The organism is Amycolatopsis sp. NPDC058278, from assembly GCF_042881395.1.
Taxonomy (GTDB): domain Bacteria; phylum Actinomycetota; class Actinomycetes; order Mycobacteriales; family Pseudonocardiaceae; genus Amycolatopsis.
This window is the reverse complement of sequence record NZ_JBHVXZ010000062.1, coordinates 1-57,194: the sequence shown is the minus strand read 5'-3', so window position 1 is coordinate 57,194 and position 57,194 is coordinate 1. Positions and strand designations below refer to the sequence as shown.

General features: G+C 72.3%; 52 protein-coding genes (1 of these 52 running past the window's edge). 19 read left to right on the top strand and 33 right to left on the bottom strand.

Annotation, left to right across the window (positions count from 1 at the left end; translation table 11 throughout):
• Together ACFVYA_RS28900 and ACFVYA_RS28895 are read left to right on the top strand one after the other, a co-directional pair.
• The coding region annotated (locus tag ACFVYA_RS28900; protein ID WP_387049407.1) for an OB-fold nucleic acid binding domain-containing protein crosses the window boundary (this coding region is incomplete at its 5' end): on the top strand, positions 1-21 show 21 of its 233 nt. The annotated region extends 212 nt beyond the left edge of the window.
• 9 nt (positions 22-30) lie between these two features.
• Positions 31-750: a DUF3159 domain-containing protein gene (locus tag ACFVYA_RS28895; RefSeq protein ID WP_285989883.1), complete on the top strand. Its 720-nt coding sequence runs from the start codon at positions 31-33 to the stop codon at positions 748-750.
• A gap of 204 nt (positions 751-954) precedes the next feature.
• Here ACFVYA_RS28895 and ACFVYA_RS28890 read toward each other — a convergent pair whose 3' ends face one another.
• A complete protein-coding gene (locus tag ACFVYA_RS28890) occupies positions 955-1,611 on the bottom strand; it encodes a TrkA family potassium uptake protein (protein ID WP_285989884.1) in 657 nt (218 codons plus the stop codon).
• Positions 1,608-2,273, bottom strand: coding sequence for a potassium channel family protein (locus ACFVYA_RS28885; RefSeq protein WP_387049405.1), 666 nt, complete (start codon positions 2,271-2,273; stop codon positions 1,608-1,610). Before ACFVYA_RS28885 ends, ACFVYA_RS28890 begins: the two co-directional genes overlap by 4 nt.
• A 92-nt stretch (positions 2,274-2,365) precedes the next feature.
• On the opposite strand from ACFVYA_RS28885, the gene ACFVYA_RS28880 reads away from it, so the two are divergent.
• Genes ACFVYA_RS28880 through ACFVYA_RS28870 form a run of 3 tightly spaced genes read left to right on the top strand, consistent with a single transcriptional unit; the run spans position 2,366 to position 6,197 of the window.
• Complete coding sequence (locus ACFVYA_RS28880; protein WP_285989885.1) at positions 2,366-4,399, top strand: APC family permease; 2,034 nt, start codon at positions 2,366-2,368, stop codon at positions 4,397-4,399.
• Positions 4,396-5,583 carry a class I SAM-dependent RNA methyltransferase gene (locus ACFVYA_RS28875; protein ID WP_387049403.1) on the top strand — a complete coding sequence of 396 codons (1,188 nt, stop codon included), beginning with the start codon at positions 4,396-4,398 and terminating at the stop codon, positions 5,581-5,583. The genes ACFVYA_RS28880 and ACFVYA_RS28875 overlap by 4 nt, the downstream gene beginning before the upstream one ends.
• 50 nt (positions 5,584-5,633) lie before the next feature.
• On the top strand, positions 5,634-6,197 hold the full coding sequence (locus ACFVYA_RS28870; RefSeq protein ID WP_387049401.1) for a TIGR03086 family metal-binding protein: 564 nt from the start codon (positions 5,634-5,636) through the stop codon (positions 6,195-6,197).
• A 184-nt stretch (positions 6,198-6,381) separates the two neighbouring features.
• Here ACFVYA_RS28870 and ACFVYA_RS28865 read toward each other — a convergent pair whose 3' ends face one another.
• Complete coding sequence (locus ACFVYA_RS28865) at positions 6,382-6,819, bottom strand: hypothetical protein (RefSeq protein WP_387049399.1); 438 nt, start codon at positions 6,817-6,819, stop codon at positions 6,382-6,384.
• A gap of 49 nt (positions 6,820-6,868) precedes the next feature.
• A complete protein-coding gene (locus ACFVYA_RS28860; protein WP_387049397.1) occupies positions 6,869-8,338 on the bottom strand; it encodes an aldehyde dehydrogenase family protein in 1,470 nt (489 codons plus the stop codon).
• Between the two features lie 175 nt (positions 8,339-8,513).
• On the opposite strand from ACFVYA_RS28860, the gene dxs reads away from it, so the two are divergent.
• Positions 8,514-10,424 (top strand): 1-deoxy-D-xylulose-5-phosphate synthase, encoded by a 1,911-nt coding sequence (gene dxs / locus ACFVYA_RS28855; protein ID WP_387049395.1) that lies wholly within the window; start codon positions 8,514-8,516, stop codon positions 10,422-10,424.
• Between the two features lie 105 nt (positions 10,425-10,529).
• On the top strand, positions 10,530-11,468 hold the full coding sequence (locus ACFVYA_RS28850; protein ID WP_387049393.1) for a hypothetical protein: 939 nt from the start codon (positions 10,530-10,532) through the stop codon (positions 11,466-11,468).
• Between the two features lie 37 nt (positions 11,469-11,505).
• Here the strand turns inward: ACFVYA_RS28850 and ACFVYA_RS28845 are convergent, their stop codons facing one another.
• From ACFVYA_RS28845 to ACFVYA_RS28830, 4 genes are read right to left on the bottom strand one after another with little or no spacing between them, the layout of a single operon-like run.
• Positions 11,506-11,967: an aldehyde dehydrogenase family protein gene (locus ACFVYA_RS28845; RefSeq protein ID WP_387049392.1), complete on the bottom strand. Its 462-nt coding sequence runs from the start codon at positions 11,965-11,967 to the stop codon at positions 11,506-11,508.
• Positions 11,964-13,607, bottom strand: a complete 1,644-nt coding sequence (locus tag ACFVYA_RS28840) for a thiamine pyrophosphate-binding protein (RefSeq protein ID WP_387049390.1) — start codon at positions 13,605-13,607, stop codon at positions 11,964-11,966. Before ACFVYA_RS28840 ends, ACFVYA_RS28845 begins: the two co-directional genes overlap by 4 nt.
• Positions 13,604-14,548 (bottom strand): agmatinase, encoded by a 945-nt coding sequence (gene speB / locus ACFVYA_RS28835; protein ID WP_387049388.1) that lies wholly within the window; start codon positions 14,546-14,548, stop codon positions 13,604-13,606. The genes ACFVYA_RS28840 and speB overlap by 4 nt, the downstream gene beginning before the upstream one ends.
• Complete coding sequence (locus ACFVYA_RS28830) at positions 14,541-15,986, bottom strand: sodium:solute symporter (protein WP_387049387.1); 1,446 nt, start codon at positions 15,984-15,986, stop codon at positions 14,541-14,543. Before ACFVYA_RS28830 ends, speB begins: the two co-directional genes overlap by 8 nt.
• Positions 15,987-16,137: 151 nt before the next feature.
• Here ACFVYA_RS28830 and ACFVYA_RS28825 point away from each other — a divergent pair, with 151 nt between their 5' ends.
• From ACFVYA_RS28825 to ACFVYA_RS28815, 3 genes are read left to right on the top strand one after another with little or no spacing between them, the layout of a single operon-like run.
• Positions 16,138-17,589, top strand: coding sequence for a PucR family transcriptional regulator (locus tag ACFVYA_RS28825; RefSeq protein WP_387049386.1), 1,452 nt, complete (start codon positions 16,138-16,140; stop codon positions 17,587-17,589).
• A gap of 35 nt (positions 17,590-17,624) precedes the next feature.
• Positions 17,625-18,302, top strand: a complete 678-nt coding sequence (locus ACFVYA_RS28820) for a response regulator transcription factor (RefSeq protein ID WP_285989894.1) — start codon at positions 17,625-17,627, stop codon at positions 18,300-18,302.
• On the top strand, positions 18,299-19,423 hold the full coding sequence (locus ACFVYA_RS28815; RefSeq protein WP_387049384.1) for a sensor histidine kinase: 1,125 nt from the start codon (positions 18,299-18,301) through the stop codon (positions 19,421-19,423). The genes ACFVYA_RS28820 and ACFVYA_RS28815 overlap by 4 nt, the downstream gene beginning before the upstream one ends.
• 143 nt (positions 19,424-19,566) lie before the next feature.
• Here the strand turns inward: ACFVYA_RS28815 and ACFVYA_RS28810 are convergent, their stop codons facing one another.
• Positions 19,567-21,099: a twin-arginine translocation signal domain-containing protein gene (locus ACFVYA_RS28810; protein WP_387049382.1), complete on the bottom strand. Its 1,533-nt coding sequence runs from the start codon at positions 21,097-21,099 to the stop codon at positions 19,567-19,569.
• Positions 21,100-21,167: 68 nt separating this feature from the next.
• Here ACFVYA_RS28810 and ACFVYA_RS28805 point away from each other — a divergent pair, with 68 nt between their 5' ends.
• The gene (locus tag ACFVYA_RS28805) at positions 21,168-21,596 is read left to right on the top strand and encodes a hypothetical protein (RefSeq protein WP_387049380.1); all 429 of its coding nucleotides are present in this window, start codon (positions 21,168-21,170) and stop codon (positions 21,594-21,596) included.
• On the opposite strand, the gene ACFVYA_RS28800 is transcribed toward ACFVYA_RS28805, so the two are convergent.
• The 9 genes from ACFVYA_RS28800 to ACFVYA_RS28760 form a co-directional block, all read right to left on the bottom strand.
• The gene (locus ACFVYA_RS28800; protein ID WP_387049378.1) at positions 21,593-23,704 is read right to left on the bottom strand and encodes a 3-hydroxyacyl-CoA dehydrogenase NAD-binding domain-containing protein; all 2,112 of its coding nucleotides are present in this window, start codon (positions 23,702-23,704) and stop codon (positions 21,593-21,595) included. The genes ACFVYA_RS28805 and ACFVYA_RS28800 overlap by 4 nt on opposite strands.
• Positions 23,705-24,895, bottom strand: coding sequence for a thiolase family protein (locus tag ACFVYA_RS28795; RefSeq protein WP_285993745.1), 1,191 nt, complete (start codon positions 24,893-24,895; stop codon positions 23,705-23,707). It abuts the gene before it with no gap.
• Positions 24,896-25,081: 186 nt separating this feature from the next.
• The gene (locus ACFVYA_RS28790) at positions 25,082-25,711 is read right to left on the bottom strand and encodes a DUF998 domain-containing protein (RefSeq protein WP_387049376.1); all 630 of its coding nucleotides are present in this window, start codon (positions 25,709-25,711) and stop codon (positions 25,082-25,084) included.
• Positions 25,712-25,770: 59 nt separating this feature from the next.
• Positions 25,771-27,021, bottom strand: a complete 1,251-nt coding sequence (locus tag ACFVYA_RS28785; protein ID WP_387049374.1) for a hypothetical protein — start codon at positions 27,019-27,021, stop codon at positions 25,771-25,773.
• 31 nt (positions 27,022-27,052) lie between these two features.
• Positions 27,053-28,657: an allophanate hydrolase gene (locus ACFVYA_RS28780; RefSeq protein ID WP_387049372.1), complete on the bottom strand. Its 1,605-nt coding sequence runs from the start codon at positions 28,655-28,657 to the stop codon at positions 27,053-27,055.
• Positions 28,654-32,187, bottom strand: a complete 3,534-nt coding sequence (uca, locus tag ACFVYA_RS28775) for an urea carboxylase (protein ID WP_387049371.1) — start codon at positions 32,185-32,187, stop codon at positions 28,654-28,656. The genes ACFVYA_RS28780 and uca overlap by 4 nt, the downstream gene beginning before the upstream one ends.
• Positions 32,184-32,819 carry an urea amidolyase associated protein UAAP2 gene (locus ACFVYA_RS28770; protein ID WP_387049369.1) on the bottom strand — a complete coding sequence of 212 codons (636 nt, stop codon included), beginning with the start codon at positions 32,817-32,819 and terminating at the stop codon, positions 32,184-32,186. Before ACFVYA_RS28770 ends, uca begins: the two co-directional genes overlap by 4 nt.
• Complete coding sequence (locus ACFVYA_RS28765) at positions 32,816-33,649, bottom strand: urea amidolyase associated protein UAAP1 (protein WP_387049367.1); 834 nt, start codon at positions 33,647-33,649, stop codon at positions 32,816-32,818. The genes ACFVYA_RS28770 and ACFVYA_RS28765 overlap by 4 nt, the downstream gene beginning before the upstream one ends.
• Before the next feature lie 12 nt (positions 33,650-33,661).
• Complete coding sequence (locus ACFVYA_RS28760; RefSeq protein WP_387049365.1) at positions 33,662-35,131, bottom strand: amino acid permease; 1,470 nt, start codon at positions 35,129-35,131, stop codon at positions 33,662-33,664.
• A gap of 176 nt (positions 35,132-35,307) precedes the next feature.
• Between ACFVYA_RS28760 and ACFVYA_RS28755 the strand changes: the two genes are divergently transcribed.
• The gene (locus ACFVYA_RS28755; RefSeq protein WP_387049363.1) at positions 35,308-35,970 is read left to right on the top strand and encodes a TetR/AcrR family transcriptional regulator; all 663 of its coding nucleotides are present in this window, start codon (positions 35,308-35,310) and stop codon (positions 35,968-35,970) included.
• Here ACFVYA_RS28755 and ACFVYA_RS28750 read toward each other — a convergent pair.
• The 4 genes from ACFVYA_RS28750 to ACFVYA_RS28735 form a co-directional block, all read right to left on the bottom strand.
• Positions 35,967-37,118, bottom strand: coding sequence for a toll/interleukin-1 receptor domain-containing protein (locus ACFVYA_RS28750; protein WP_387049362.1), 1,152 nt, complete (start codon positions 37,116-37,118; stop codon positions 35,967-35,969). The genes ACFVYA_RS28755 and ACFVYA_RS28750 overlap by 4 nt on opposite strands.
• A gap of 96 nt (positions 37,119-37,214) precedes the next feature.
• A complete protein-coding gene (locus ACFVYA_RS28745) occupies positions 37,215-38,438 on the bottom strand; it encodes an HRDC domain-containing protein (RefSeq protein ID WP_387049409.1) in 1,224 nt (407 codons plus the stop codon).
• A gap of 98 nt (positions 38,439-38,536) precedes the next feature.
• Positions 38,537-39,253: a response regulator transcription factor gene (locus ACFVYA_RS28740; RefSeq protein WP_033291604.1), complete on the bottom strand. Its 717-nt coding sequence runs from the start codon at positions 39,251-39,253 to the stop codon at positions 38,537-38,539.
• 722 nt (positions 39,254-39,975) lie between these two features.
• On the bottom strand, positions 39,976-40,539 hold the full coding sequence (locus ACFVYA_RS28735) for a DUF3000 domain-containing protein (RefSeq protein ID WP_285989908.1): 564 nt from the start codon (positions 40,537-40,539) through the stop codon (positions 39,976-39,978).
• 88 nt (positions 40,540-40,627) lie between these two features.
• Between ACFVYA_RS28735 and hemE the strand changes: the two genes are divergently transcribed.
• Genes hemE through ACFVYA_RS28715 form a run of 4 tightly spaced genes read left to right on the top strand, consistent with a single transcriptional unit; the run spans position 40,628 to position 45,182 of the window.
• Positions 40,628-41,698, top strand: coding sequence for a uroporphyrinogen decarboxylase (gene hemE / locus ACFVYA_RS28730; protein ID WP_387049361.1), 1,071 nt, complete (start codon positions 40,628-40,630; stop codon positions 41,696-41,698).
• Complete coding sequence (gene hemG / locus ACFVYA_RS28725) at positions 41,695-43,095, top strand: protoporphyrinogen oxidase (protein ID WP_387049359.1); 1,401 nt, start codon at positions 41,695-41,697, stop codon at positions 43,093-43,095. The genes hemE and hemG overlap by 4 nt, the downstream gene beginning before the upstream one ends.
• Positions 43,096-43,152: 57 nt before the next feature.
• Complete coding sequence (gene hemQ, locus ACFVYA_RS28720; protein ID WP_013224514.1) at positions 43,153-43,845, top strand: hydrogen peroxide-dependent heme synthase; 693 nt, start codon at positions 43,153-43,155, stop codon at positions 43,843-43,845.
• Positions 43,845-45,182, top strand: coding sequence for a CoA transferase (locus ACFVYA_RS28715; protein WP_387049357.1), 1,338 nt, complete (start codon positions 43,845-43,847; stop codon positions 45,180-45,182). Before hemQ ends, ACFVYA_RS28715 begins: the two co-directional genes overlap by 1 nt.
• Before the next feature lie 344 nt (positions 45,183-45,526).
• Here ACFVYA_RS28715 and ACFVYA_RS28710 read toward each other — a convergent pair whose 3' ends face one another.
• The 8 genes from ACFVYA_RS28710 to ACFVYA_RS28675 form a co-directional block, all read right to left on the bottom strand.
• Complete coding sequence (locus tag ACFVYA_RS28710; RefSeq protein WP_387049355.1) at positions 45,527-45,865, bottom strand: hypothetical protein; 339 nt, start codon at positions 45,863-45,865, stop codon at positions 45,527-45,529.
• Positions 45,862-46,662 (bottom strand): DUF692 domain-containing protein, encoded by an 801-nt coding sequence (locus ACFVYA_RS28705; protein ID WP_387049353.1) that lies wholly within the window; start codon positions 46,660-46,662, stop codon positions 45,862-45,864. Before ACFVYA_RS28705 ends, ACFVYA_RS28710 begins: the two co-directional genes overlap by 4 nt.
• Positions 46,655-47,539: a TIGR04222 domain-containing membrane protein gene (locus ACFVYA_RS28700; protein ID WP_387049351.1), complete on the bottom strand. Its 885-nt coding sequence runs from the start codon at positions 47,537-47,539 to the stop codon at positions 46,655-46,657. Before ACFVYA_RS28700 ends, ACFVYA_RS28705 begins: the two co-directional genes overlap by 8 nt.
• A 66-nt stretch (positions 47,540-47,605) precedes the next feature.
• Positions 47,606-48,514: a TIGR04222 domain-containing membrane protein gene (locus ACFVYA_RS28695; protein ID WP_387049349.1), complete on the bottom strand. Its 909-nt coding sequence runs from the start codon at positions 48,512-48,514 to the stop codon at positions 47,606-47,608.
• An 89-nt stretch (positions 48,515-48,603) separates the two neighbouring features.
• Positions 48,604-49,026, bottom strand: coding sequence for a peptide-methionine (R)-S-oxide reductase MsrB (gene msrB / locus ACFVYA_RS28690; RefSeq protein WP_285989916.1), 423 nt, complete (start codon positions 49,024-49,026; stop codon positions 48,604-48,606).
• A 19-nt stretch (positions 49,027-49,045) separates the two neighbouring features.
• Positions 49,046-49,351 (bottom strand): hypothetical protein, encoded by a 306-nt coding sequence (locus ACFVYA_RS28685; protein WP_199191365.1) that lies wholly within the window; start codon positions 49,349-49,351, stop codon positions 49,046-49,048.
• Positions 49,352-49,404: 53 nt separating this feature from the next.
• A complete protein-coding gene (locus ACFVYA_RS28680) occupies positions 49,405-51,018 on the bottom strand; it encodes a protein kinase (protein WP_387049347.1) in 1,614 nt (537 codons plus the stop codon).
• A gap of 166 nt (positions 51,019-51,184) precedes the next feature.
• A complete protein-coding gene (locus ACFVYA_RS28675) occupies positions 51,185-51,847 on the bottom strand; it encodes a TVP38/TMEM64 family protein (protein WP_387049345.1) in 663 nt (220 codons plus the stop codon).
• A 44-nt stretch (positions 51,848-51,891) separates the two neighbouring features.
• Between ACFVYA_RS28675 and ACFVYA_RS28670 the strand changes: the two genes are divergently transcribed.
• From ACFVYA_RS28670 to ACFVYA_RS28660, 3 genes are all read left to right on the top strand, one after another.
• Positions 51,892-52,908, top strand: a complete 1,017-nt coding sequence (locus ACFVYA_RS28670; protein ID WP_387049344.1) for a DNA polymerase domain-containing protein — start codon at positions 51,892-51,894, stop codon at positions 52,906-52,908.
• 281 nt (positions 52,909-53,189) lie between these two features.
• Entirely contained in the window at positions 53,190-53,582 is a 393-nt protein-coding gene (locus ACFVYA_RS28665) for a DUF6221 family protein (RefSeq protein ID WP_013224525.1), read from the top strand.
• Positions 53,583-53,618: 36 nt separating this feature from the next.
• The gene (locus ACFVYA_RS28660; RefSeq protein WP_387049342.1) at positions 53,619-54,617 is read left to right on the top strand and encodes an LLM class flavin-dependent oxidoreductase; all 999 of its coding nucleotides are present in this window, start codon (positions 53,619-53,621) and stop codon (positions 54,615-54,617) included.
• An 86-nt stretch (positions 54,618-54,703) separates the two neighbouring features.
• On the opposite strand, the gene ACFVYA_RS28655 is transcribed toward ACFVYA_RS28660, so the two are convergent.
• From ACFVYA_RS28655 to ACFVYA_RS28645, 3 genes are all read right to left on the bottom strand, one after another.
• Entirely contained in the window at positions 54,704-55,213 is a 510-nt protein-coding gene (locus tag ACFVYA_RS28655; RefSeq protein ID WP_387049341.1) for an AAA family ATPase, read from the bottom strand.
• Positions 55,210-55,866 (bottom strand): maleylpyruvate isomerase N-terminal domain-containing protein, encoded by a 657-nt coding sequence (locus ACFVYA_RS28650; protein ID WP_387049340.1) that lies wholly within the window; start codon positions 55,864-55,866, stop codon positions 55,210-55,212. Before ACFVYA_RS28650 ends, ACFVYA_RS28655 begins: the two co-directional genes overlap by 4 nt.
• 10 nt (positions 55,867-55,876) lie before the next feature.
• Positions 55,877-57,194 (bottom strand): PucR family transcriptional regulator (locus ACFVYA_RS28645; RefSeq protein ID WP_387049338.1); only part of this gene is annotated, 1,318 nt, incomplete at its 5' end.

Genomic DNA, 57,194 nt, shown 5'->3' with positions numbered 1-57,194 from the left:
CTCCAGAGCCCAGTGAGTTGATCACCCATCGTGACTGAACCCGCCCCGAGCGAGAAGAAGACCGACGGCGACGAGCCGCAGCCGACCCTGCTCGAGCAGATGGGCGGCGTGTCCGGCCTGATCTACTCGTCGGTGCCGGTGATCGTCTTCGTGCTGGCGAACTCGTTCTTCGGCCTGACCGCGGCCATCTGGACCTCGATCGGCAGTGCCGTGGCCATCACGGTGCTGCGGCTGGTCCGCAAGGAGCCCCTGCAGCCGGCGATCTCGGGCTTCTTCGGCGTCGCGATCGCGGCGTTCATCGCCTACCGCACGGGGTCGGCGAAGGGTTTCTTCCTGTTCGGCATCTACGCGAGCCTGGTCTACTGCGGCATCTTCGTGCTGTCGGTGGTGGTGCGCTGGCCGATCGCGGGCGTGGTCTGGAACATGCTCAACGGCACCGGCCAGGCGTGGCGCAAGGACAAGCCGTCCCGCTACGGCTACGACGTCGCGACCCTGGCGATGGCGGCGATCTTCGCGGCCCGCTTCGTGGTGCAGCGGTGGCTCTACCAGGAGGACTACACCGGCTGGCTGGCCTTCGCGAAGATCGCGATGGGCTACCCGCTGTACGCGCTGGGCCTGCTGGTGGTCGTCTGGGCGGTCCGCCGGTCGGACAAGCGCCTGAAGGCCATGGCCGAGGAGGAGCCCGCACCGGAGACGGACGCGGAGGTCGAAGCCCGGCTGCGCGAGAAGTACGCAACTCCGGAAGCCTGACCCGCGGGGGCGCCCCCCGTTTTCGACGCTACCGGCGGGCACCGACAGTTTCGCCGTGTCGTCCCCCCGATCACGCGAGTCGACCCTTCAATCACGCGCGTCGGCCCTCCGATCACGCGTCCGGAGTTGTCCCGGTCGCCCACCGCCGAGCCAGGTCGCGAAAAGGCCCCCGGCGAAACCCGCCGAGGGCCTTTCCCGTCGCTCTCAGTACCCGAGGGCCGTCCGGATCTCCGGCTCCACGTCCGCGGTCGCCACGAACAGCAGCTCGTCGCCCGGCTCCAGTGGGTCCTCCGGCTGGGGCACGATCACCCGGTCGCCGCGCAGGATCGTCACCAGAGCCGCGTCCCGGGGCAGCGTCAGGTCGCTCACCGGCTTCCCGGCCAGCGGGGTCTCCGCCGGGAGCGTCAGCTCGACCAGGTTCGCGTTGCTCTGGCGGAACGTCATGAGCCGCACCAGGTCGCCGACGCTGACCGCCTCCTCGACCATCGCCGCCAGCATCCGGGGGGTCGAGACCGCCACGTCGACGCCCCAGGCGTCGGTGAACAGCCACTCGTTGGCCGGGTTGTTCACCCGGGCCACCACGCGCCGCACCGCGAACTCCGTCTTGGCCAGCAGCGACACCACCAGGTTCGCCTTGTCGTCGCCGGTCGCGGCGATGACGACGTCGCACTGCTCGATCCCGGACTCCTCCAGGGTCGACACCTCGCAGGCGTCGCCGAGCACCCAGTCGGCCTGCTCGACCGCGTGCGGCTCGAACTGGTCGGCCTCGCGCTCGATCAGCATCACCTGGTGCCTGCCGTCGATCAGCTCGGCGGCGATGGAGCGGCCGACCGCCCCGGCGCCGGCAATCGCGACCCTCATGCCTCGTCCTCCGGTTCGCGGTGGGCCACACTGGTCACGTCGGTGACGGTGCCGGATCGCGCGGCCACCCACACGACGTCGTCGGCCTGCAGCACGGTCTTGGTGTCGGGCAGCACCGCGGTGCCGAAGCGCATGATGAACGCCACCCGCGCGCCGGTCGCCTCCTGCAGGGACCGCACCGAGTGCCCGACCCAGCCCTCGTGCAGCGGCAGCTGCAGCAGCGCGACGTTGCCCGACGGGTCGCGCCACTCCGACGCCACGCCGTCCGGCAGCAGGCTGCGCAGGAACCGGTCGGTGGTCCACGGCACGGTCGCCACCGTCGGGATGCCCAGCCGCTCGTACACGGCCGCGCGCTTGTGGTCGTAGATCCGCGCAACGACGTGCTCGATGCCGAAGTTCTCGCGCGCAACCCTGGCCGAGATGATGTTGGAGTTGTCCCCGCTGGACACCGCCGCGAACGCGCCGGCCCGCTCGATGCCGGCCTCGATCAGCACCCGGCGGTCGAAGCCGACGCCGACGACCTGCTGGCCGTGGAAGTCGCTGCCGAGCCGGCGGAACGCCTGCTGGTTCTTGTCGATGACGGCCACCTCGTGGCCGAGCCGCTCCAGCGCAGCGGCCAGGGACGCGCCGACCCGGCCGCATCCCATGATCACCACGTGCACGCCCTGCCTCCTCCTCGGCGGTTACCCGTCCGTTGCCACCCCTACCTACCAGCGCCGAACCTACCGTGCCCCCCGCCCGTTACGCTTCCGTGGTGTCGAAGTTCCCGACCGTGCTGAAACGCCTGGTCCTCGGACGTCCGTTCCGCAGTGACCGGCTGGCTCACACGCTCCTGCCCAAGCGCATCGCGCTGCCGATCTTCGCGTCGGACGCGCTCTCGAGCGTCGCCTACGCCCCGGAAGAGATCTTCCTGACGCTGAGCGTCGCCGGGCTGTCCGCGTACGCGCTGGCGCCGTGGATCGGCATCATGGTCGCCCTGGTCATGCTGGTGGTCGTCGCCTCCTACCGGCAGAACGTGCACGCCTACCCGAGCGGCGGCGGCGACTACGAGGTCGCCAACACGAACCTGGGCGGCCGGTTCGGCCTGACGGTGGCCAGCGCCCTGCTGGTCGACTACGTGCTGACGGTCGCGGTGTCCACTTCGTCCGGTGTGGCCAACATCGGCTCGGCCGTCCCGTGGGTCGCCCAGCACAAGGTGCTCGCGTCGATCGTCATCGTCGTGGTGCTGACGTCGCTGAACCTGCGCGGCATCCGCGAGTCGGGGAAGGCCTTCGCAATCCCGACATACGGGTTCATCATCGGCATCATGGTCATGGTCGTGTGGGGCCTGGTGCAGGCGGCCACCGGCACCGAGGTGAAGGCGGAGAGCGCCGGGTTCACCCTGACCGCCGAAGGCACTTTCGCGGGTGTCGGGTACGCGTTCCTGGTGCTGCGGGCGTTCTCCTCCGGCGCGGCGGCGCTGACCGGGGTGGAGGCGATCAGCAACGGCGTCCCGGCGTTCCAGAAGCCGAAGTCGAAGAACGCGGCCACCACGCTGCTGATGATGGGCGTGCTCGCGGTCACCATGCTGGTCGGCATCATCACGCTGGCCACGATCACCGACGTCAAGTTCGCCGAGGACCCGGCGCGGCAGCTCGAGGGCGCCCCCGCCGGCTACGAGCAGAAGACGATCGTGGCGCAGATCGCGCACGCGGTGTTCGCCGACTTCCCGCCGGCGTTCTACTACATCTCCTTCTCCACCGGCATCATCCTGCTGCTGGCCGCGAACACCGCGTTCAACGGTTTCCCGGTGCTGGGCTCGATCCTGGCGCAGGACCGGTACCTGCCGCGGCAGCTGCACACGCGCGGCGACCGGCTGGCGTTCTCCAACGGGATCCTGTTCCTCTCGGCCTTCGCGCTGGTGCTGATCATCGCGTTCGACGCCGAGGTGACCCGGCTCATCCAGCTCTACATCGTGGGTGTGTTCGTGTCTTTCACGGTGAGCCAGGCGGGCATGATCCGGCACTGGAACCGGTTGCTGGCCAGGGAAACCGACCCGGGCGCGCGGCGCCGGATGCGGCGCTCGCAGACGGTCAACGCCATCGGCCTGACGATGACCGCGACGGTCCTGGTGATCGTGCTCATCACCAAGTTCCTGCTCGGCGCGTGGATCGCGATCGCCGCGATGGTGGCCATCTACGTGCTGATGACGGCGATCCGGCGGCACTACGACCGCGTCGCCGACGAGCTGAAGGACCTCGGCGACACCCCGACCGTGCTGCCCTCGCGCAACCACGCGATCGTGCTGGTGTCCAAGCTGCACCGGCCGACGCTGCGCGCGCTGGCCTACGCCAAGGCGATGCGCCCGGACGTGCTCGAGGCCGTGACGGTCAATGTGGACGATGCGGACACCCGCCGGTTGACGGCCGAGTGGGACGCGCACAACTTCAAGGTGCCGCTCAAGGTCGTCGAATCGCCCTACCGCGAGATCACGAAGCCCGTTCTCGACTACGTGAAGCGCGTGCGCGGGGACAACCCGCGCAACGTGGTCACCGTGTTCATCCCGGAGTACGTGGTCGGGCACTGGTGGGAACAGGTGCTGCACAACCAGAGCGCGCTGCGGCTCAAGGGCCGCCTGCTGTTCCAGTCCGGCGTGATCGTGGCGAGCGTGCCGTGGCAGCTGGAGTCCTCGGCCAAGGCGGCCGCGCGCGTCCGCAACGAGCGGCCGGCGGCCGGCGACGTCCGCCGCGGCTTCTCGCCCAACGGCAAACCCATCGCCACCCCGAAGCCCAAGGAGCCCGCCGAATGACCAGCTGGCTGGGCCGGGTTCTCGAGGTCGAGGTCGGCGCGGTGGCGCACGGCGGCCACTGCGTGGCGCGCGCCGACGGCCGTGTGGTGTTCGTCCGGCACGCGCTGCCGGGCGAACAGGTCCGCGTCGAGGTCACCGAGGACAACGGCGGCTCGTTCTGCCGCGGGGACGCCGTCGAGGTGCTCAGCCCGTCCCCGCACCGGGTCACGCCGCCGTGCCCGCTGGCCGTGCCGGGCGGCTGCGGCGGCTGCGACTGGCAGCACGCCGACCCCGGTTACCAGCGGTCGCTGAAGGCGGCGGTGGTGGCGGAACAGCTGCAGCGGCTGGCGGGCATCGAACGCGAGGTCGTCGTCGAGGCGCTCGACGGCGGCCCCCTGGACTGGCGCAGCCGCGTCCGGCTGGTCGCCGGGCACGACGGGCGCGCGGGGCTGCGCGCCCACCACAGCCACCGGGTCGTGGCCCTGGACGACTGCCCGATCGCCGTCCCGGGCGAGCTCGACGACGTCCTGGCGCGGCGCTGGCGGCCGGGCAGCGAGCTGGAGGTCACCCAGGACGGTGACGGCGGGCTGCACGTCCGCGAGCTGTCGACGGTGCGCGGGAAGGTCCGGGCCCGGCAGCTGAGCGGCGGGGTCGCGGTCCAGCACGCGGCGGGCCGCGACTGGCGCCTGGACGCGCACGGGTTCTGGCAGGTTCACCCGGCGGCGGCGTCGACGCTGGCCGCGGTCGTGGCGGAGTGGGCGGAGGCGCCGGCGGGCGGCTCGGCCTGGGACCTCTACGCCGGGGTCGGGCTGTTCGCGTCGGTGCTGGCGGCCCAGGTCGGGACGGCGGGCCGGGTGCTGGCGGTCGAGTCCGGCCGGCGCGCGGTCGCCGACGGCGAGCGCAACCTCGCGGACCTGCCCCAGGTTTCGTGGCAGGCCGGGCGCGTCGAGCACGTGCTGGCGTCGGCGCCCAAGCCGGTCGACGTCGTGGTGCTGGACCCGCCGCGCAAGGGGGCGGGCAAGGCGGTCGTGGAGACCATCGTGGCGGGTGCCCCGGACCGGATCGTGTACGTGGCCTGCGACCCGGCGGCGCTGGCGCGCGATGTGGCGACCTTCGCGGCCCACGGCTATTCGCTGACGGACCTGCGGGCCTTCGACGCGTTCCCGATGACCCACCACGTGGAGTGCGTGGCGCTGCTGTCCTGACGCGCTCTGCCCTTTCAAAACTGTCGGTGGTGGTCGGCACACTGTGTGCCATGACCGCTCTCGACGACTTCGACCTCGCAGCTTCGACGGTGACCCGCCTGGTCACCGCGGTCCGCGCCGACCAGTGGGCGCTCCCGACGGCGTGCGCGGACTGGGACGTGCGCGCGGTGGTGAACCACCTGGCGCACGGCAACGCGAAGGTGGCCTTCTGGGCGGGCACGGGCCCACCGGCCCCGGACGGCGACTACCTGGGTGCCGCGCCGGTCGAGGCGTTCGCCGCGTCGGTCTCGGCGGCCCGTGCGGTGCTGGCCGCGCCGGGGCTGTTTTCGCGGCAGGTGACGACGCCGCTCGGTGAAGTACCCGGGGTGTTCCTGGTGCACATGAGGGTGAACGAGTACCTCGCCCACGGCTGGGACGTCGCGGACGCGACGGGGCAGCCGACGGACCTGGCGCCCGAGCTGGCGGCCCGGGCCCTGGAGCAGTGGCGATCCCGGTTCGGTGCAACGCCGCGGCAGCCGGGCGGCCCGTTCGGACCGGAGATCCCACCGCCCCCGCACCCGACGGCGGCCGACGAGCTGGCGGCGTTCCTGGGCCGGAAGGCGGTGAACGGCTAGGAGGTGGCGATATCGGGGAGGACCGGCTTCGGCAGGCTCGGCGGTCCGCGGTCAGGCGTGCTCGGGTGCGGGCCCGCGGCAGCTCGGCGGAACGGGTGAGTTCGGCGGTCGCCGGGCGGGCCGCGACCGCCGCATGCAGGCCGCCCGCCCGGACGAGCGACCCGCCGTGAGCGCTGCGGCGACCTCAGCCTGCCCGGCGCACCGCAAAGGCCGCCGCGAGACCGGTCGCCGTCATCGCCACGCCTGAAACCAGCAGCACCCACGCCCCGGCCCCCGGGACCACCCGGGCGGCCGGCTGGAGGCGCGTCACTCCCGGCAGCGTCACCACCAGGTGCCGCAGGATCACCCCCGTCACCACCAGCCCCGGCAGGCACGCCATCGCCAGCGGCTCGTCCTGGTGGCGGGCGAACGTGAGGTACGCCAGCGTCACCGCGATCAGCACCGCCGCCGCGCACACCAGGCGCAGGCTCAGGTCCAGCTCCGGGTCGGGCGTTCCGGGCGGCAGCACCCCCGGGTAGTCGGCCGTCCGCAGCGTCAGCCCGGCGAGCACGCCCAGCGCCGCCACCCCCACCACGACGGCCCGCGGGCCCCGGAGCCGCTTCCACGGTCGCCTCTGGTCCACTCCGGCCTCCCTGCCTCGCGGTGGAGGCAGCATAAGGCGCGGGCCGGGTTCAGCCCGAGAACCAGCGCTGTGGTGCCGGCCGGAGGTTCTGGTAGATGTGCTTGACCTCGGTGTACTCGGCCAGTCCCGTCGGGCCCAGCTCGCGGCCGAAGCCGGACTGCTTGTAGCCGCCCCACTCGGCCTGGGGCAGGTACGGGTGGAAGTCGTTGATCCACACCGTCCCGTGGCGCAGCCGCCCCGCCACCCGCTGCGCCCGCGAAGCGTCGTTCGTGAACACCGCGCCGGCCAGGCCGTAGTGGGTGTCGTTGGCGATGCGGACCGCGTCGTCCTCGTCGGTGAACGTCTCGACCGTCAGCACCGGGCCGAACGACTCGTCGACCACCGCCGACGAACCCTGTTTCACCTGGTCGAGGATGGTCGGGAGGTAGTAGAAGCCGTCGGCCAGTGCCGGGTCGTCCGGACGGCGGCCGCCCGTGCGCAGCACCGCGCCGTCGGCCAGTGCGGCCGCCACGTACGCCTCGACCTTCGCCCGGTGCGCCGCCGAGATCAGGGGGCCGGTTTCCGCCTGCGCGTCGAACGGGCCGCCCAGGCGGATCCGCTCGGCCCGGCGCACCAGCTCGTCGACGAACTCCTCGTGCCACTCACGCTGCACGATCAGCCGCGCGCCCGCCGAGCACACCTGGCCGGAGTGCAGGAACACCGCCGTCAGCGCGTAGTCGACCGCGGTCTCGAAGTCGGCGTCGGCGAACACCACGTTCGGGTTCTTCCCGCCCAGCTCGAGCGCCACCTTCTTGATGGTGCCGGCGGCCGCAGCGGCGATCACCTTGCCGGTCGCCAGGCCGCCGGTGAACGACACGAGGTCGACGTCCGGGTGCGAAGCCAGCGGCGCGCCGGCCTCGGCGCCCGCGCCGAGCACCAGGTTCCCCACGCCCGGGGGCAGGCCGGCCTCGGTGAGCAGCTTCAGGAACAGGATCGCGGTGTGCGGGGTCAGCTCGCTCGGCTTGAGCACGAACGTGTTGCCCGCGGCCAGCGCCGGCGCGATCTTCCACACGGTCTGCAGCAGCGGGTAGTTCCACGGCGTGATCAGCCCGCAGACGCCGACCGGTTCGTGCACGATCCGGCTGATCGCGTCCGGGCTGCCGGTGTCGACGACGCGCCCGGCGTCCTGCGCGGCGAGCTTGCCGAAGTAGCGCAGGCAGGCGGCGATGTCGGCCATGTCGTAGCGGCTCTCGACCAGGCGCTTGCCGGTGTCGAGCGACTCGGCGCGGGCGAACGCCTCCGCGTCGCGGTCCAGCAGGTCCGCCGCCCGCAGCAGCAGGTCCCCGCGCAGGTGGGCGGGTGTGCCGGGCCACCGGCCGGTGTCGAAGGCCCGGCGGGCCGCCGCGATCGCCGCGTCGGTGTCCTTGGCGGTGCCCTCGGCGACCGTCGCGACCAGGGACCCGTCGGCCGGGCAGCGGATCTCCCGCCGGCCGCCGTCCACCGCGTCCACCCATTCGCCGCCGATGAAGAAATCCGCCATGCGGTCCATTCTCGTGGCCACGCCGCGTGACCGCCACAGCGACGCGGGGAGACGAGGTTCACCCCGGGTGCTGACCGGCGGTCGCGCTCCGGTTGTGACGCCCGACGCGGCCTGCGGCCCCGCTCTGGCGGGTCTCCGTAGACTGGCCGGAACCGAGCGAGTGAGGTGGAGACGAGTGACGATGCTGGAGTCCCTGAGCGGGCCGGCGGACCTGAAGCGCATGAGTGTCGAGGACCTCGGCGAACTGGCCGCCGAGATCCGGGACTTCCTCGTCGACAAGGTGCGCCGGGCGGGTGGCCACCTGGGGCCGAATCTCGGCGTCGTCGAGCTGACCCTGGCGCTGCACCGCGTGTTCGACTCGCCGCGCGACGCGATCGTGTGGGACGTCGGTCACCAGGCATACGTGCACAAGCTCGTCACCGGCCGCGCCGCCGGGTTCGACCTGCTGCGCCAGACCGGCGGGGTCACCGGTTACCCGTCGCGCACGGAGAGTGAGCACGACTGGGTGGAGAGCAGCCACGCCTCGTCCGGTCTGTCCTATGTGGACGGGCTGGCGAAGGCGTTCGAGCTGGCCGGTGGCGGCCGGCACGCGATCGCCGTCGTCGGCGACGGCGCGCTCACCGGCGGCATGTGCTGGGAGGCGCTCAACAACATCGCCGCGCACAAGGACCGCCCGGTCGTCATCGTGATCAACGACAACGGCCGGTCGTACTCGCCGACCATCGGCGGCCTCGCCGACCACCTCGCGGCGCTGCGCCTGCAGCCCGGCTACGAGCGGCTCCTCGACGGCGGCCGCGAGATCCTCAAGCACACCCCGGTCGTCGGCAGGCCGATCTACGCCGCGCTGCACGCCGCGAAGGCCGGCCTGAAGGACGCGCTGAGCCCGCAGGCGATGTTCTCCGACCTGGGCCTGAAGTACCTCGGCCCGGTCGACGGCCACGACCAGGTGGCGCTGGAGAAGGCCATGCAGAGCGCCAAGGCGTTCGGCGGCGCGGTGATCGTGCACGTGGTGACCGAAAAGGGGCACGGCTACGCGCCGGCGGTCAACAACGAGCACGACCAGATGCACCAGACCGACCCGATCGACCCGGAGACCGGCCTGCCGCCGGTGAAGGGCCCGAGCTGGACCGGCGTGTTCGGCGACGAGCTGGCGAAGATCGGCGCCGACCGCGAAGACGTCGTCGCGATCACCGCGGCGATGCTGCGTTCGACGGGGCTGGACAAGTTCGCCGAGGCGTTCCCGGACCGCTGGTACGACGTCGGCATCGCCGAGCAGCACGCGGTCACCTCCGCCGCGGGGCTCGCGATGGGCGGGCTGCACCCGGTGGTGGCGATCTACTCGACGTTCCTGAACCGGGCGTTCGACCAGGTGCTGATGGACGTGGCGCTGCACCGCCTGCCGGTGACGCTGGTGCTCGACCGGGCCGGGATCACCGGGCCGGACGGGCCGAGCCACCACGGCATGTGGGACCTCTCGCTGCTCGGCATGGTCCCGGGCATGCGGGTGGCGGCCCCGCGCGACCCGGCGACGCTGCGCGAGGAACTGCGCGAGGCGGTCGCGGTGGCCGACGGGCCGACGGCGCTGCGGTTCTCCAAGGGCAAGGTCGGCACGGACGTGACGGCGGTGGAGCGGATCGGCACGGTCGACGTGCTGCGCCGCCCGGCCGAGGGCGCGGACGTGCTCCTGGTGACGGTCGGCGCGTTCGCGACGCTCGGGCTGGCGGCCGCGGCCCGGCTGGCCGACCAGGGCATCGGCGTGACGGTGGTGGACCCGCGCTGGGTGCTGCCGGTGCCGGCGGAGCTGGTCGCGCTGGCCGCGCAGCACAAGCTGGTGGTGACGGTGGAGGACAGCGGCCGCCACGGCGGCTTCGGCTCGGCGTTGGCGGCGATGTTCCGGGATGCCGAGTGCGATGTGCCGCTGCGGGATTTGGCGGTGCCTCAGTCGTTCCACGACCACGGGAGCCGGGATGAGGTCCTGGGGCGGATCGGGTTGACGGCGCAGGATGTGGCTCGCCGGGTGACGGAGTGGGCCTCCCGGTTGAGTTCGACCGCCGAGCAGTCCGAGAAGAGCGCCGACCGCAGCTGAGCGGAGTGCCGCCGTGTCGACCCGCACGGCGGCTTTGCTTCGTGCCGACCGTGCGGAGTGATTCCAGACTGCCTGTAAATGGCCGTTCGCGTTACCCTTGCCAGCATGTCCGGCTCCGGTGACGACCTGACTAATTCGTACGATGAACGCTGGGTGCAAGTCCTTGAAAAGACCCCTCTTCGAGGGCGCCTGTGGTGGTGGATCGTCGGCCTCGAGCTCTCGTCGCTGAGCAAATTCCGCAGACGGCGAGGCGTGATGCGGAGCGAAGACAGCCATCCCGAGTTGGCGTGCTTGAAGCTGGTCGGGCACCCTCCGGACATGGTGGCTGCAGCACAGAGGCGTGCGTTCCGTGCGGATATTGCCGAAATGGGCCCTTTGTTTGCGCTGCTTGGCGTGGGTCTCCTGGTATACCTGATCGCTGTTCCTCTGTCGTTGCTGGGAGATGTCGGACTTGCGCTCAGTGCTTTCCTGGCGCTGCTTTATACGAGTGGGGTCATCAGCCTCGGTATGTGGGGTGTGGGGTACTCCAGTGAGGCTGAGTACAGGCTCTTCAGTTTGATTGTCGGTGCTGTCGACGAGCTGGACACCTTGCGAAGGTTAAAAGTCGTCCAGTTTACGCCCTCCGACAGTGGTAGGCAGAAAATAGTCAAAATACGCAGAAACCGGCGAAAATCTCTGCGAAGGGAAGCCAGGGAGGCGGTGCTCCTGGCTGCCAGCCTGACGGGAACACGCACGTCTGACAAAGACTACTTCGAGTGTGCGCGGTTAGGATTATGGCTGCGGCACGCATCCGAGAATATCGACAAAATCGAAGCGCTTGGCGGTGCACTATATGCGTGTGGTTGCGCCCTCGATCATCTGATGCGTGAGAAGTCATGGGAGGTCGCTGAACTGCCGCCGGCACCAGGTGACGCGGCCGACCTCTCGACGAGTTGGATCGGCAAGGTCGCGCAGTACGTGGGAGCTCGCATTCAGCTTGGCTCGGTCACGGCGCTGATCGGGCTCACGGCTGCAATCTTCGGGCTCGTCGCCAAAATCTTTTAGCTTTACCGCGTCGGAACCCAGGCTCACCACATCTCGCTCAGCTGAACCTGTCGTGCGGCATCTCGCTGGCAGCGGCCCGTGGGTGTCGACCCACACGCAGCCGAGGTCCGGTTCGGCCGACAACCGGGCGGCGATCGCCAGGCCCCACGTCCAAATCGACGACGCCAGCCCGTGCCGCGGTGCCTTCCAGCTGCCGGGCGGCCCCGGCGAAGAACCGCAGGGCGCTCACGCACTCCGGGATCTCCTCGTCGAGCACCATGGACCGGATCTTGCCGGTCTCGCGCACCTCGAGGTCGGCGAACTCCGCCGCGCGCGCCTCGAGGGTGTCGGCGATCTTCAGCAGCGCCAGCTGCCTATGCGCCGGCGTGCTGCGTCGCCAGATCGCAAACGCTTGCGCGGCCGATTCGAGAGCCGCGTCCACCTCGGGTTGCGAGGCGATGGGGCTGGTGCCGAACACTTCGCCGGTGGCCGGGTCGGTCAGGTCGAGCGTGCGGGTCATGCCTTCTCCAGGTGGGTCGGCGCGAACAGCTTCAGCAAGGCGGGGAGGACGACGACGGACGGCCCGGGCGCGCGCAGCGCGTCGGCCAGGTCCGCGCCCACCGTGTCCGAAGACGACAGCCGAGCGGGAACGCCGAAGGAGGAGGCCAAAGCGACGAAGTCGGGCCGGGTCAGCTCCGTGGCCGTGGTGTGGCCGAAGGCGCCGGTGAGGTACTCGCGCAGGACGCCGTAGCCGCCGTCGTCGATGATCAGCCACGTGACGTCGAGGCCGTGCTGCACCGCGGTGGCCAGCTCGGCGACGCCGTACATCGCGCCGCCGTCACCCGACACGGCGAGCGTGGGACCACCCGCGATGGCGCCGCCGAGCGCGCCCGGCAGTCCGTAACCCAGCCCGCCCGCGCCCTGCGCGGTGTGGATCGGCGCGCCATCGGGGTTCCACGCCGACCACGCCCAGTACGCGGCGATCGTCATGTCCCAGAACGTCTGCGTGCCCTCGGGCAGCGCCGCGCGGATGTCGTCGATCAGCTTCCGCTCGGTGGCCAGGTCCTGACTGTCCAACCGGGACTCCACGGCGGACACCAGCGAAGAAACCGCCTTCTCGGCCCGGCCGTCGGACGCCCGCATCGGCACCCACTCCAGCAGCGCCTGCAGCGTGAGCCGCACGTCGGCGTGGATGCCGAGGCCGGGGTAGTTGGACTCCAGCTTGCCGAGGTCGGCTTCGACCTGGATCAGGCGGCCGCGCGGGGCGAACTCGCGGTAGTTGCTGGACAGCTCGCCGAGGCCGGAGCCGAGCACGAGCAGGACGTCGGCGTCCGCGAGGAACTCCGTGGTGTGCCAGTCCTCCAGCCACGACCGCCCGGACAGCTCGTGGTCCCAGCCGAAGACGCCCTTGCCGCCGAAGGTGGAGATCACCGGCGCGCGCAACGCCTCGGCGAGCGCCGTCAGCTCGGCGTGCGCGCCGGACCGCAAGGCCCCGCCGCCCGCCAGGATCACCGGATTCGACGCGGCGGCCAGCAGATCGGCGGCCGCGGTGACCAACTCGGGCAGCGGTTCCAGGGGCGGGGGAGTGGCCGACACCGACGTGATCGGCGGGACCCCCGCCGGGCCGAGCAGCACGTCCTGGGGGATCTCGACCCACACCGGGCCGTAGGGCGCGGTCGCGGCCGACGTCCAGGCCTCTCGCAGTGCCGTCGGGATCTGGCTCGCGTGCCGCACGACGTGCACCGACTTCACGACGTCGCGGAAGCTCGCCTGCTGGTCGGGCAGTTCGTGCAGGTAGCCGTGGCGTCCGCCGCCCAGCCCGGCGACCGGGACCTGGCTGGAGATACCGAGCACCGGCACCGAAGCCGCGCGGGACTCCTGCAGCGAAGCCAGCGTCAGCAGCGCGCCCGGGCCGGTCGAGACCACCAGCGGCGTCACCGGCACCGGGCCGTCCGGATCCGCCGCCAGCCGCGCGCGGGCGTGCCCGTCGGCGGCGAAGGCGAGGTTGTTCTCGACGCGCCCGCTGATCACGCGCAGGTCGCCGGCCCGCCGCAGCGCGTCGAACAGGCCCAGCGCGTGCTGGCCCGGCAGGCCGAACACGGTGTCGGCACCCAGCGCCCGCAGGGTTTCGACGACGACGTCACCGCCGATGCGGGTCATTCGCCCTTCCCCAAGGTCAGCAGGCTCACCAGGTCGTAGGCCACGTGGGAGGCCGCGATGGCGGTGATCTCGGCGTGGTCGTAGGCCGGGGCCAGCTCGACGACGTCCGCGCCGACCAGGTTGAGGTCACGCAGCCCGCGCAGGATCTCCAGGAGCTCCCGGCTGGTCAGCCCGCCCGCCTCGGGCGTGCCGGTGCCGGGCGCGTGGGCCGGGTCGAGCACGTCGATGTCCACGGAGACGTACAGCGGGCGGTCGCCGATGCGCTGCCGCAGCGCGTCGACCGTCTCGGCGACCCCGCGGCGCATGACGTCGCCGGAAGTGACGATGCCGAAGCCGAGCCGCCGGTCCTCTTCGAGGTCGCGCTTGCCGTACAGCGGCCCGCGCGTGCCGACGTGCGACAGCGCGCTCGTGTCGAGGATCCCTTCCTCCGACGCCCGCCGGAACGGTGTGCCGTGGGTGTAGGGCTCGCCGAAGTAGGTGTCCCAGGTGTCCAGGTGCGCGTCGAAGTGCAGCAGGGCAACGGGTCCGTGCTTCTTGGCCACGGCCCGCAGCAGCGGCAGCGCGATGGTGTGGTCGCCGCCGACGGTCACCAGCCGCGTCCCGTCCGCCTGCAGCGCTTCGGCTTCCTGCTGCAGCGTCTCGATCGCTTCGCCGATGTTGAACGGGTTGACGGCGATGTCGCCCGCGTCCACGACCTGGCGTTCGGCGAACGGCGAGACGTCCAGCTCCGGGTGGTACGGCCGCAGCAGCCGGCTCGCCTCGCGGACGGCGGCCGGGCCGAACCGCGCGCCGGGCCGGTAGGACACCCCGGAGTCGAAGGGCACCCCGACGACGGCGACGTCGGCGCGCTCGACCTGGTCGATCCGCGGCAGCCGCGCGAAGGTCGCGAAGCCGGCGAACCGGGGGATGCGCGACGAGTCGAGGGGTCCGGTGTTAGGCACTGGTGGGCTCCTGTTCCCGAATCGAGGGGTGTGTGTCTTCGCCGCTGAGGCGGTGGGTCCAGACGGAGAGGATCGCGGCGTCCGTGCGGGGCGTCGCGAGGCTGACGGCCAGGTACACCACCAGGCTCACGCCGAGGCCCCAGTAGATCGGGGTGTTGGCTTCGACGCCGTCGATGATCATGAAGACGATGACCGAGATCGTGCCGGCCACCATCGACGCGTACGCGCCCTGCCGGGTGCCGCGCTTCCAGAACAGCGCGCCGACGATCGCCACCAGCAGGCCGCCGACCAGGATGTCGTAGGCGATGGTGAGCGCGTTGACGACGTCGTCGACCACCATCGCGATGCCGATGGCCAGCAGGCCGAGCACGAGCGTGGCGAGCCGGTTGCGGCTGACCTCGCCGCCCTTCTTGAGGCCCAGCTTGGTCAGCAGGTCGGACGTCGTCGTGGTGGAGCAGGCGATCAGCGCGCCGCTCGCCGTCGACATCATCGCCGAGAGCGCGGCGGCCAGCACCAGGCCGCGGACGCCGGTGGGCAGCAGCCGCTCGACGATCGTCGCGAAAGCGTCCTGCGCGCTGGCGATGTCCGGGTAGAGCGCGTGCGCGGCGGTGCCGATGAGGGCGCCGGCCAGGCCGTAGACCAGGCAGTAGACCCCGGAGGTGATGCCGCCGGAGGTCGCGATCGCGGGCGTGCGGGCGGTGAACACGCGCTGCCAAATGTCCTGGCCGATCAGCAGGCCGAAGGTGTAGATCACGAAGTACGTGATGATCGTGTCCGTGCCGATCGAGGTGAAGCTGAAGAAGCTCGCGTCCAGCTTCTCGCTCATACCGGAGAAGCCGCCGGCGGAGCTGATCGCGACCGGCAGCAGGATCGCCAGGATGCCGATGGTCTTGATGACGAACTGGGCGATGTCGGTGAGCGTGATCGACCACATGCCGCCGAGCACCGAGTAGAGGACGACGATCGAGCCGCCGACCGCGATCCCCGCCCAGTTCGGCAGGTCGAAGAGCACCTTGAAGATGGTCGCGAAGGCCAGCGTCGAGGTGACCGTGAGCATCAGCGTGTAGCCCCACATGACGACGCCGGACACCGCGCTGGTGCGCCCGCCGTAGCGCAGGTCGAGCATCTCGCCGACGGTGTAGACCTTCAGCCGCACCAGCCGCCGGGCGAACAGCGCGTGCAGCACGAGGATGCCGACGCCGATGCTGACGACCAGCCACATGCCGGAGATGCCGTAGGTGTAGCCGAGCTTCACGCCGCCGACCGTGGACGCGCCGCCGAGGACGACGGCCGACATCGTGCCGGAGTACATGAACCAGCCCAGCCGCCGCCCGGCGACGAGGTAGTCGGACTTCGTCTTCGCGAGCCGGAGGCCGTACCAGCCGACCCCGAGCATGCCCGCGATGTACAGCGCGATCACCGCGTAGTCGCCGGTCACGGTGTCCTCCTCACGTCGGTTTCGGGTCACCGTAGGTTCGCTCACCCCTCTTCGGCATGGGATGATTCATCCCCAAGTCGACATCAGCGGGGATGAAATGGCCACGATTCCGGATTCTTCGCCCACGGAGGTGAATGTCCCGTTACGGGACGTGGTCGGCAACCGGGAGCTCGCGCTGGAGGTCGTCCCCGAGACGCTGCGGCCGGGCGCGCTGGACCTCCCCGTGCGCTGGGCCCACGTGAGTGAGCTGCAGGACCCCGCGCCCTACCTGGTGGGCGGCGAGCTGATCCTCACCGCGGGCGTCAACCTGCCGGAGCAGCTCGACCGGTACGTGCGCGGCCTGCGCGACGCCGGGGTGACCGCACTGGGGTTCGGGCTCACCCCGACGGTGCACGAGACCCTGCCGGAGCCCCTGCGCCGGGCTTGCGCGCGGCGCGGGCTGCCGCTGCTGGTGGTGCCCGCGCGCACGCCGTTCCTGGCGGTCAACCGGGCGGTCTCGGTCGCGCTGACCGAAGCCGGGCAGCGGGATCAGCGGCGGATCACCGCGGCGCGCGAGACGCTGACGCGCGCCGCGGGTGGCGGCCTCGGCGAACTGACGTCGTCGCTGGCGGCGGTGCTGCGCTCGTGGGTCGCCCTGGTCGGCGCCGGGGACGTGCTGGCCTCGGCGCACGACGCGCCTGCGCCGCTGCCGCCCGAGGTGCGGGAGCTGATGGCGACCGTGCGGGCGGGCAGCGGCATCCGGAGCGCGACCACCGAGCTCACCGGCGGGTTCGTCGTCGTCCAGCCGGTGTACCCCCAGGCCACCGCCTCGCACCTGGTGGTCGTCGGCCGGTCCCGGCGGCTCGACGGCGCCGAGCGGGCGATCCTCGCCGTCGGCGCGGCCCTGCTCGGCCTGGTCGGCCGCGCGGGCTCGGACGCGGCCGAGCTGGGCGCGGCGGCCACCGGCCTGCTGCTCGGCCGGACGTTTCCCGGGGAAGTGGCCCGGTCACTGCTGGGGTCGGAGGTGGTCCGGCTGGTCGCCGGCGCGGCGTACCGGCGTGGCCCGGACGAGGTGGCCCAGCGCCCGGACTGGCTGCGCGCGCGGCTGGACACGCCCCTGGTCGAGGTCGGCGGTGGTACGCGGTTCACGGCTGTCGCGGGCACCGGCCCGGCGCCGGAGGTGCTGGCGGACCTGCGCGACCACGGCTGGCTGGCGGCCGTGGGGCCGCCGGTGCCCGCCGGACAGCTGGCTGGTTCCTCGGCGGAGGTGGAGCTGCTGCTTTCGCGGGCGCTCGCGCTCGGCCGCCCGGTCGTCGCCGGGAGCGAACCCCTGGACTTCGATGCGCTGCTGGACCCGGGTGCTTCCCGCGGGTTCGCGGCGAAGGCCTTGGAGCCACTGGTGGCGTTGGACTGGTCCCAGGACCGGCAGCTGGTGCCGACGTTGCGGACCTGGCTGGCCCACCACGGCGGCTGGGAACCGACGGCGGCGGAGCTGGGCGTCCACCGCAACAGCGTCCGGCACCGGATCGCCCAGGTCGAGCGGGCATTGCAGGTGGATCTGGCGGACCCGGAGACCCGGATGCGGCTGTGGTTCGCCCTCCGGTGGGCCGCCGCCAGTCCTTAAAGGGCACTCTCAGGAAAATATGGGATTGTGGGCTGGTGCGAGTTTTGGTAGTCGAGGACGAAGAACCCCTGGCCGATGCGATCGCCCGCGGCCTGCGCCGCGAGGGAATGGCGGTGGACGTCGCGCTCACCGGGGACGACGGGCACGAGAAGGCCACCGTCACCCGGTACGACGTCGTGCTGCTGGACCGGGACCTGCCCGGGATGTCCGGCGACGAGCTGTGCCGGGAGATCGTCGCGTCCGGGGAGCTGACCCGGGTGCTGATGCTCACCGCGAGCAGCTCGGTGTCCGATCGCGTCGACGGGCTGTCGCTCGGCGCCGACGACTACCTCGCCAAGCCGTTCGCCTTCCCCGAGCTGGTCGCGCGGGTGCGGGCGCTGGGCCGCCGGGCCACGCCGGCCGCGCCGCCGCTGCTCACCGCCGGGGACGTCGAACTGGATCCGGCCAAACGCACCGTCCGGCGCGCGAGCGGGCCGGTCGAGCTGACGCGCAAGGAGTTCGGCGTCCTCGAGGTCCTGCTGCAGGCCGCCGGGTCCGTCGTCAGCAGCGAGGAACTGCTCGAACGCGTCTGGGACGAGAACGCCGACCCGTTCACCACGACCGTCCGGGTCACCGTGATGACGCTGCGCAAGAAGCTCGGCGAGCCGGGGATCATCGAGACCGTGGTCGGCTCCGGGTACCGGGTGCCGGAGCCCGGCGCTTCGCGCGCGTGAACCTGCCGGGCACCCGCACCCTCCGCGCCCGGATCACGCTGCTGGCGACCGTGCTGGTCGCCGCCGTCAGCCTGCTGCTGCTCTGGCTGGCCTGGACGCTGGTGCGGGACTCGCTCGACGCCGTTCCGCAGATGCCGCCGGGCAGCACGGTGGTCGTCGACGGCGTCGAGGTCGACGCCTCGACGCTCGCCGAGCACCTGCGCGTGCACGCCCGCGACCGGATGCTGCTGTTCGGGTCGATCGCGTTCCTGCTGGTGGTCGCGGCCGCGGCGATCCTCGCCTGGACGTTCACCTCCCGCGTGCTGCTGCCGCTGCGCGAGATCACCGGCACCGCGCGGCGGCTGTCGGTCGAATCGATGGGGGAGCGGATCGGCGAAATCCGCTCCCGCGACGAGCTGGCCGAGCTGGCGAGCACGTTCGACGACATGCTCGACCGGCTCCAGGCCGCGTTCGACGCGCAACGCCATTTCGTCGCCAACGCGAGTCACGAGCTGCGGACGCCGTTGTCGGTGATCCGCACGGAACTCGACGTCACCCTGTCCGACGACGACGCCGACGAAGCCGAGCTGCGCCGGATGGGCGGGGTGGTCCGCGACGCGACCGAGCGCGCCGGGCAGCTGGTCAACTCGTTGCTGCTGCTGGCCCGCACCGACGCCGCCGGGCTCGGCGTGCACGAGCCGGTGGACCTCGCGGTGGTCGTCGACCGGGCGTGGCGCGCGGTCCACCGCGAAGCCGCGGAGCGCGGGATCCGGGCGTCGTTCACGACGCCGCCGGCGTCCGCGTTCGGCGATCCGGCGTTGCTGGAGCGGATCGCGGGCAACCTGCTGGAGAACGCCGTCCGCCACAACGTCGACGGCGGCTGGCTGGAGGTCGTGACCCAGCCGGGGCCGCGGTGGTCGATGCTGCGCGTCCGCTCGTCGGGCGGCCTGGTGGACCCGGCGGCGGTGCCGGAGCTGTTCGAGCCGTTCCGCCGGGCCGGCGTGGCCCGCACGGCCCGCCACGGCGCGGGCTTGGGCCTGTCGATCGTCCGGGCCGCGGTGGCGGCGCACGGCGGAACGGTCTCGGCCGAGCCGATCGTGGGCGGCGGCCTCGGCGTGACGGTCCACCTCCCGGCCCACTGACGCGTGAGCGAAGGGTCAACTCGCGTGATTGAGGGGTCATCTCGCGTGATTGGGGGGACGACACGCCGAATCGAGCGCGGTTCGCCGTGTCGACCCGCTGATCACGCGTGTCGACCCCGCAATCACGTGAGCCGGCCCGCTGATCACACGTCCACGAAAATCGGGTTCGCGTACAACCACAGGTCCTCGAACGGGTTCGCCTGCCCGATGACGTCCGGCGCCGGCTCGGTGTCGCCGTTCGAGCCGCGCACCCGCAGGTAGAACGGTTCCCGGACGTTCCGGAAGGTGTGCCGGAACACGACCGGCCGCCCCGGCGCCCAGCGCGGCCCGAACGATTCCACGACCCGGGTGCCCGGTGCCGTCATCGTGTCGCGGTCGGCGGCCGGGCCGGTGACCGGGCCCGCGACGACGTCCAGGCGCGCCAGCCGCGGCACCGAGCCACCGCCGTTCGGGCGCGATGCCAGCCGGGCCGACACCACGACCGTGACGTCCGATCCCCGCCGCACCCGCAGGCGCCCGCCCAGCGTCGCCGCCGAACCACCGCCGTACGCGCCGACCTGCAGGTCCTGCGCCAGACCGCCGTGCACGCCCCAGATCCGCCCGGCCCGCAGGCCGTCGAGGACGCCTTCGAGACTCCGCCGCGTGACGCCGACGTACGTGCGGCTGAACTCGCCCGGGTAGAAGTCCGCGTACGGCGCGAGCAGCTGCGGTGTGCCGGTGTCGACGGGGTCGGGGAACCTGCCGTGCGTGTCGTACCAGTCGCCCGGCACGTCCGGGCGGACCAGCGTGTCGCCGCGGTTGTAGTGCGAGTCGGAGTTCGTGGTGATCCACCACGGCTTCCCCTCGGCGAGCAGCGAGTCCCACAGCCCGCCGACCTTCGCCGTGGCCCAGTCCCAGCCGCCGTGCGTCCGGTACGCCTCGGCCGGGAAGCCCGGCCACGAGTTCGGGCCGGGGCTGTTGGCGTAGCCGCCGCGCGCGCCGCCGTTGCCGAGCGGCTTGGGGAAGCCGTCCGCCTGCGCGCCGGGCGCACCTTCCATGCCGATGACGATGCCCGGCGCGGCGTCGCGGTAGGCCCGCAGCTCGTGCGGGGCGACGCGGCCGTTGCGCAGCGGGTGGTTGATCAGCACGACCGGGGCGTGGATCCGCCGGGCCTGCTCCTCCGCGGCCAGCCAGCGCAACGCCCGGAGCGCGAGGGCCTCGTTCGCCGGGCCCGACGCCTCCGAGTTCGTCAGCCGCCAGTCGAAGGCCCGCTCGAACTCACGCAGCTTCGCCGCCTGCCGGTCCCCGGCCTGGAAGAAGACGGTCGCGTGCTCGGCGCCCGGGACGTTCCACTCCATGCCGTGCCACAGCAGCAGGTCCGGGTACTTCTGCCGGGCGGCGAGGAAGTCGGCCTCGGTGGGCTCGACCGACACCTTCTCGTGCTCGGCGTGGCCGTGGTCGGTGAAGACGATCCAGTCCGCGCCGTGCGCCCGCCCGCCGGCGGCGATCTGGTCGATCCGGTACATCGCGTCGTACGAGTACTGGCTGTGCGTGTGGTGGTCGCCCACCAGCCACTGGTAGCGGCCGCACAGGCGGCTCAGGCCGGAATCGGCGGAAGCGGGAGCCGGGAGGGGCACGCCCGCGGCGGCGGCCGCAAGGCCGGCGCCCTTGAGGAACCGGCGTCGATCGGTGGTCACGGCGGGACGCTAAGCCGCCGGGGTGAACGGGCGGTGTCCCGGCGGCCAACTGTGCTGTGATCTTCGGTGTGGAGGAGAAACCCCTGACCCGGGTGCTGCCGCCGGTGATCGCGCTGGCACTGGCCGCGGGTGCCGGGCTCGCGTTCTTCATCGCCGCGCTCGTCCGGCCGCCCGAGCTGCCGGTGGACCCGAACCCGGCGCCGCTGGCCGGGCACACGCTCTGCGCGGCGGTCGTCGTGACGTATTCGTCCGAAGAGGACATGCGGGCCGCGGTGCCGTCCTTCCGCGGCGACCCGAAGGTCCGGCGGGTGTTCGTGGACCCGCCGTCGGTCTCCCTGCTCGCCGTCCCGGGTACCGACCTGAAGGCGTGGGCGCAGGAGCTGCACGCCCGCTACCGGACCGCCGAGCGGGTGACGGTGATCGATTCGGACGCGACGGCGGCGCAGCTGAAACTCACTGCGCCGCCGCCGAAGTGCCCGAGAGAGGGCGAATACTAGCGAGCCGGGACCGAAGCCACGCCCGGGGCGAGGAACGGCTTGCCGTTCACGCGCTCGGACACGCCGGAGCGGTCCAGGTACGGCGTGATGCCGCCGTTCCAGAACGGCCAGCCCGCGCCCAGGATCAGGCACAGGTCGATGTCCTGCGCCTCGGCGACCACACCCTCGTCGAGCATGATCCGGATCTCCTCGGCGATCGCGGACAGGGCCCGCTCGCGCACCTGCTCCGAGGTGGACGGCTTGTCGCCCTGCGTCCACAGCTCGGCGACCTCCGGGTCGACCGAGGCGTTGCCCTGGGCGTCCCAGATCCAGACGCCCTTCTTGCCCGCCTTGACGAACTTGGCGAGGTTGTCGGACACGGTGAAGCGGTCCGGGAAGGACTCGTGCAGCGTCTCGCCGACGTGCAGCGCGATGGCCGGGCCGACGAGCTGCATCAACGTCAGCGGCGTCATCGGCAGGCCCAGCGGTTCCAGGGCCTTGTCGGCGACCTCGAACGGCGTGCCCTCGTCGACGGTGACCAGCACCTCGCCGAGGAAGCGCAGCAGCAGCCGGTTCACGACGAACGCCGAGGCGTCCTTCACCAGCACGCTGGACTTCTTCAGCTGCTTGCCGACCGAGAACGCCGTCGCCAGGGCCGCGTCGTCGGTCCGCTCGCCGCGGACGATCTCCAGCAGCGGCAGCACGGCCACCGGGTTGAAGAAGTGGAAGCCGACGACCCGCTCGGGGTGCTGCAGCTTCGACGCCATCGCGGTGATCGACAGCGACGAGGTGTTCGTCGCCAGGATCGCCTCGGGCTTGACGTGCTGCTCCAGCTCCGCGAACACCTGCTGCTTGACGCCCAGCTCCTCGAACACGGCCTCGATGACGAAGTCGGCGTCGGCGAACGCGGCCTTGTCGAGCGAGCCGGAGACCAGCGCCTTGAGCCGGTTGGCGCTGTCCGGGGAGACGCGCTTCTTGGCCAGCAGCTTGTCGATCTCGGCGTGGACGTAGCCGACGCCCTTGTCGACGCGCTCTTGGTCGACGTCGGTCAGCACGACCGGCACCTTGAGGCGGCGCACGAACAGCAGCGCGAGCTGGCTGGCCATCAGGCCGGCGCCGACGATGCCGACCTTGTTCACCTTGCGGGCCAGCGACTTGTCCGGCGCGCCGGCCGGTCGCTTGGCGCGCTTGTTGACCAGGTTGAACGAGTACAGCCCGGCGCGCAGGACGTCGGACATGAGCAGCTCGGCGAGGCCGTCGGTCTCGACCGCGTAACCCCGGTCGAGGTCGTTTTCGCGGGCCAGTTCGAGCAGCTCGACGGCTTTGGTGGCGCCCGGCGACGCGCCGTGCGTGCGGCCATCCACAATGGACTTCGCGCGGGCGATGGCCTCGTCCCACGCCTCGCCGCGGTCGATCTCCCGGCGGGCCGGGGTGATTTCGCCGTTGACCACGCGAGCCAGCCACAGCAGCGACTGCTCGAGGTAGTCGGCCGAGCCGAAGACGGCGTCGACGATGCCGAGCTCGGCCGTCTGCTTGACGTTGAGCATCTTGTTCTGCGCCAGGGCGTTCTCGATGATCACCGTGACGGCGGCGTCCGCGCCGATCAGGTTCGGCAGCAGCTGCGTGCCGCCCCAGCCCGGGAAGAGGCCGAGGAAGACCTCGGGGAACGCGATCGCCGCGGTGTTCTCCGACAGCGTCCGGTAGTGGCAGGACAGCGCCAGCTCCAGGCCGCCGCCCATGACCGCGCCGTTGACGAACCCGAACGTCGGGATCTTCGACTCGGTGAGGCGGCGGAACACGTCGTGCCCGGTCTGGGCGATCTCGCGCGCCAGCTTCGGGTCGCTCACGGACTCGACGCCCGAGAGGTCGGCGCCGACGGCGAAGATGAACGGCTTGCCGGTGACGGCGATCGCGGCCGGCTCGGCCTCGAACGCCTTGTCCAGCGCGGCGTTCAGGGAGACGAGCCCCTGCGGGCCGAAGGTGTTCGGCCGGGTGTGGTCGTGGCCGTTGTCGAGCGTGATGAGCGCGACGGGCTTCTCGAGCCCGGGCACCTTCACCAGGCGCGTCACGGCGTGCGTGACGACCTCGTCCGGGAAGGCGGCCTTCGCTTCTTCAGCGGTGAAAGTCATTTACTTCGCCCCCTCGAAGGCCGGGTTCTCCCAGATCACGGTGCCGCCCATGCCGATGCCGATGCACATCGTGGTCATGCCGTACCGCACGTCGGGCCGCTCGGCGAACTGGCGGGCCAGCTGCGTCATGAGCCGGACGCCGGACGAGGCCAGCGGGTGGCCGCAGGCGATGGCGCCGCCCCACTGGTTGACGCGCGGGTCTTCGTCGTCGATGCCGAAGTGGTCGAGGAAGGCCAGCACCTGCACGGCGAAGGCTTCGTTGATCTCGAAGAGGCCGATGTCGTCGATGGTCAGGCCGGTGCGCTTGAACAGCTTCTCGGTGGCCGGCACCGGGCCGATGCCCATGACCTCCGGCTCGACGCCGGCGAAGGAGTAGCCGACCAGCCGCATGGCGACCGGCAGGCCCAGCTCGCGGGCGGTTTCCTCGTCGGCGAGGATGGACGCGGTGGCGCCGTCGTTGAGGCCGGCCGCGTTGCCCGCGGTGATCCGGCCGAACGGGCGGAACGGCGTCTTGAGGTTCGCCAGCTGCTCGACGGTGGTGCCCGGCCGCGGCGGCTCGTCCTCGGTCGCGAGACCCCAGCCGAGTTCCTTCGACCGGGTGGCGACCGGGACCAGCTCGGGGCCGATCTTGCCGGTCTTGACGGCTTCGGCGTAGCGCTCCTGGCTGCGCGCGGCGTAGGCGTCGGTGCGCTGCTTGGTGATCGCGGGGAACCGGTCGTGCAGGTTCTCGGCGGTCTGGCCCATCACGAGCGCGGTCGGGTCGACGAGCTTGTCGGCGATGATCCGCGGGTTCGGGTCGACGCCCTCGCCCATCGGGTGGCGGCCCATGTGCTCGACGCCACCGGCGATGGCGATGTCGTAGGCGCCGAAGCCGATGCCGGACGCGGCGGTGGTGACGGCCGTCATCGCGCCGGCGCACATGCGGTCGATGGCGAAGCCGGGCACGGACTTGGGCAGCCCGGCCAGCAGCGCGGCGGTGCGGCCGATGGTCAGGCCCTGGTCGCCGGTCTGGGTGGTGGCGGCGATGGCCACCTCGTCGACGCGCTCGGGCGGCAGTTCGGGGTGCCGCCGCAGCAGCTCGCGGATGGCGTTGACGACCAGGTCGTCGGCCCGGGTCCCGGCGTACATGCCCTTGTCGCCGGCCTTGCCGAAGGGGGTGCGGACCCCCTCGACGAAGGCGACATTGCGCACGCCTCGCGCGGTCGGCGCGAGCGGCGTTGCTGGTGCGGCCACGAATGCTCCATGAAGTAGACAGTTTTCGGGGGTCCGGGTGGCGGAGCCCCCGGCCCGGGGCGGAGCCCCGGTTGTTACAGGTGTTGACCGCACGATAGCCCTTGTTACCCACCGGTAACCAGTGGTGTGGCCCGGTCGAGTGGGCTACGGCACACTCTTGGGCTTCATCGTCCCTCCCTTGATGAGCCAAGCGACGCCGAACGCTTCCACGGCGACGGCCTCCAGCCACAGCGCCGGGTGCAGCGACGGCGCGATGGCGAGGTACTTGGCCAGGGCGATCAGCACCAGGCAGGCGAGGATCGCGCCGCCGCAGACGCGGTAGACGACGCTCGTGCCCGGAGACTGCTCGCCGTCGTGGGGGAACAGGCGGAGGCAGAAGTAGGCGAGGGAGAGGAAGAACACCGCCGCGAAGGCGAGGTGCAGGACGCCCGCCGTCCGGTCCCAGGCCGTCACGTCGTGGTCCGGGGTGGTCGGGAAGAGCGCCAGCCCGATCGCGCCCAGCCCGGCGACCGTGCTGGCGACGTTGTCGACGTAGTCGTGGCCGTAGTAGGCGAGGAGGAACACCCCGACAGCGCACATGGCGCCGACGAGGACGTCCCGCAGGTCGGTGTAGTAGTAGCCGCTCAGCGAGCCGATGAGGTCCCCGCCCTGGACGAGCTGCTTGCCGAGGATGAGCACGACCGGCAGGGCCAGGCCGACGAGCCCGATGGCGCGCCGGAGGAAGAGGTACGAGTGGACGAGCGTGTCCTGCGGGGATGTGGTCGCCGTGGTCATGGCCGCCTCCGGGGGTCACTGACGTGAATCGGCCTGGAGGTGCCCCAGCGTGAGGCTTGTTACCGCGGAGTTGCCCAAGTTCTCAGCTGATCGTTACGCAGCTCGGCGAAGGTGCCGTCGCGGTGGGCGATGGGGTGGAACCCAGGGGCGAAGCCGATACGGGCGCCCTCGGCCGGGTCCCAGACCTCGAGCCCGGCTTCGGCGGCGACGTACAGCAGGCCGTCGTGGGCCCACATCCGCCCGGCGGGCCCGGCGAACATCCCGGTGCGGCGCCCGGTCGCGGCGTCGTAGAGCTCGACGCCGTCGAGCATCCGCCGCCAGGAGACGCCCATGCGCTGGATGGCGACCGTGGTGTCGTCCAGCCAAGCGATCGGCTGGTCCCATTCGTTCTCGCGGCCGGGGGTGAGGCCGCGCGCCTGCTCGGCCGCGTGCCGGTCCCCGCCCAGCCAGGCGGCGAGGTCGACGGCCTGCGGGGCGCCGATGGGGTGCCAGACCCAGCCGTCGGTGACGAGCCACCGTTCCGACGGGCTCGGGTGGAGCGCGCCCTGGAAGTAGTCGAGGTAGTGCTCGGGTTCCGGCTCCCCGTGCGGCGGCGCCGCGGTTTCCCGGTCGGTCAACAGCTCTCCGCCGGGCAGGGCGAACACGTCGAGCCGGTTCCAGTCGGTGCCCGCGACGACCTTCGCCGTCCCTCCTTCGCCGAGGAAGGCCAGCGGGAACCGGGTGAACTCGTTGTCGTTCCAGTCCCGGTCGAGGTCGAGCACGGTGACCCACTCGTCGAGATCGACGACCGTGCCGAACTGGCCGTATTCGTGGACCACCGCCGCAAACCGCCCGTCGCGCGAGGTGTGCAGGCCGCGGCGCGGGCGGTCCGGGAAGTCCCGCATGTCCACGGGGGTCTCCTCGGGCAACTCGACCGGTCCGACGAGCCACTGGTCGTCACCGGTGATCCGGACGAAGCCCTCCTCGGCCAGCGCGAGCCAGTGACCGGGCATCGGCGCCAGGCAGCCGTCGTTCAGCGGCCGCACCGGGCAGGGACGTGCCGACCAGGTACCGCCGAGTTCCCGGTCTCGCAGGAGGACTTCGGGCTCGCCGTGCCAGCCCGAGGGAAAGCTCTTCTGGTCGGCCCGATCGGCGCAGCTTGCGCAGACGTCGATCAGCGCGGCCGGAGTGCAGAGCGCGCAGACCAGGTCGTAGTGCGTGCCCACGCCGGTCAGGTAGCGGGTGGACGGGGGAGGTTCTTCGACAACCAGGTGCGGGCAAAGGCGCAAGGTGCCGATGCGGCCCGGATGGCCGCAAGGCAGGGTGTTCACCACCTCAGTGTCGACCGGCGGCACAACCCGTTTACCGGACGCCGAGGTGCGCCAGCCACCCGCCCTTCGCCGAGATGTCCTCCGCTCCCTCCGTCGCCTCCGGCTCGCAGAGGAAGCCCGGCACCCGCGTGCCGTCCGCCAGTTCGAGCTTGCCGATGGCCAGGGGCGCCGGGATTCCCGCCGCGAACTCGCCGAACCCCGCGACCGGCAGCTCCCAGACCTCCGCGGCCAGCGAAACGCCGCCGGACGCGACCCGCACCAGGCCCGGCTTCGGCGGCACCGTGTCCAGTGCGTACAAGCGGTACGACGCCGCCGTCGAAACCGCGGACACGAACCGGCCGCCGCGGGACGTGAGCTCGTGGTTCAGGGGCTGACCCCGCAAGTGCGCGCCCACCACCACGATCGGGATGCGTGCGCGCCGCAGTCCGGCCAAGGCCGCCAGCTTCAGGTCGTCGTGCGGGGCGCCGAGGAACATCACGCCGAACGGGCGCCCGGCCACCGAGCCCGCCGGGACGGCCAGCGCCGCCAGCCCGAACAGGTTGGTGGAGTTGGTGAACCGGCCCAGGCGGGCGTTGACCGCGACCGGGTCCGCCGCCACCTCCGCCAGAGTCGGGTGCTCGGTCGTCGTCGGGACCAGCATTGCGTCGACGCCGGCCAGCGCGGCCAGTGCCTCCGCCCGCAGGCCGGCCAGCGCCGCCTGGTCGGCGAACAGCCGGTGGGCCCGGATGTCCCCGGCCGGCGAGATGATCGAGCGCACGACCGGGTCGACGGCGTCCGGGTGAGCGTCGATGAACTCGCCGACCGCGGTGTACCGCTCGGCGACGAACGCGCCGCCGTACAGCAGCCGTGCCGCCTCCAGGAACGCCGAGATGTCCACAGTGGTCACTTCGGCACCCGCCGCGGCGTAGTCCGACACCGCGGCGTCGAACGCCTCCGCCCAGCCGGGAGCCAGGGGGCCCAGCTGGTCCGGGGCGGGGACGCCGAGCCGGAACCGTCCCGTGTGGACCTGCGCGGGCTCGGCCAGGCAGGTCAGCGCGAACGACGCTTCTTCGACCGTCCGCGCGAACAGCGACACGCAGTCGATGCTCGCGCACGCCGGCACGACGCCCTCGGTCGGCAGGAGGCCCGGAGTCGGCTTGAGCCCGACGATCCCGTTGAACGCCGCCGGCACCCGCCCCGAGCCCGCGGTGTCCGTGCCCAGCGCCAGATCGACGATGCCCAGCGCGACCGCCACCGCCGAGCCCGAGCTGGATCCGCCGGACACGTAAGCCGGGTCCACGGCGTTGCGGACCGCGCCGTACGGGCTGCGCGTTCCGACCAGGCCGGTCGCGAACTGGTCCAGGTTCGTCGTGCCGAGCACCAGCGCCCCGGCCGCGCGCAGCCGTGCGACGACCGGCGCGTCGGCTTCCGGCTTGTACGCGTAGTCCGGGCAGCCCGCCGTCGTCGGCAGCCCCGCGACGTCGATGTTGCCCTTGACGGCCACGAGTTTCCCGGCCAGCGGCAAGCCGTGTTCGGCCAGCGCGGCGGCTTCGGCCAGAACGTCGGCTTCCGGCCGCAGGTCGATCCAGATCTCCGGCCGGTCCACCTGCTCGATGCGCCGGTACGCGGCCCGCACCCGCTCCTCGGCCGCGCTCATCCGAGCACCACCAGCGGCGTGCCGGGCGCCACCTGATCACCGGGGGATACGAGCACTTCGACCACCTCACCGCTCGCCGGCGCGGGGATCCGCGCCTCGGTCTTCATCGCTTCCAGCGTCACCAGAGACTGCGCGTCGTCGACGCGCTCGCCCGCGGTGACGTCGACCCGCCACACCGTCGCCGCGAACGGCGCTTCCACGACGTGCCCGCCCGGCGGCGCCTCGACCCGGGCCGGCGGCCGGGTGACCGGCTCCGGTTTCGGGTCGAACTCGCCCGCCGCCGCCCACGCCCGCCGCTCCGCTTCGAACGCCGCCGCCTGCGTCGCCCGGAACCCGGCGATGCTTTCGGCGTTGTCCGCGAGGAACTTCTGGTAGTCCGCCAGGGCGAAGGAGCCTTCGGTGGTGTCGAGTTCGAGCTGCCCGGACGCGCTGCGGGCCCGCAGGTCCAGCAGCTCTTCGGCCGACACGGGGTACCAGGAGATCCGGTCGAAGAACCGCAGGTTCCACGGCCGGTCCCCGCCGCGCCAGCTGTTCCACACCTGGACCGTCCGCCCGACGAACTGGTAGCCGCCCGGGCCTTCCATGCCGTAGATGCACAGGTAGGCGCCGCCGATGCCGACGGAGTTCTCCGCCGTCCACGTCCGCGCCGGGTTGTACTTCGTCGTCACCAGGCGGTGGCGCGGGTCCAGCGGCGTCGCCACCGGCGCCCCGAGGTAGACGTCGCCGAGGCCGAGGACGAGGTACTCCGCGTCGAACACCGTCCGGTAGACGTCGTCCACACCGGACAGACCGTTGACGCGCCGGATGAACTCGATGTTCCACGGGCACCACGGCGCGTCGTCGCGCACGCCGGTCATGTACCGCTCGATCGCCTCGCGCGTCGCGGGGTCGTCCCACGACAGCGGCAGCCGGACGCTGCGGCTCGGCACCACGAGGTCGTGCGTCGGCGGCAGGTCCCGCTCCAGCTCGCGCACCAGCCCGAGCGCCTTGCCGACCGGCAGCGCGTCCGGGTCGACGTGCACCTGGAGCGACCGGATACCCGGCGTCAGGTCCACGATCCCCGGCACGCCTTCGGCTGTCAGGCGCTCGGCCAGCGCGTGCACCCGCATCCGCAGCGCGAGGTCGAGCTTCATCTCGCCGTACTCGACGAGCAGGTTGTCGTCGCCGCTGCGGCGGTAGGTGACCGACGGCTCCTCCTCCGAAGCGGACAGCCGGGCGAGGACACCGTCGTCGTCGCGTGCGGGCCGGCTCGGTTCGACCGCCGACACCGGCCGCGTCCGCAGCGCCGCCGCGTGATCGGTGCCGATCGGCACGAACCGCACGGTGTCGCCCGGCCGCAGCTGCCCGAGCTTCCACCGCTCGCCGGTGGCGACCGTCGCCGGGCAGACGAACCCGCCCAGGCTGGGCCCGTCCGGGCCGAGCAGGATCGGCAGGTCGCCGGTGTAGTCGACGGCGCCGATCGCGTACGGCGTGTCGTGGATGTTCGACGGGTGCAGGCCCGCTTCGCCGCCGTCGGCGCGGGACCATCCGGGCCGCGGCCCGACGAGCCGCACACCGGTGCGCGCCGAGTTGAAGTGCACCTGCCAGTCCGTGGCGTAGAACGTGTCGACGTCGTCCGGGGTGAAGAACTCCGGAGCCGCGTGCGGTCCTTCGAGCGCGCCGATCGTCCAGTGGGCAGCGAACTCCGGCCGGTCGGCGGCCGGCACCGGGCCCACGACCGGGTCCGCGGGGGCCGGGCCGGGGCGCAGGACGTCCCCGGCGGCCAGCGCGCGGCCGCCGTGCCCGCCGAACTTCCCCAGCGTGAACGTCGCCGCGCTGCCGAGGAACTCCGGCACGTCGACGCCGCCGCGCACCAGGACGTAGCTGCGCAGCCCGGCCGTGCACGCCCGGACGTCCAGCGTCGCGCCCGCCGGCACTTCGACGGGTGTCCACAACGGAACCTCGGCGCCGTCGGCCAGCACGGTCGCCGGCGCGCCGGCGACGCACACCTCGGTGGCGTGCGAAAACCGCAGCGCGACGCCGTCCACAGTGCACTCCAGGCCGGGTGCGCCCTCCGGGTTGCCGAGCGCGAGGTTGCCCAGCCGCAGCGAACGGTCGTCCATCGGCCCGCTCGGCGGCACCCCGACGGCCCAGAACCCGGTGCGGCCCGGCCAGTCCTGCACGGTCGTCATCGTCCCGCCGCGCAGGACGTCGATCCTCGGCTCGGCGTCCTCGACGTCGTCCAAAGTGGACGTGTCGTGCGCGGCGGTGCCGAACGCCGTCGCGGCGGCCGCCGCGCGCAGCTGTCCCAGGTTGGTCTGCACCCCGTCGAACCGGGTCGCGGCGAGCGCTTCCCGCAGGTTCGCCAGCGCCTCGGCGCGGTCGGCGCCGGTGCAGATCACCTTGGCCAGCAACGGGTCGTAGTGCGTGGTGACGGTCGCGCCCGGCTCGACCCAGGTGTCCACCCGCGTGTCCGCGGGCAGCGTGACCCGGGTGACGAGACCCGCGCTCGGCCGGTGCCCCGCGCCCGGGTCCTCGGCGTACACGCGCGCTTCGACGGCGTGGCCGCGGGCGACCGGGATCGCGCGGAACATCGCGCGGTCACCCTGGGCGAGCCGCAGCATCCAGGCGACCAGGTCGACGCCGTAGACCGCCTCCGTGACCGGGTGCTCGACCTGCAGCCGCGTGTTGACCTCGAGGAACGCCGCCTCACCGCGTTCGGGGTCGTAGACGTATTCGACGGTGCCCGCGGAGCGGTACCTCACCGACGAGCACAGCGCGACGGCGGACGCCACCAGGTGTTCCCGGACGGCGTCGGGCAGGTCCGGCGCCGGGCACTCCTCGACGACCTTCTGGTTGCGCCGCTGCAGTGAGCAGTCGCGCGTGCCCAGGGCCAGCACCTCGCCGAAGCCGTCGCCGAACACCTGGACCTCGACGTGCCGCGCGCGGGTCACCAGGCGCTCGAGGAAGACGCCGGAGCTGGCGAAGCTCTTGGCCGCGACGCTGCGCACGGTGTCCCAGGCGGCGCGCAGCTCGGCCGGCGACGCGCAGGCGCGCATCCCGATCCCGCCACCGCCGCCGGTCGCCTTGAGCATCACCGGGTAGCCGATGTCCGCCGCGCGGGCCAGCGCCTCCTCCACGTCGGGCAGCAGGCCGGTGCCGGCCAGCAGCGGCACGCCCGCCGCGATCGCCGCCTCGCGCGCGGTGTGCTTGCTGCCGAACACCTCCAGGTGCTCCGGGGCGGGCCCGGCGAACGCGATCCCGGCGTCTTCGCAGGCACGCGCGAACGCCGCGTCCTCCGAGAGGAAGCCGTAACCGGGGTGGATCGCGTCGCAGCTGGTCTCCAGGGCCGCGGCGATGATCGCGCCGGCCCGCAGGTAGCTTTCCGCCGCGGGGGCCGGGCCGAGCCGGACGGCCCGGTCGGCGAGCCGCACGTGCGGAGCGAGGCGATCGGCGTCGGAGTACACCGCGACGGTTTCGAGACCCAGTTCCTTCGCGCTGCGCAGGATCCGGACCGCGATCTCGCCGCGGTTGGCGACGAGCAGCCTCACGCGCCGACTCCCGGGGAGATGACGACCATCCGCACCGGCGTCGGGTCGAACCCGTTGCACGGGTTGTTGATCTGCGGGCAGTTCGACACGAGGACCAGCACGTCGGTCTCCGCACGCAGGCGCACTTCCAGTCCCGGCGCGGAGATGCCGTCGACGATGCCGAGCGTGCCGTCTTCTTCGACCGGCACGTTCATGTACCAGTTGACGTTGCCGACCAGATCGCGCTTGCCCAGGCCCCACTTGGCGCCCTCGATGAGGAAGTTCTCGACGCAGGCGTGCTGGTGGCGGGTGTGCTGGCCGTAGCGGAGGCTGTTGGACTCCTTGCTGCACGCGCCGCCGATCGTGTCGTGGCGGCCGCAGGTGTCGGCGACGACGGTCAGCAGCGGCGCGCCCTCCTGGGTGCGCAGGACACTGCCGGTGGTGAGGAAGATGTTGCCTTGCGCGGCGATCGTCGCGGCCGCGCTGTAGCGCCTCGACGTGTCGTTCGCGTCGTAGCAGAGGAAGTCGACGGCCTGGTTGCCGCCGAGGTCGATGATCGCCAGCTCCTGGCCCTGCTGCAGCACCGTCGAATACGGCGCCCGCGCGGGGACGTCGACGCTGACTTCCAGCTGGGACTCGTACGCCGTGCTCATGCGATCCCCCGTGCGGTCAGGTAGTCGGCGGTGTTCTCGAACGCGCGCTGCGCTTCCGGGGTGTGTGTCCACTCCGGACTGTCCGGGGTGGTCGGCCGGTCGCGCCAGGCGACGACTTCGAGGTTGCTCACGGTGTAGTCCGGGCGCGGGTCGATCGGGTGGGCGACGTTGGCGAGCAGCACGATCGACGGGATCTCGATCCGCAGGTCGACCGCGCTGCCGGCGCCGGCGGAGCCGGTGAACTCCAGGCTGCCGTCCGGCCGGACCCGCACGCCCTGGAAGAACGACAGGCTCGGCGCCAGGTCCCGCGGCCCCAGGCCGTTCTTGGCCGCCGCCAGCGTGAACAGCGGCAGTCCGGCGGGGGAGGGGCCTTCGGGGGCGCCGCTGCCGTAGCGCTCGGTGTTGCCGTCCACAGTGGACGTCCCGCAGAGGGCGTCGTGCCGCCCGCTCTCGTCCTCGACGATCGTGGCGAGCACCCGGCCCTGGTCGGACAGCAGCGCCGCCGACTCGCCGACGTAGGCGTTCCACTGCACCTTCACCGTGTCGGCGACGTTCAGCCGCTCCCACGGCTGATCGGCGTTGAACAGCAGCAGGTGCGCGCAGGCGTCGCCGTCGACGTCGGTCAGCCGCAGCCGCGTGCCCCGGGCCAGCACCTTGTGCGTGTACCCGCCGCCGGCCACGGTTTCGGCCCAGGTCAGCGCCTCGGGGGCGACCTCGGGCGGCGGTGACGGCCAGGTGCTCGCCGGGATCGACGGCATCGTGTCGACCACGGTGCCGGCCTGGGCGCGGGCGTGGTCGCGCGCTCCGTAGGTCGTCGCGGTGGTGCTCATGGTCGTCCTCTCTCAGGTCGCGGGTTCGAGGGCGGGAGCGGGGCGCAGCCGCAGCCAGCAGAGCCAGCCGATCACCAGTGCGCCGCCGACGAACTCTATCGGGAACAAGAGCATCCAGGGGGAGCCCGAACCGGCGAGATCGTAGATCTCCGCACGCGGCCAGGCGATGTTCACGATCATGCCGATCCCGTACAGGACCGCTGCCCCGTTCAGCGGAACGCCCCAGCGACCGAGGGAGAACCGGCCCGGCTCGGCCGGGAACCGCCCGCGCAGCCGGTTCACCAGCAGCGGCCCGGTCACCAGCAGGTAAGCCAGGTAGACGACCACCACCGACGTCCCGGTGATCGTGCTGAACAGCGTCGGGTTGCCGACGTTGAGCAGCAGCAGCCCGATGGCGAGCGCGCCCGACAGCAACGCGGGCGCGACCGGCGTCCCGGTGCGCGGGCTGACCCCGGCGAGGCGGGCGGAAGCGGGGAGCGCGCCGTCGCGGGCCATCGCGTAGATCAGCCGGACGGTGCCGGTCTGGATGGTCAGGGTGCAGACGACGACGGCGATCGCGACGTCGGCGAGGAAGACCCGGCCGAGGGTGTCGCCGAAGACGGCGGTGATCACGTACGGCAGGCCGTGGCCGGCGAGCTGCCCGTCGGTGAGGCTCGGCGCGGCCATCAACGCGGTGACGACCACGGCGAGGCCGCCGATCCCGGAGACGAGCACGGCGCGCAGCACCGCCCGCGGAGCCGCCTTGCGCGCGTCCTTCGTCTCCTCGGCGACCGATGCGGCGGTGTCGAAGCCGTAGAGCACGTACGCCGCCATGAGTGCCGAAGCGAGCACGCCGCCGATCCCGGCGCTGGTGCCGGGCGCGTCGTGCAGCACCACCTGCGGACCGCGGACGGCGAACAGCGCCAGCCCGGCGATGAGGACGAGGACACCGAGGAGCTCGGCCGCGACGCCGACGTCGTTGATCCGCGCCATCAGCCGGACGCCGCCGGTGTTGACCGCGGTGGTGAAGACGAGCAGCAGGGTGCCGAGCAGCACGGCGTTGGCCGCGCCGGACGGCGACGTCACCGACGGATCGCCGCCGACGAACTGGAAGCCGTCCCACACCGAGGGGAGCACGACCTGCAGCGCGATCGCGGCCGCGGCGAGGGCGACGATGCAGCCGAGCAGCATCATCCAGCCGGCCAGCCAGCCGAGGAAGCCCTTGCTGAGCTGTTTCGCCCACTGGTACACGGATCCGGCGAGCGGGTAGCGGGCGGCGAGCTCGGCGAACATCAGCGCGACGAGCAGTTGACCCGCCAGCACGACCGGCCAGGTCCAGAAGAAGAGCGGTCCGCCGAAGGTGTAGCCGAAGCCGAAGAGCTGGAAGACGGTGGTGAGGATGGAGACGAAGGAGAAGCCGGCGGCGAAGGCGGAGAACCCGCCCAGCGACCGGCGGAGCTCTTGGCGGTAACCGAAGGCGGCGAGTTCGTCGGGTGGCGTCATGCGGGGCTCCTTGTTTCGATCGCTCGACAGAAATTAGGTCTCGGCCGCGACGTGATGATCTCCGCCGTGTTAGAGACCGGTTAACGCCCGGACCGACACGGCGTCAATGACGACATCCGGGCGTAACCGCGCCTCCGTGCGCGTGTCGCGGCGGCGGACCTGGCAAGATCACGTCCGTGGGCAACGGGTCGGGAGTCGGCAGGCCGAGGGCGAGCGGAGCGGCGGCGAGCCGCCCGGACGCGCGCCAGGCGGTGCTCGAGGCGGCGGGTGAGCTGTTCACCGGAGCCGGGTACGCGGCCACGACGACCAGAGCGATCGCCGAACGCGCGGGCTTGCGCCAGGCGTCGCTCTACTACCACTTCCCGGCGAAGGAAGACATCCTCGCGGCCCTGCTGGCCGAGACGGTCCGCCCGTCACTGGCCCTGGCGGCCCGCCTCGTCGCGGGCGCGGCCCCGGCGGCGGTCCGGTTGTGGGCACTCGCGTACGCGGATATCGGCCTGCTCGGCGGAGCCCGGCACAACCTGGGCGCGTTGTACCTGCTGCCCGAGGTCGGTTCGCCCAACCTGGCGAGGTTCCGCGTCGAGCGAGCGGAACTGAAGGCGGCGTACGGCCGGCTGGTGGCGGCTTCGGGCGTGGCACCTTCGGCCGTCGCGATCCGGACGGACCTGGTGTTCGGCTTGGTGGAGAGCATCGCGGTGATCCGCCGCGACGACCCGGCGCTGGACGTCGAGGCCCACGTGCGCGAGGGAGCCGACGGAGTGGTCCGGCTGGTGGGAGCGGAGCCGGCGGACGAGCTGCGCGCGGAGGCGCACCGGCTGCTGGCGACCCTCGCGGACTAGCGGGCCGCGCCGGGACGAGAGCCGCAGCCGCTCAGCAGGCTGCTGATGATCCGGGACAGTTCGCGCATCGTGCGCATTCCCAGCTGCATCGACTGCGCCCCGACACGCAGGGGGCGGATCGCCGCGCGCAGGGGCGCGTTGATCGCTTCCAGCGGGCGGATCTGCGTCAGGAACTCGGTGATCCGGGCCTCCAGTGCCATCAGCCCGGTCAGCATCTCGACGAATTCGTCGTATTCGCGGCGCGCGCGGTCCAGCAGCTCCGATGTCATGTGCGAGTCCATCAGGCGCATGTACGAACGGATCGTCGAATCGGTTTCCGCCACTGTGGTCTCGAACGCCGTGCCGACCTGCTGGATGTTGACCGCCATCGGTTTGATCGCGTCGGCCGCGCGGACCACCCGCGCCTTGATCGCTTCCGGGCGCAGCCCGGCCACGTCGCCGGTCAGCTGGCGCATTTCCTCGCCCAGCTCGTCGAGCGAGTGGCTGATCGCGTCGAACTGCCGTTCCAGCAGCACGCCGATCTTCGTGAGGTTTTCCTTGTATTCCTGGAGCCGCGGCCCGTCCCGTTCCGGGGGGACGCCGGCGAGGAGCAGCCGGTCGCACTTCTTGAGCTTTTCGAGGGTCGCCTCCGCGGAGCGGATCGCCCTGATCAGCTTGTCCGCCACCACGTCCATCGTGCGCCGCCATTCCGCGGTGCCGGCTCCGGCCAGCACGGCGTCCTTGATGTCGACGTACTGCAGCTTCTCGATGATCCGGATGTTGGCGTCGTCGCTCTGGCCGGTGATCAGCTCGTGCCCCAGCACGATCAGGGGCAGGATCAGCTGCGTGAGGCCGAGCTCGTTCGCCTTGGCGTAGAACGCGGTGAGCTCTTCCCGGCAGGCGCTGCTTTCGTAGAAGTAGTTCATCGAGATGACCGGGACGAACACCATCGCGGCGTTGAGCCCGTCCTGGATCTTCGTCCGCCAATCCTCGCCCCACCCGATGCTTTCACGGTCCACGAACACTTCGACCTTGCGCCCGTGCGCCGAGGCGCAGAACTTCTCCAGCGAATTCTTGAGCGGTGTGACGAAATTCAGGAAACTGTCATCTTCGTGGGTGAAGCTGAGAAAGCACTGCACGGCGGGCTGATCGGACATGAAATCGGTCATCGAGATACCTTCGGGCGGTGCGGGTTTTCCGGCGCAGCCTAGGGCAGCCGATGACCGGGGCAGAACGATTCCGGGAACTGTCCCGGATCTGTCCGTTCAGGAAGCGGTGGTCTGCAACGCCTTGCTCAGCACCGCCGCCGTCAGCTCGACCTGCCACGGCCGGGCGCCGCTCGCACGCAGGACCTCCGCCACCGAGTCCTCGTCCGTTTCGGCCGGGGGACGCCAGCACGTGCGCCGGACCAGGTCCGGCAGCAGCAGGTTCTCCACCGGGAGCCGGCGGTCCTCCGCGATGGCCGTCAAGGCCGCACGGGCCGCCGACAAGCGGGCCGCCGCGTCCGGGTCCTTGTCCGCCCAGCGGTTCACCGGGGGCGGGCCGTCCGTCGGCTGGGACGGCGACGGCAGTTCCGAAGCCGGCAGCGCGCGGGCCGCCTGCAGGTGGCGCAGCCAGCTCGCCGTGTACTTGCGCTGGACGCGGCCGCTGAACACCGGCAGCGCCTGCAGCTCTTCGACCGTCTTGGGGTCGGCCGTGACGGCGTTGACGATCGCGCTGTCCGGGAGGATCCGGCTCGGCGCGCGATCGCGTTTGCGGGCCAGCTCGTCCCGCGCCTGCCACAGTTCGCGGACGGCCGCGAGGCCGCGCGGGCTGCGGATCTTGTGCACACCGGACGTCCGGCGCCACGGCTCGGCCCGCGGGGGCGGCGGCGGGGCCGTCCGCACGAACTCGAACTCCTGCCGCGCCCACTCCAGCTTGCCCTGGGCGCCCAGCTCCGCTTCCAGCTTTTCGCGCAGCTGGACGAGCAGCTCGACGTCGAGGGCGGCGTAGTTCAGCCAGTCGACCGGCAGCGGCCGCTTCGACCAGTCGGCCGCGCTGTGGCCCTTCTCGAGGGTGTACCCCAGCAGCAGCTCGACGAGCGTCCCCAGCGCGACGCGTTCGTAGCCCGCCAGCCGGCCGGCCAGCTCGGTGTCGAACAGCGCCGCCGGGTGCAGGCCCAGCTCGGCGAGGCAGGGGAGGTCCTGGGAGGCGGCGTGCAGCACCCACTCCAGGGAATTCAGGACTTCGCGCAGCGGGGCGAGTTCGCCGTCCAGCGCGATCGGGTCGATCAGCACCGTGCCGGAACCTTCGCGGCGCAGCTGCACGAGATAGGCCTTGGGAAAGTACCGGTAGCCGGACGCGCGTTCGGTGTCGACGGCGACCGCACCGGAGCCCGCGGCGAGCTTCGCGCAGGCCTCGGCCAGCGCGGCCGCGTCGGTGATCACCGGGGGTGTGCCCTCGGCGGGTTCGCGTAGCAGCACAGGGCCGCCCGTGGACTCGATCTCCATCCCGGTGTCCTCGGCCTCAGTGCTTCCCATGGTTGACGACCCTACGGGACGGGCGTACCGCGCCTGGTCCGCCCGCCCCGCAGGGAGGTGTGCTTTCGTCAGCGGATGACGCCGGCTCGCATGGCCAGCGCCACCATCTGTGCCCGGTCGCCCGTGCCGAGCTTGCGCCCGATCCGGGAGAGGTGGGACTTGACGGTGAGGGCGGAGAGCGAAAGCTCCTCGCCGATCTCCTTGTTGGACTGCCCGTCGGCGACCAGCTGGAGCACCTCCACCTCACGAGCGGACAGCTCGCGCGGGGTGTTGTCGGTGCCCGCGACGCGGGTCCCGGTGGCCAGCACCGGAGCCACGCTCGGGTCGGCGTAGACGCCGCCTTCGAGCACGCGCCGCACGCCATCGGTCACGACGACCGGCGACGCGGACTTCAGCAGGTACGCCTGGGCCCCGGCCTGGAAGGCCGAGCGGACCGCGTACGGGTCGTCCGAGGATGCGAGTACGACCACGCGCGGCCAGCCGTGGCTACGGAGTTCCGTAACCAGCTCGATGCCGCTGCCGTCCGGCAGTCCGAGATCGAGGATCGCCAGGTCACAAGGCCCAGTGGCCTGTGCTCGCGCCCTCGCCTCGGCCACCGTGGCGGCTTCGTGGACGGTTCCCGCACCCATCTGTGCGAGTCTTGCTGCGATTGCCTCCCTCAACAGCGGGTGGTCATCGACCACCAACACGGAAAAAAGCTCTTCCCGCGGGTGCGGAACCATGCTCGCCGGCAAAGCACCGGCTGGCGTGGATCGGACGGCCTGAGATAAGCCGACGGTAGCCACGTCACTACCTCCCTGGAGTCGGTCGTGCCCCCCGACCGGCACCGGGACCTTCGGCCGTTCAGCCGCGCCAGCTTTAGACCGAAAGTGGTGTCGTCGAAGGCACTGTAGCCGCCCTGAGGCCGTTGCGGGGGGATCGAATGGGTATCTATCTCAAACGAACAGTCACTCAGTGGGTTCGTAGTAACACGATCGGGCTAGTACACGGCCGGTTGCTAACGGATAGCCCAGTGAACACGATGCTAAGGAGTTACCGGCGCCCAAATGGCCGTGCAGATGAGGCGTGCAGCTGCCGGTGCGCCTAGTGGCGGGGGTCCGGATGGGCGCCCCCGACCCCCGGAATGTGGCTCCGGCCGGGGCTTGATCGACTCCCTCACGAGGCTTCCGGAGCGCCTGTCCACGCCCGGAGCCGTGACTGTCCGTGTCTGTTGCGGGGTGCTGGTGACCGTGGGGCCCTCGTTTTGATCTTGTTGCGGTGCGTGACCGCGAGGAGTCACGAACGAGGAGACGTGAAACGACCTCGGGGATGGCCGCGGCGCCCGGGGGTGCCCCGGTGGTCATCCGCGGTACTCGGCCCGCGAGGCGGCATCTCAGCGGCCCGGGGCCGGGTGAACAGCGTTCTTTGGACGTGAATTTTGCTCACATCCGTACAAGGAGCGCTCCGGGGACGGCCCGGGCCGGCCGGCCGTTGCCGATTCGTTGCCGAAGATCGCCCGGACGCCGGGTCAGGAGCCCTGGCGCTGCCCGAAGAGGGTCACCCCGACCGGGGGCAGGCCCACGACGCTCGCCATCACCTGGCAGAAGGCCTGCCCGTGGGGCAGCAGTCCCGCGTCCGTCGGCGTCCACGACGCCCGCAGCTCCAGGTCGTCTGTGCGGGCCGGGCCGGAGAGGTCGCCGAAGCGGGCCGACGACGTCTCCGTCACCGTGCCGCCCAGTGCCTTCCAGCTCGCCCCGGACACTTCCAGCGCGTCGGTCAGCCACGACCAGCCGACCGCCGGCAAGAACGGGTCCGTCGCCAGCTCCCGGTCCAGCTCCGCGCGCACGTACATGACGAGGCGCAGCACGCCGTCCCAGCCGTCCTGGCCGTCCGGGTCGTGCAGCAGGACCAGCCGTCCCGAGGCCAGCACGTCGGCGGGCCCGGACACTTCGCAGCTGACCGCGTACGACCACGGCGCGAGCCGCTGCGGCGCGCGCATCGGCTCCAGCAGCACCTCCCGGCGGGGCCGGACGGACTGCAGCGCCGCGACTGCTTCGCGGAAGAGTTCGGGCACTGGCGTCATCGCGGTCACGCACCGACTTTAGGGCGGGCACGCCCTGTTGCGGGCGCAGGCGCGCCGAGAGAACGGCCCGCCCGGGCTCGTGGCACGATTGACCACGATGTCTCAGACCACGCCCCTGCCGCGCCACGCCGTCCCGTCCGGTCGCCGCGAGCTGCCCGAAGCCCCGTTCCTGGCCGCCGCGCGCGGTGAACGCCCGGCCCGCACGCCCGTCTGGTTCATGCGCCAGGCCGGCCGCTCGCTGCCCGAGTACCGCGCGCTGCGCGAGGGCGTGCCGATGCTCGATTCCTGTTTCGATCCCGAGATGCTCGCCGAGATCACGCTGCAGCCGGTCCGCCGCCACGGCGTCGACGCGGCCATCCTGTACAGCGACATCGTGGTGCCGCTCAAGGCGGCCGGGGTCGACATCGACATCGTGCCCGGCACCGGCCCGGTGGTCGCGACGCCGGTGCGCGACCTCGCCGCGGTGAAAGCGCTGCCGGAGCTCGAGCCCGAGCAGGTCTCGCAGGTCGCCGACGGCGTCCGGCTGCTGGTCGAGCGGCTCGGCGGCACCCCGCTGATCGGGTTCGCCGGCGCGCCGTTCACGCTGGCCAGCTACCTCATCGAGGGCGGCCCGAGCCGCAACCACGAGCACACCAAGGCGCTGATGCACACCTCGCCCGAGGTGTGGCACGAGCTGGCCGGGCGGCTGGCCGACGTCGCCCTGACCTTCCTGCGCGCCCAGCTCGACGCCGGCGTCGACGCGGTGCAGCTGTTCGACTCCTGGGCCGGGGCGCTGTCCGAGCGGGACTACCGCGAGTTCGTCCTGCCGCACTCGGCCAAGGTCCTCGCGGGCGTCGCGGAGTACGGCGTGCCGCGCATCCACTTCGGCGTCGGCACCGGCGAGCTCCTGGCCGCGATGCGCGACGCGGGCGCCGACGTCGTCGGCGTCGACTGGCGGATCCCGCTCGACGAAGCCGTGCGGCGCCTCGGTGGGCGAGCGATCGTCCAGGGCAACCTCGACCCGGCGCTGCTGCACGCGTCCTGGCCGGTGCTGGAGGCCGAGGTCCGGCGGATCGTCGAAGAGGGCAAAGCGGCCGACGGCCACATCTTCAACCTGGGCCACGGCGTGCTGCCGGGCGTCGATCCCGACGTGCTGACCCGCGTGGTCGGGCTGGTGCACGAGCTGTGAAGCGCGTCGCGGTCGTCGGGGGCGGCGTTTCCGGGCTGACCGCGGCGTACCGGCTGCGGCGGCTGCTCGGCCCCGAAGCCGAGATCACCGTCTTCGAGAAGACGACGGCCCCGGGCGGGAAGCTGCGCACCGCCGAGCTGGCCGGGGTGCCCTACGACGTCGGCGCCGAGGCCTTCCTCGTCCGCCGCCCGGAAATGCTCGCGCTGGCCCGCGAGCTCGGGCTCGACGTCGTCCACCCGACGAAGGCCCGGGCGAAGATCCACGCGGGCGGCGCCGTCACCGGGCTGCCGCCCGGCACGGTGATGGGCGTGCCGGCGTCCGCGGAGTCGGTGGCCGGGGTGCTTTCCGAGGCGGGGCGCCACGCGGTCGAAGCCGAGCCGTCGCTGCCCGAGCTGCGGCTGCCGGGCGGCGACGTGCCGCTGGGGCCGTTGCTGCGCGAGCGGTTCGGCGACGAACTGGTGGACCGGCTGGTCGACCCGCTGCTCGGTGGCGTCTACGCGGGTGGCGCCGACGGCCTCGGCCTGCGCGCCACCATGCCCGGCCTGGCCGCCGCGCTGGCGGCGGGCGCGGGCTCGCTGACCGCGGCGGCCGCCGCGCAGCTGCCGGCGAACCCGTCGACGGCGCCGGTGTTCGGCACCGTCCCGGGCGGCCTCGGCACGGTGATCGACCGGCTGACCGCGGCCTCCGGCGCCGAGCTGCGCACCGGCCTGCCGGTGTGCGAGATCGACCGGCACGGCGACGGCTGGCGGCTGCGCATCGGCGCGGCACCGACCGCGCACGCGCCGGCGGACAACCTCGCCGAAGCGGACGCGGTCGTGCTCGCGGTGCCCGCGCCGTCGGCCCGCCGCCTGCTCACCGACGTCGTCCCGGCGGCTTCGGCGGCCTTCGGCGAGGTCGAGCTGGCGTCGATGGCGGTGGTCGCGCTGGCGCTGCCGCCCGGCACCGCGCTGCCGGAGGCGTCGGGGATCCTGATCGGCCAGGGCGAGCGGGACGCTTCGGGCGTGCCGTACGCGTCGAAGGCGTTCACGTTTTCGTCCCGGAAGTGGGCCCACTACGGCACCGGGCCGGTCCTGGTCCGCGGCTCGGTCGGCCGGTTCGGCGAGCCGGGCGCGCTGCAGTTCGACGACGTCGAGCTGGTCCGCGTGGTCCGCGACGACCTCGCCCGGCTGACCGGCGTGACGGCGGCGCCGGTGGAGACGCTGGTGACGCGGTGGGGCGGCGGGCTGCCGCAGTACGGCGCCGGGCACCTCGACCGCGTCGAGCGGATCGAAAAGGCCGTCGCGGAGGTACCGGGCCTGGCGATCGCCGGGGCGACCCTGCACGGGGTCGGGCTGCCGGCCTGTGTCGCGACGGCGGAAGCCGCGGCGCAGCGGATCGCCGCGCACCTGACCGCGTGAGTGCTCTCACCCCGACCCGTGGCGGCGACGGTGCCGCCGCGGTGACAGGATGGGGACATGGCGCGGGTCAACTACAACGAGCTCAACGACACCATCCGCTACACCACCTGGTCGGTCTTCCGGATCGAGCCGGGGCGGCTGGGCGAGGACCGCGGGACCGCCGGCCGTGAGACCGCGGAGTACCTCGACGGGCTGGAAGCCAAGGGCGTCGTCGTCCGCGGCGTCTACGACCTGTCCGCGTTGCGTGCCGACGCCGACTTCATGATCTGGTGGCACGCCGAGGAGATCGAGCAGGTCCAGGCCGCCTACGCCGGGTTCCGCCGGACGCCGCTGGGCCGCGCGTCGACGCCGGTCTGGAGCCAGACCGCGCTGCACCGGCCCGCCGAGTTCAACAAGAGCCACATCCCGGCCTTCCTGGCCGGTGAAGAGGCGCGCAAGTTCATCTGCGTCTACCCGTTCGTGCGGTCCTACGAGTGGTACCTGCTGCCGGACGCCGATCGCCGCAAGATGCTCGCCGACCACGGCAAGGAAGCCCGCGACTACCCGGACGTGCGCGCGAACACCGTCGCGTCGTTCGCCCTGGGCGACTACGAGTGGATCCTCGCCTTCGAGGCCGACGAGCTGCACCGGATCGTCGACCTCATGCGCCACCTGCGCGGCACCGAGGCGCGGCTGCACGTGCGCGAGGAGATCCCGTTCTACACCGGCACCCGCGTGCCGCCCGCCGAGCTCGTCGCGGCTCTCCCGTAGTGCGCGAGGTCCTGGACGGCGTCTGGCGCACCCTGACCGGGGACGCGCCGGGACCGGTCGAGCTGACCGGCGCCGAAGACGTGCTGCCCGGCCCGTACCGGGTGGCGGCAGCGGCCACGGCGTCGATTGCGGCGGCGACCCTGGCCGCCGGGGAAATGCTTCGGTTGCGTGACATCGAGCCCGGCGTCGTCACGGCGGACACGCGCCACGCGGCGGCGGCGTTCCGGAGCGAGCAGCTGCTGCGGGTGGACGGCGTCGGCGCGGAGTCCGTCTGGGCACCGCTGTCGGGCGACTACCGCGCGGCCGACGGCTGGGTCCGGCTGCACGCCAACTACCCGCGGCACGAAGCGGCGGTGTGCTGGGGCCTCGGTGTCCCCGGGTCCCGCGAGGCCGTCGAAAAGGCGGTCGCCGGACGCCGGACGCGCGAGGTGGAGCACGCCGTCGTGTCGGCCGGGGGAGCGGCGGCCGAGCTGCGTTCGCCGTCGGACTGGGCGGCGCACCCGCAGGGCGAGGCGGTGGCGTCGCTGCCGCTGGTTTCGCTGACACCGCTGGGCTCGGCTCCGAAACGGACCCTGTTCTACTCGGACCGGCCGCTGGGCGGGATCCGGGTGCTGGAGCTGACGCACGTGCTCGCCGGGCCGGTGGCCGGGCGGGTCCTGGCCGCGCACGGCGCCGACGTCCTGCACGTCGGGGCCGCGCACCTGCCGCGGGTCGAGGCGCTGGTGCGGGACACGAACCAGGGCAAGCGTTCGACGTTCGTCGCGCTGGACACCGAGGGCGGCCGCGCGCGGCTGAAGAAGCTGATCAGCCGCGCGGACGTGCTGGTCCAGTCGTTCCGCCCGGGTGCGCTGGAGCGCATCGGGTTCGGGCCCGCGGAGCTGGCCGAGCTGCGGCCGGGCTTGGTGATCGCGGACCTGAGCGCGTACGGCTGGGAAGGCCCTTGGGCGCGCCGGCGCGGGTTCGACAGCCTGGTCCAGATGTCGAGCGGCCTGGCGTGGGGCGAGCCACCGTCACCACTGCCGGTCCAGGCTCTGGACCACGCAACGGGCTGGCTCACGGCGGCGGCGGTGATGACGGCGTTGCACCGCCAGGTCACCGACGGCGGAACGTGGCGAGCCGGGCTGTCCCTGGCGGGCACGGGCCGATGGCTGGATTCCCTGGGCCGCAAGGAAACGCCGGCGGCGGACGTCGACTACGGCGACCTGCTGGAGGAAACGGACAGCGGCTACGGCCGGATGACGCGGGTCCGGATGGCCGGCGGCTTGCCGGGCGCGCAGCCGTACTGGGAGTTCGGGACGCGGATGCCGGGAGTCGACAAACCGACCTGGACGCCCTGAAGCGGAACCTGCCCTGAGGCGGACTGCGCGCGGAAGCAGAACCCGCCCGGAAGCAGAACCCGCCCGGAAGCAGAACCCGCCCACCCTTGGGGGCCGCCCCAGTTCCAGTCTACCGGCTCAGTCCGACGAAAAGCCTGGTCAGACCGGGGTTGTCCACACCCCGGCGGGATTGTGGATCAGCGCGGCCGGAGGTGCTCCGGTCGGCACGGCTTTCGCTCGGCGGCCTTGCGGACCAGCGCGGCCGAAGGTGCTCCAGCCGGCACCGCATTCGCCTGGCGGGATTGTGGGTCAGCGCGGCCGAAGGCGCCCCAGCCGGCACCGCATTCGCCCCGCGGGATTGTGGATCAGCGCCGCCGGAGGCGGTCCACCAGCCGCCGCTTCGGCTTCGGGAGGTGGCCGTGCTCGATCAGCCACGTCACGAACTCGTCCGCGTACGCCCCCGACCGTTCCGTCGCCTTCTTCGGCCGGGCCGCCGTGAACTGCGCGAACAGCGGCCCGTACCGCTCGCCCAGCGCCTCCGCCAGCTCGGGCCGCTGATAGGCCAGCACCCGCCCGTGCTTCCGGCGGAGCACCTGAGCCTCCACCTTCAGCCGGGCGGGGTCGAAGCCCGCCGGGGCCGGGCCGTCGGCCAGCAACGCGTGCAGCAGCTCCGCCTGGCGCCGGGCCAGCTCCGAACGGCTCACCCCGTCACCGCCGCCCGCAGGGCCGACAGCTCCGCCGCCAGCTCGTCGTCGGTCGGGTAGTCGTCGTCGCGCTCCAGCAGCACTCCCGGTGGGTCCGTCCGGCGGCGGAGCTCCGTCAACAGCGCCAGCACCTCCGGCAGGACCGGGTGCGCGTGCGTGTCGTGGTAGACGCCGTCGCGCTCGATGCCGCCCGCCATGTGCACGTACGCCAGCCGCTCCCAGGGGATTCCGTCCAGGAACGCCACCGGGTCCGTGCCGATGTTGCGGGCGTTGGCGTACAGGTTCGCCACGTCGATGATCAGCCGGCAGCCCGTCCGGTCGGTCAGCTCGGTGAGGAACTGCTCCTCGGTCAGCTCGGCGTCCGGCCAGTCGAGCACCGCGGCGATGTTCTCCAGGGCCAGCGGCACGTCCACGATGGACTGGGCCAGCCGGACGTTCGCCACCAGCACGTCCAGTGCCTCGCGCGTGCGGGGGAGGGGCATCAGGTGCCCCGAGTCGAGGCCGCCCGCGCGCACGAAGCACACGTGGTCGCTGACCAGCGGCGCGTCCAGCGCCCGCGCGACCTCCGCGAGGTGCTGGACGCGGCCGGTGTCCAGCGGCTCGGCCCCGCCGAGGGACAGCGAGACGGCGTGCGGCAGCACCGGCAGGCCCCGCTCGCGCAGCGTCACGAGCGTCTCCGGCAGGTGGTCGGCGTGCAGGTTCTCGGCGACGACCTCGACCCAGTCCACGCCCGGCAGCCGCGCGATGGACAGGTCGAGCTCGTGCCGCCAGCCGATCCCGATGCCCAGCTCACCCACCGCAGCCCCCTCCGCCGCACGACGAACCGCACGAAGACCCGCTGCTGCACGACGAGCTCGAGCACGACGAGCCGCCCGACGAACCCCCGCCGCCGGAGCCCGCGGACGGCATCAGGGCCGCGCTCAGCTCGTCGTCCGGGTACATCGCCCAGCCGCCCAGTGCGACGGCGGCCACCGCGCCGCCGAGCAGCACGCCTCCGGCGAGCGCTCCGGCCGGCATCGGCCCGCTCGCCGCGGCGCGCGCTTGGCCGAGGACGCGGTGCCCGGCGGCTGACGGCCGACGGGCAGCCGTCTTCAGACCGGCCGCGGACGCCAGCGCCAGCACGGTCGCGAGCAGCGTCAGGAAGAGCAGGATGCCGACCGGCCTGCCGAGCGAGACGCCGTTGACCAGCCTTGCGATCCCCAGCACCAGCACGGCCAGCTGCAGGACCAGTCCGAACGTCCTGGCCTGCCGGTTCGCCGACGACAGCAGCCCCCGCTCGTCCAGGCTGTCCGCCAGCGCCCGCATGGCCGCCGACCCGCGGACCTTCGCCCGGATCACCGCGGTCGTCTTGAGCTTCGCGATGTCGAAGACGGCCCGCTCCAGCGGTTCCACCGGCCGCGTCCCGGTCTTGCTGATCTGCTTGTAGCTGTTCACCCGCAGCTGACCGCGCTCCACCAGCGCCGCGATCGCCGCGTCGGTCGCGCGGTCGGGGCCGCCGGCCAGGAACGCCAGCTGGTAGACGGTCGGCGGCGGGCCCGGCTGCGCACGGCCGGGCCGCCGGGCCCAGGAGACGGCGATCCCGGTCACGACGAGCCGGACCAGCAGCACGGCGCCGAGCAACGCGATGTAGAGGACCACGAAATCCGGTCCGGAGATGCCCCACGGGTCGGTCATCGCCCGTCTCCCCTCAGTGTGTCGCGGTTACCGTAGCTGTGAGACGCATGCGCTCGCGTCGGCGTTTCAACCACCACAGCCCCCGCCGCCGCCGCCACCGCAGCCGCCGCCCCCGCCGCCGCACGAGCTGCCGCCCCCGCCGCAGGAGCTGCCGCCGTAGTAGCCGACGGCCGCGCCGCCGCCCCCGCTCGCCCAGCGGGTGCGCGGGCGGCGGGCGGCGCGTGCCGTGGACTGCTGCGTGGCGCGGCTGACGGCCAGCCGGACGTCCTTCTCCGGGTGGCTGCCGAAGCCGTCCGCCGCGACGGCCCCGGACGGACCCGTGACGAGCGTCCGGGTGCGGCGCGCCTCTTCCGCGGCCCTCCGGCCGGCGAGGGTGGCCTTCACCTGGGGCTTGTTCGCGGCGCGGACCGTGGCCACCACGGCCGCGACGGTGTTCAGGGCGAGCAGGCCCAGCAGGAAGCCGACGGGGTGCCCGGTCGAAGAGCCCGCGATCAGCCGGACGACGCCGAGGACGAACAGCGCCCAGAGCGCCACGGCGGTCAGCAGCCGGGTCCGGCGCAGTTTCCGGACGTCGGTGAGCAGCGCGCGGGCCACCAGCCCGGCCTCCAGGTCCGCCACGGACAGGTGGCGCGCCACCTCGGCGCGCACCCGGTCGACGGAGCTGCCGGTCTTGCCGATCCGCGCGAGTGCGGCCCGGCCCAGGTCGTCGGTTGCCGAACCCCGGACGCGGTGCACGCATCCGGTGCCGTCGAGCCGGATCAGCTGCCGCTCGAGCAGCCGGGCGACGACCAGTTCACCGGCGCGCTCCCGCCCGCCGGTCAGCAGCGCCAGTTCTTCGGCCGTGTCCGGTGCCCCGCCGGTGCGTCCCCGCGCGAGCAGCGCGGCGCGCACTACCGCGACCAGCGCCACGAGAAACAGCAACCCCAGGTAGAGCCCCGCGAACACCGGTCCGGGAATACCCCAGGTGTCGGTCATGAGTCCGCCCTCCCTCGTCCGTGTGCGGAGACTACGTTCGAGGAAGGGCGGCGGGTTGCTCGCTTAAGGGAGATTTAGGGCGGCGGGTTTTACGGCTCGGTGACCAGTTTCAGCGAGATCGAGTTGATGCAGTAGCGCTGGTCGGTCGGGGTCGGGTAGCCCTCGCCTTCGAAGACGTGCCCGAGGTGGCTGTGGCAGGAGCCGCAGAGCACCTCGATCCGCTTCATGCCCATGGTGCGGTCTTCGCGCAGCAGCACGGCGTCGGAGTCGGCCGGGTCGTAGAACGACGGCCAGCCGCAGTGGCTCTCGAACTTCGTGTCGCTGCGGAACAGCTCGGCACCGCACGCGCGGCACTCGTAGACGCCGGTGGCCTTGGTGTCGGTGTACTCACCGGTGAACGGCCGTTCGGTCCCCGCTTGGCGGAGCACGGCGAACTCGTCGGGGCTGAGCTGCGCCCGCCATTCCTGCTCGGACTTCACGACGCGAGGGGTCGCGCCGACAACGGGTTTCATACCTTTCACCCGATCCACGTTACGCCGCGAGCCAGGCGAGGGCGTGCACCACGATGTCCCATGCGGCCACGATCACGCCGAGCACGATGAGGATCACGATGAGGGCCGACACCCAGTAGCGCAGCCCACCGAGGCGGTTGCTGGAGTCGGCGAAATCGGCGACGCCGTCGAGGGCGGCTTCGATGGTGTAGTTCGGGCCACAGCGTTCGATGCGGTCGAGGTGCTCGGCGAACGCGCGCGCCTCCGGGTCGTACGGGTCCAGGCCGACCAGGTCCTCGTGGAAGCGAGGATTCGGGCCCGGCAGTGAAGCTCCGTCGTCGGCCATGCCACCACGGTAGGCCATCCGCGCCGCTCAGCCCACCGGACGCGCGTTACGTCTCAGAGACCTGTGTTGGGGTTCGCGTCGAGCTTGGTGTTGCTGTCGATCAGCATCTGACCGCCGACCAGGACGATGTGGTACTTCCGGCGCGAGCCGTTGAGTTCCATCGTGAGGTCCAGCGAGCCGTCCGACCCGTTGCCCACCGCGGTGGCCTTCTGCCAGCCGCTGAGCTCGCCCTTGTGGTCGGCCCAGTAGGCCTGGTAGTCGGCCTGCGAGCCGTAGACGGCCTGCGCGGCGGGGGTCAGCAGGCCCCAGCCCTGCTCGACAGCGGGGTAGAAGGTGTTGGCGAGCAGCCGGCCGGCCGAGCCGAAGTCGGTGATCTTGCCCTCGGAAGGGGTCTTGCCCAGGTCGGCGGGCGGCGCCGAGGTGCTCGGGCTGGCGGACTTGGGCGTGCTGCTGTGGCCCGTCGTCGGCTGGTTGCCGGGCGACTGGGCGGTCTGGTTGCCGCCCGAACCGCCGTTGCCGGAGTTCAGGACCAGGAACACGATCACCGCGACCACGACGACCGCCGCGCCGGCGCCGGCGAACAGCGCGAACTTGCGCTTGTTGTCCGGCTTCGCGGTGCCCGACGAGTACTGGGGGGCCCTGGCCGACGGCGCGGCCGCGGGCACCGGTCCGGGCGGGGTGTTCGGCGGCGCGGCCGGGGACCGCATCGGCATGAACGCCGCGGTCGGGCGCGGCGGGTTCGACGGCGCCTTGTTCGCCGGCACGGGCGTGCCGACCGGCGGGGACGAAGGTGCCTTGTTCGCCGTCCGCTGCCAGGGCGGCCGCTCGCCGTCGTCCGCGGACGCGGGTGCGGCGGGCTTGCGGCCCGCGCCGCCGGAGAGCAGCGGCGGGGACGCCGTCATGCCGCCGGGCTCGGTGCGGGCCAGCGCGGCCAGCCGCTCGCGGGCCTCGGCCATGCTCGGCCGCTCGCCCGGCTCGCTGCGCAGCAGGCTCATCAGCAGCGCGGTGGCCCCGCCCGCCTGCACCGGCGGGTTGATCTGGCCGTTCGCCGCCGCGTAGAGCAGCGCGAGCTGGTTGGTCGTGTTGCCGTACGGCGTGGTGCCCTCGATCGCCTGGTAGAGGGTCGCGCCGAGGGCGAAGACGTCGGAGCTGGGCACCGGGTCGGCGCCGCGGGCCAGTTCGGGCGCCAGGTACGCGGGCGTGCCGCCGATCAGGCCGGTCGCCGTCAGCGTCATGTCGCCGGCCGCGCGGGAGATGCCGAAGTCGGTGATCTTCGCGGCGCCGGTCTCGTCGATGAGGATGTTGCCCGGCTTGACGTCACGGTGCACGATCCCGGCCCGGTGGGCCGCCACCAGCGCGGACGCGACCTGCTCGCCGATGCGGGCGACCCGCCCGAGCGGGAGGGTGCCCTCCTCGGCGAGGATCGTGGAGAGGCTGGGCCCGTTCAGGTACTCCATCACCAGGCACGGGTCGCCGTTGTGCTCGGCGATGTCGAACACGACGATGGCGTTCGGGTGCTGGAACCGGGCCGCGTTCTTCGCCTCGCGCATCGCGCGCTGGCGCATGTTGTCGCGCTCGGTCTCGGAGACGCCCGGCTGGGGGAGGATCTGCTTGATCGCGACGTCGCGCTCGAGGCGCACGTCGGTCGCGCGCCACACGACACCCATGGCACCGCTACCAATGTGCTCGACGAGGCGGTAGTGCCCCGCGATCAGCTGACCGGTGTCGATGGCGACTGCTCCTGACGAAATTCCCGGTGGTGGTGGCCCTGCTCAGCGCGTTACCGCTTCGCGCACCCGATCGAGTGTAGCGGTCGGCCGCGCGCTGTTCGCGTCAGCCAGCCGGTCCGGCGGGCTGCGATTCGGCCGGTGCCCGCTTCTTGAACACCTTGACCAGCCCGATCGCTCCGGCCAGCGCGAACACGCCGTAACAGGCGAGCAGCGCAGGCGGCGTGTCGCCGGTCAGGGCGTCGCCGAGGACGACCACGGCAACCGTGCCGGGCACGCTGCCGAGCAGCGTACCGGCCAGGTACGGGGCGAGCCGCACCGAGGACACCCCGCAGAGGTAGCTGAAGGGCGCGAACGGCACCACCGGGATCAACCGCAGTGACGTGATGGCGAGGACGCCGCCGCCGGAAAGGCGGTCGTTGACCGTCTTCACCGCGGACCGGTGCAGGTGCCGGGTGACCAGGTCGCGGCCGAGCAGCCGGGCCAGGCCGAAGGAGAGGCCGGCCGCGATGGTGGTGGCGACCAGGCCGATCGCGATCCCGGCCGCGGTGCCGACGAGCAGGCCGGCGGCGAGGTTGAACACCGTGCGCGGGATGGGCGCCACGGTGAGCAGCGAGTACGCGACGAGCAGCACGAGCGGGGTGGCGGGGCCGGTGGTGGCGGCCCAGGCCCGCAGGTCGGCCGGACCGGGGATCGGCAGCAGCACCGCGGCCGCCGCGAAGGCGGCGAGCACGGCGAGCGCGACGATCAGCTTGGTGCGGCCGGACACCCGTTCGAGCCTACCGGCCGGCTTCCGCGCGCTAGCGTGGCCGCATGCCCAAGCACGGTGACCCGGTCGAGTACGAGGTGGGCGGGCGCACGGTCCGCGTCACCAGCCCGGACAAGGTGTACTTCCCCCAGCGCGGCATCACGAAGCGGCAGGTCGTGGAGCACTACATCACGGTCGGCGCGCCGCTGCTGCGTGCGATCGGCGAGCGTCCGACGACGCTGAAGCGCTACGTCGACGGCGTCGAGGGCGACTGGTTCTACGCCAAGCGCGTGCCGAAGGGTGCGCCCGAGTGGGTTTCGACCGCCGAGATCACGTTCCCGTCCGGCCGCAAGGCGGCCGAGGTGTGCCCGACCGAGCCCGCGGTGTTCGCCTGGGCGGCCAACCTGGGCACGTTCGACTTCCACCCGTGGCCGGTCCGCCGCCCGGACACCGACCACCCCGACGAGCTCCGGATCGACGTCGACCCGCCGGACCGGGCGGGCTTCGCGGACGCGGTCGAGGTGGCCGTGGTGGTCCGCGAGGTCCTGGCGGACGCGGGCCTGACGGGCTGGCCGAAGACCTCGGGCGGCCGCGGGGTGCACGTGCTGGTCCGCATCCGGCCGGAGTGGGATTTCGTGGCGGTCCGGCACGCGGTGATCGCGCTGGGCCGCGAGGTCGCTCGCCGGATCCCGGAGAAGGCGACGGTCAACTGGTGGAAGGAGGAGCGCGGGGGCCGGGTGTTCCTCGACTACAACCAGGCGGCCCGCGACCGGACGGTGGCTTCGGCCTGGTCGGTCCGCGGCACCCCGCGCGCCACGGTGTCGACGCCGTTGACGTGGGACCTGCTGGGCGAGGTGGACGCGGACGACTTCGACGTGCTGACGATCCCGGCGTTCCTGGAGAAGCACGGGGACCTGCACGCACCGATGGACGCCTCGCCGTTCGGGCTGGAGACGGCGTTGGAGTGGTACGAGCGGGACCTGCGCGACCACGGGCTGGGCGAGCTGCCTTATCCGCCGGACTACCCGAAGATGCCGGGGGAGCCGAAGCGGGTCCAGCCGAGCAAAGCGCGTCCCGAGTGACCTCACGGCTTGCGGCAGCCCTCCGGGACCATTCGTAACCACGGCCACAGCCGTGGCGGTCATCACCGGATCAGCGACCACACCGGGGATTTACGCTCGACCGAAAGAACCAATCCGAACACGGAGTGATCACCCAGGCGCCCGCTGTCGCCTTTCGGGTCACAAATGTTGCACGGCCGATCGCGATGTCACGATCTTGGTCTCCGACGGCGTAACGTGCGGTCCCGGATCGACGACTCCCCGGGACCGTCGGGGAGCGGGTCCGAGGAAGGAGGCCGTTCGTGGACGACCTGATCGCTTTCCTCGCGGCGCGCGTGGGCGCGCGGCAGGCGTTGATCATGCAGGCCGTCAACAAGGCGAAGGCCGGCGAGGTGATGAACCGCGGCGAAACGAAGGTCGCCGTGGAGCAGAAGATCCGCGGGCTCACCGACCTCGAGCTCGACGTGGTCAACCAGATGATCAACGAGATCGAGGCGACCCGGCGGATCCTGCTCGCCCACCGCACGACCGTGTCGGAGAAGGTCCCCGGTTTTCCGCTCTACGGCAGCGAATACTGGTGTGAGACCTGCCACGTGCCCGCCGACGAGGCCGGCTCCAACTGGTGCCTCACGCTGCGCCTGCTGGCCCTGCCCTACGCCGACCACCCGGAGTACAGCGAGCGCTGGCGCCCCTGACGGGAATCCCGCCGGACGCCCGGCGTTGCACCCCGCGTGACGTTGTTCTCCGTGCTCGACCGCTCGCCCGTGCGGCGGGACCGCGGGCCCGCGCAGGCGCTGCGGGACACCGTCGCCTTCGCCGCCGCCGTCGAACGGCTGGGCTACCACCGGTTCTGGGTGTCCGAGCACCACGGCGTGCCGGGCGTCGCCGGGTCCGCGCCGACCGTGCTCGCCGCCGCCGTCGCGAGCGCGACGAGCCGCATCCGCGTCGGTACCGGGGGCGTGATGCTGCCGAACCACCGGCCGCTGGTCGTGGCGGAGCAGTTCGGCGTGCTGGAAGCGCTTCATCCGGGCCGGATCGACATGGGCCTCGGCCGGTCCGTCGGCTTCACCGGCGGCGTCCGATCGGCGCTGGGACACGGCAAAGAGGACGCCGGCGACTTCGGCGCGCAGGTCCGGGAGCTGCTCGGCTTCTTCACCGGGGAACACGCTTACCCCGGCGTGCACGCCTACCCGGCCGAGGGGCTGCGCGTGCCGCCGTTCCTGCTGGCCACCGGGTCGGGCGCGGACCTCGCCGCGGAACTCGGGCTGCCCCTGGTGATCACCCCGGTGCGCGGTGAACGTGCGCTGGCCGAATCCGTGACGCGCTACCGGAACGGGTTCCGGCCGTCCGGGTGGGCGCGCGAGCCGTACGTGGTGGTGTCGACGGCGATCGCGGTGGCGGACTCGGCGGCCGACGCGCGCCGGTTGCTCGTCTCGGAAGCCTGGGCGACGGTGTATTCGCGCTCCCACGGCATCTTCCCGCCCCTGGAGCCGCCCGACGGCATTCTCGCGGCGCCGATGACCGACCGCGAGCGCGCGCGGCTCGAGGAGACTTTGGACGGTCAGGTTTCGGGCACGCCGGCCGAAGTGGCGGACCGGCTGGGCAGGCTGGTCGCGGTGACCGGCGCCGACGAAATCCTCGCCACGACCGCCGCCTACGACCAATCGGCGTGGCTGGATTCTTTCGCCGCGCTGGCCGAACTGGCGGAGCTTCGCATTTCCGCCGGGTGAATTGCCGCCGAATTGTCCGGCGATCGCGTGGGTTATCGGATTTCCGGCTGCCTCGGCACCGCGTGGAACAATCGCCGGAGCGGATTTCAGCGGGCTCGCACCCGTTCCGCGATGCCGCGCGCCACCTCGGCCGGCGTTTTCCCCTCCGTGGACACCAGCGTCGCCGACCGGCGCAGCCACGGCAGGGCCTCGCCGTAGCGGTCGACGTGGTCGAGTCGCCACTGGCGGGCGAAGGTGTCGGCCGACTCCTCGATCCGGCGGCGCAGCTCGGCCGCCTCGGCGTGCAGCACGAAGTGGGCGACCGGGACGCCGCGGCCGGCCAGGCCGTCGAAGATTTCCCGCGCGTACGCCTCGACGAGGACGGTCTGCGGGATGACCAGCGTCCCGGCGTGTTCGTGCACCCGCGCCGTGTTCTCCACGACGAGGGGCCGCCACAGCGGCAGGTGCTGGAAGTCGCCCTCGTGCTCCGGGAACGCCGTGCGCAGCAGGTAGCCGACGAACTCCGTGTCGAACGTCCGGGCGCCCAGCAGGCCGGCGAGCTCGCTCGCGGTCGTCGTCTTGCCCGCGCCGAACGTGCCGTTCAGCCAGACGATCACCCGAGCACCAGCGGCAGCCGCGCGGCCACGTCGCCCAGTGCCTCGCGCTCGGCGTCGGTGGGGGCGCGGCGCCCCGTCGCCACCAGCAGGACGTCCTCGTCCGGGAACGACGGCGGGAACTCCGCCCCCGCGATCTTCTCCAGCATCACCCGCGTGCGCGCCAGGCCCTCGGCAGGCGGCCCGGCCGCCGACGGCACGTTCGCCACCAGGTCCAGGTGGTGCAACGTCCACTCCAGCACGTACGCCGACAGGTAGTCGCCCGCGGTCAGCACCATGTCCTGCGTCGACACCCGCGTTCCCGGGTCCGCCAGGTCCGCCGCGCGGCCCGCCGCCGACCCCACGTCGTCGAGGTGGAACTTCAGCAGCGCCGGGTCCTGGTACGCCGCCGCCAGGCGGACGATCAGCGCCGACAGCGGGTCGTCGCCCGACGGCGGGGTCCCGGACACCGCCCAGTACGTGATCGCGTCGTGCGTCAACGCCGAGGACACCGGGGTGGCCAGCGTGATCAGCACGTCCTGCGCGTCGATCACCAGGTGGCAGACCAGGTCCCGGACCAGCCAGCCCCGGCAGCCCGACGGCTTCTCGAACTCGGCATCGGGAAGGGAAGCGACCGCGGCGCGCAACGCCGCCCACGTGCGCGAAAAGAGATCCACGCGCGCGAAGCTAGCAGGGTCGAAGCCTCAATTGCAGCTGAGTCAACAGCCGCTGCGCCGGATCCTCGAAGTCCACTCCGGACACCTCGGCCGCGCGGCGGACGCGATACCGGACCGTGTTCGGGTGGATGTTCAGCACCCGCGCCGCCGCGCGGACGTCGCCGAACGCGTTCAGCCAGGCCAGGACCGCCGGCACGAGGATGCCGCCGTGCTCGGTGTCGTGCTCCACGAGGGTCGTCAGCCGCGGGTCGCGGATCCGCGGCTGCGCGTCCAGGAAGGCCAGCACCTCCGACAGCAGCACTTCGGCGCGGACGTCGGCGAGCGAGGCGACGTCCGCGGCCCAGTGCCCGCGCGTCATCGCCGCCAGGACGCGGTCGGCGTCGCCGCGGGAGGCCGCCGCCTCCGACAGGCGGGGTACGACGCCGCCGAGGGCCGCCCGCACCGGGACGTCCAGGTGCCGGCGGGCCGTGGCGGCGATTTCGCGGGCCAGCGCCAGCACCGCCGCGTCGGAGTGCTCGGGCAGGTCCGGCAGCAGCGCGTAGACGCGGCCGCCGATCACGCTCACCAGCGCGCTGCGCCGGTAGGCCGCCGTGTGGACGGCGATCAGGTGGACCAGTTCGGCCCGCCGCAGCTGCCGGTTGTCCGATCGCTCCAACGAAAAGGCCAGGACCTGCGCCGGCCGCGCGGGATCCGCGCCGATGTCGTCGGCCACGGATTCCGCGTCCAGCCGCCCTTCCAGGAGGCTGGCCAGGAGGTCTTCGCGCAGCCGCAGTTCCGGGCTCGGCAGCGTGCGGGCCCGGATCAGCTGCGGGGCCAGGGTGCGGCTCGCCCCGAGCAGCGCCGTCTCGGCCCGTTCGGTGAGCGGCTGGGCGCCCTCCTGGACCCAGATCGTGCCGAGCGGCTGCTTGCCCGCGTGGATGCCCGCCGCGATGCGGCGGCGGATGCCGAGCTCGGGCCGTTCGTCGATCCGGACGATCCCTTCCCCGGCGCGGAGCCGCTGGTAGACGCCCCATTCGCGCAGCATCGCGAGGTAGCGTTCCGGGCCTTCGCGGCCGAGGATCGACAGCCGGCGCAGCTCGTCGACCTCGTCGCCCGCCCGCGAATACGCGAGCACGCGGTTCGCCGTGTCCTCGATGCTGACCAGGCCGCCGGTGAGCGTCGCGATCGTCTGGGCCAGGGCGAACAGGTCGCCGAGCACCTCGCCGCCGGCCGCCTCCCCGCCCGCGCGGGCGGCCTCGACGACTCCGCGCGCCAGCGATTCGACCTGCTCCCAGCGCGCCTCCGCCCCCGCAGGAACTTCTGGAAGTCCTCGGCCCACTGCGCATACC

Coding starts and splice junctions, on each gene's coding strand:
- ACFVYA_RS28860 (WP_387049397.1), bottom strand. CDS start 8,338: ATGGCGGATTTCTTCATCGGCGGCGAATGGGTGGACGCGGTGGACGGC.
- ACFVYA_RS28790 (WP_387049376.1), bottom strand. CDS start 25,711: ATGACCACGGCGACCACATCCCCGCAGGACACGCTCGTCCACTCGTAC.
- ACFVYA_RS28840 (WP_387049390.1), bottom strand. CDS start 13,607: ATGACCCGCATCGGCGGTGACGTCGTCGTCGAAACCCTGCGGGCGCTG.
- ACFVYA_RS28875 (WP_387049403.1), top strand. CDS start 4,396: ATGACCAGCTGGCTGGGCCGGGTTCTCGAGGTCGAGGTCGGCGCGGTG.
- ACFVYA_RS28750 (WP_387049362.1), bottom strand. CDS start 37,118: ATGACCGATTTCATGTCCGATCAGCCCGCCGTGCAGTGCTTTCTCAGC.
- ACFVYA_RS28890 (WP_285989884.1), bottom strand. CDS start 1,611: ATGAGGGTCGCGATTGCCGGCGCCGGGGCGGTCGGCCGCTCCATCGCC.
- ACFVYA_RS28845 (WP_387049392.1), bottom strand. CDS start 11,967: ATGACCCGCACGCTCGACCTGACCGACCCGGCCACCGGCGAAGTGTTC.
- ACFVYA_RS28850 (WP_387049393.1), top strand. CDS start 10,530: ATGTCCGGCTCCGGTGACGACCTGACTAATTCGTACGATGAACGCTGG.
- ACFVYA_RS28800 (WP_387049378.1), bottom strand. CDS start 23,704: ATGACTTTCACCGCTGAAGAAGCGAAGGCCGCCTTCCCGGACGAGGTC.
- ACFVYA_RS28670 (WP_387049344.1), top strand. CDS start 51,892: ATGCCCAAGCACGGTGACCCGGTCGAGTACGAGGTGGGCGGGCGCACG.
- ACFVYA_RS28760 (WP_387049365.1), bottom strand. CDS start 35,131: ATGACGCCACCCGACGAACTCGCCGCCTTCGGTTACCGCCAAGAGCTC.
- ACFVYA_RS28745 (WP_387049409.1), bottom strand. CDS start 38,438: ATGGAGATCGAGTCCACGGGCGGCCCTGTGCTGCTACGCGAACCCGCC.
- ACFVYA_RS28685 (WP_199191365.1), bottom strand. CDS start 49,351: ATGGCCGACGACGGAGCTTCACTGCCGGGCCCGAATCCTCGCTTCCAC.
- ACFVYA_RS28870 (WP_387049401.1), top strand. CDS start 5,634: ATGACCGCTCTCGACGACTTCGACCTCGCAGCTTCGACGGTGACCCGC.
- ACFVYA_RS28700 (WP_387049351.1), bottom strand. CDS start 47,539: ATGACCGACCCGTGGGGCATCTCCGGACCGGATTTCGTGGTCCTCTAC.
- ACFVYA_RS28770 (WP_387049369.1), bottom strand. CDS start 32,819: ATGAGCACGGCGTACGAGTCCCAGCTGGAAGTCAGCGTCGACGTCCCC.
- hemQ (WP_013224514.1), top strand. CDS start 43,153: ATGGCGCGGGTCAACTACAACGAGCTCAACGACACCATCCGCTACACC.
- ACFVYA_RS28680 (WP_387049347.1), bottom strand. CDS start 51,018: ATGGGTGTCGTGTGGCGCGCGACCGACGTGCGCCTCGAGCGCGACGTC.
- ACFVYA_RS28780 (WP_387049372.1), bottom strand. CDS start 28,657: ATGAGCGCGGCCGAGGAGCGGGTGCGGGCCGCGTACCGGCGCATCGAG.
- hemE (WP_387049361.1), top strand. CDS start 40,628: ATGTCTCAGACCACGCCCCTGCCGCGCCACGCCGTCCCGTCCGGTCGC.
- msrB (WP_285989916.1), bottom strand. CDS start 49,026: ATGAAACCCGTTGTCGGCGCGACCCCTCGCGTCGTGAAGTCCGAGCAG.
- ACFVYA_RS28765 (WP_387049367.1), bottom strand. CDS start 33,649: ATGAGCACCACCGCGACGACCTACGGAGCGCGCGACCACGCCCGCGCC.
- ACFVYA_RS28695 (WP_387049349.1), bottom strand. CDS start 48,514: ATGACCGACACCTGGGGTATTCCCGGACCGGTGTTCGCGGGGCTCTAC.